This is a genomic window from Streptomyces sp. NPDC058620 (assembly GCF_042717135.1).
In the GTDB taxonomy this organism is placed as follows: Bacteria; Actinomycetota; Actinomycetes; order Streptomycetales; family Streptomycetaceae; genus Streptomyces.
This window is the reverse complement of sequence record NZ_JBHXQO010000036.1, coordinates 1-56,193: the sequence shown is the minus strand read 5'-3', so window position 1 is coordinate 56,193 and position 56,193 is coordinate 1. Positions and strand designations below refer to the sequence as shown.

50 protein-coding genes and 1 riboswitch (1 of these 51 only partly in view) are annotated in these 56,193 nt (G+C 72.3%); of the genes, 20 read left to right on the top strand and 30 right to left on the bottom strand.

The genetic code is table 11. The features are described 5' to 3' along the window. Both ACFWSK_RS26955 and ACFWSK_RS26950 read right to left on the bottom strand, forming a co-directional pair. On the bottom strand, positions 1–355 hold the 5' portion of the coding sequence (locus tag ACFWSK_RS26955; protein WP_383791228.1) for an HAD-IA family hydrolase. The gene continues 305 nt to the left of window position 1, outside the view; 355 of the gene's 660 nt are visible here — the first part of the coding sequence; its start codon is at positions 353–355; its stop codon lies beyond the left edge, outside the window. Between the two features lie 193 nt (positions 356–548). Further along, a complete protein-coding gene (locus ACFWSK_RS26950; protein WP_383791226.1) occupies positions 549–1,619 on the bottom strand; it encodes a peptidoglycan-binding protein in 1,071 nt (356 codons plus the stop codon). Positions 1,620–1,757: 138 nt separating this feature from the next. Here ACFWSK_RS26950 and ACFWSK_RS26945 point away from each other — a divergent pair, with 138 nt between their 5' ends. Then, a complete protein-coding gene (locus ACFWSK_RS26945; RefSeq protein WP_383791223.1) occupies positions 1,758–3,800 on the top strand; it encodes a DHA2 family efflux MFS transporter permease subunit in 2,043 nt (680 codons plus the stop codon). A gap of 45 nt (positions 3,801–3,845) precedes the next feature. On the opposite strand, the gene ACFWSK_RS26940 is transcribed toward ACFWSK_RS26945, so the two are convergent. Next, a complete protein-coding gene (locus ACFWSK_RS26940; RefSeq protein ID WP_383791220.1) occupies positions 3,846–4,331 on the bottom strand; it encodes a GNAT family N-acetyltransferase in 486 nt (161 codons plus the stop codon). Between the two features lie 109 nt (positions 4,332–4,440). Between ACFWSK_RS26940 and ACFWSK_RS26935 the strand changes: the two genes are divergently transcribed. Both ACFWSK_RS26935 and ACFWSK_RS26930 read left to right on the top strand, forming a co-directional pair. Continuing rightward, positions 4,441–5,523: a serpin family protein gene (locus ACFWSK_RS26935; RefSeq protein WP_383791217.1), complete on the top strand. Its 1,083-nt coding sequence runs from the start codon at positions 4,441–4,443 to the stop codon at positions 5,521–5,523. A 252-nt stretch (positions 5,524–5,775) separates the two neighbouring features. Next, entirely contained in the window at positions 5,776–7,848 is a 2,073-nt protein-coding gene (locus ACFWSK_RS26930) for a bifunctional glycosyltransferase 87/phosphatase PAP2 family protein (protein ID WP_383791276.1), read from the top strand. 117 nt (positions 7,849–7,965) lie between these two features. Here the strand turns inward: ACFWSK_RS26930 and ACFWSK_RS26925 are convergent, their stop codons facing one another. Next, the gene (locus tag ACFWSK_RS26925; RefSeq protein WP_383791214.1) at positions 7,966–8,919 is read right to left on the bottom strand and encodes an AEC family transporter; all 954 of its coding nucleotides are present in this window, start codon (positions 8,917–8,919) and stop codon (positions 7,966–7,968) included. Positions 8,920–8,987: 68 nt separating this feature from the next. Next, positions 8,988–10,238, bottom strand: coding sequence for a cytochrome P450 (locus ACFWSK_RS26920; RefSeq protein WP_383791212.1), 1,251 nt, complete (start codon positions 10,236–10,238; stop codon positions 8,988–8,990). Positions 10,239–10,524: 286 nt separating this feature from the next. Here ACFWSK_RS26920 and ACFWSK_RS26915 point away from each other — a divergent pair, with 286 nt between their 5' ends. Together ACFWSK_RS26915 and ACFWSK_RS26910 are read left to right on the top strand one after the other, a co-directional pair. After that, positions 10,525–11,694: a steroid 3-ketoacyl-CoA thiolase gene (locus tag ACFWSK_RS26915; RefSeq protein ID WP_383791209.1), complete on the top strand. Its 1,170-nt coding sequence runs from the start codon at positions 10,525–10,527 to the stop codon at positions 11,692–11,694. A 249-nt stretch (positions 11,695–11,943) separates the two neighbouring features. Further along, positions 11,944–12,507, top strand: coding sequence for a hypothetical protein (locus tag ACFWSK_RS26910; protein WP_383791206.1), 564 nt, complete (start codon positions 11,944–11,946; stop codon positions 12,505–12,507). 105 nt (positions 12,508–12,612) lie between these two features. Here ACFWSK_RS26910 and ACFWSK_RS26905 read toward each other — a convergent pair whose 3' ends face one another. The 7 genes from ACFWSK_RS26905 to ACFWSK_RS26875 form a co-directional block, all read right to left on the bottom strand. Beyond that, positions 12,613–13,050, bottom strand: coding sequence for a lytic transglycosylase domain-containing protein (locus ACFWSK_RS26905; protein ID WP_383791204.1), 438 nt, complete (start codon positions 13,048–13,050; stop codon positions 12,613–12,615). Positions 13,051–13,324: 274 nt separating this feature from the next. Next, complete coding sequence (locus ACFWSK_RS26900; protein WP_383791201.1) at positions 13,325–14,152, bottom strand: ECF transporter S component; 828 nt, start codon at positions 14,150–14,152, stop codon at positions 13,325–13,327. After that, the gene (locus ACFWSK_RS26895; protein ID WP_383791198.1) at positions 14,149–15,912 is read right to left on the bottom strand and encodes an ABC transporter ATP-binding protein; all 1,764 of its coding nucleotides are present in this window, start codon (positions 15,910–15,912) and stop codon (positions 14,149–14,151) included. Before ACFWSK_RS26895 ends, ACFWSK_RS26900 begins: the two co-directional genes overlap by 4 nt. Next, the gene (locus ACFWSK_RS26890) at positions 15,909–17,054 is read right to left on the bottom strand and encodes an energy-coupling factor transporter transmembrane protein EcfT (protein WP_383791195.1); all 1,146 of its coding nucleotides are present in this window, start codon (positions 17,052–17,054) and stop codon (positions 15,909–15,911) included. Before ACFWSK_RS26890 ends, ACFWSK_RS26895 begins: the two co-directional genes overlap by 4 nt. Next, positions 17,051–17,746: an SCO2322 family protein gene (locus ACFWSK_RS26885; protein WP_383791193.1), complete on the bottom strand. Its 696-nt coding sequence runs from the start codon at positions 17,744–17,746 to the stop codon at positions 17,051–17,053. Before ACFWSK_RS26885 ends, ACFWSK_RS26890 begins: the two co-directional genes overlap by 4 nt. Beyond that, entirely contained in the window at positions 17,743–18,999 is a 1,257-nt protein-coding gene (locus tag ACFWSK_RS26880) for a prenyltransferase/squalene oxidase repeat-containing protein (RefSeq protein ID WP_383791190.1), read from the bottom strand. Before ACFWSK_RS26880 ends, ACFWSK_RS26885 begins: the two co-directional genes overlap by 4 nt. Before the next feature lie 127 nt (positions 19,000–19,126). Continuing rightward, a riboswitch (cobalamin riboswitch) is annotated at positions 19,127–19,201 on the bottom strand. Between the two features lie 69 nt (positions 19,202–19,270). Next, positions 19,271–20,305, bottom strand: coding sequence for an MBL fold metallo-hydrolase (locus ACFWSK_RS26875; protein ID WP_383791187.1), 1,035 nt, complete (start codon positions 20,303–20,305; stop codon positions 19,271–19,273). A 158-nt stretch (positions 20,306–20,463) separates the two neighbouring features. Between ACFWSK_RS26875 and ACFWSK_RS26870 the strand changes: the two genes are divergently transcribed. From ACFWSK_RS26870 to ACFWSK_RS26860, 3 genes are all read left to right on the top strand, one after another. Beyond that, positions 20,464–21,924 carry an aldehyde dehydrogenase gene (locus ACFWSK_RS26870; protein ID WP_383791184.1) on the top strand — a complete coding sequence of 487 codons (1,461 nt, stop codon included), beginning with the start codon at positions 20,464–20,466 and terminating at the stop codon, positions 21,922–21,924. Next, positions 21,924–22,157, top strand: coding sequence for a ferredoxin (locus tag ACFWSK_RS26865; RefSeq protein WP_383791181.1), 234 nt, complete (start codon positions 21,924–21,926; stop codon positions 22,155–22,157). The genes ACFWSK_RS26870 and ACFWSK_RS26865 overlap by 1 nt, the downstream gene beginning before the upstream one ends. Positions 22,158–22,325: 168 nt before the next feature. Next, a complete protein-coding gene (locus ACFWSK_RS26860) occupies positions 22,326–22,844 on the top strand; it encodes a hypothetical protein (protein WP_383791178.1) in 519 nt (172 codons plus the stop codon). On the opposite strand, the gene ACFWSK_RS26855 is transcribed toward ACFWSK_RS26860, so the two are convergent. Then, positions 22,814–24,310, bottom strand: a complete 1,497-nt coding sequence (locus ACFWSK_RS26855) for a PHB depolymerase family esterase (RefSeq protein ID WP_383791175.1) — start codon at positions 24,308–24,310, stop codon at positions 22,814–22,816. The genes ACFWSK_RS26860 and ACFWSK_RS26855 overlap by 31 nt on opposite strands. A 273-nt stretch (positions 24,311–24,583) precedes the next feature. On the opposite strand from ACFWSK_RS26855, the gene ACFWSK_RS26850 reads away from it, so the two are divergent. Both ACFWSK_RS26850 and ACFWSK_RS26845 read left to right on the top strand, forming a co-directional pair. Then, positions 24,584–25,402, top strand: coding sequence for a 3-hydroxybutyrate dehydrogenase (locus tag ACFWSK_RS26850; protein ID WP_383791172.1), 819 nt, complete (start codon positions 24,584–24,586; stop codon positions 25,400–25,402). Between the two features lie 88 nt (positions 25,403–25,490). Continuing rightward, entirely contained in the window at positions 25,491–27,497 is a 2,007-nt protein-coding gene (locus tag ACFWSK_RS26845) for a helix-turn-helix domain-containing protein (RefSeq protein ID WP_383791170.1), read from the top strand. Positions 27,498–27,525: 28 nt separating this feature from the next. On the opposite strand, the gene ACFWSK_RS26840 is transcribed toward ACFWSK_RS26845, so the two are convergent. From ACFWSK_RS26840 to ACFWSK_RS26810, 7 genes are all read right to left on the bottom strand, one after another. Beyond that, the gene (locus ACFWSK_RS26840) at positions 27,526–28,425 is read right to left on the bottom strand and encodes an alpha/beta hydrolase (protein ID WP_383791167.1); all 900 of its coding nucleotides are present in this window, start codon (positions 28,423–28,425) and stop codon (positions 27,526–27,528) included. Next, complete coding sequence (locus ACFWSK_RS26835) at positions 28,422–29,591, bottom strand: branched-chain amino acid ABC transporter permease (RefSeq protein WP_383791164.1); 1,170 nt, start codon at positions 29,589–29,591, stop codon at positions 28,422–28,424. The genes ACFWSK_RS26840 and ACFWSK_RS26835 overlap by 4 nt, the downstream gene beginning before the upstream one ends. Continuing rightward, positions 29,588–30,475 (bottom strand): branched-chain amino acid ABC transporter permease, encoded by an 888-nt coding sequence (locus ACFWSK_RS26830; protein WP_383791161.1) that lies wholly within the window; start codon positions 30,473–30,475, stop codon positions 29,588–29,590. Before ACFWSK_RS26830 ends, ACFWSK_RS26835 begins: the two co-directional genes overlap by 4 nt. Beyond that, entirely contained in the window at positions 30,475–31,266 is a 792-nt protein-coding gene (locus tag ACFWSK_RS26825) for an ABC transporter ATP-binding protein (RefSeq protein ID WP_383791159.1), read from the bottom strand. Before ACFWSK_RS26825 ends, ACFWSK_RS26830 begins: the two co-directional genes overlap by 1 nt. Continuing rightward, positions 31,263–32,054, bottom strand: a complete 792-nt coding sequence (locus ACFWSK_RS26820) for an ABC transporter ATP-binding protein (protein ID WP_383791156.1) — start codon at positions 32,052–32,054, stop codon at positions 31,263–31,265. The genes ACFWSK_RS26825 and ACFWSK_RS26820 overlap by 4 nt, the downstream gene beginning before the upstream one ends. A gap of 3 nt (positions 32,055–32,057) precedes the next feature. Next, on the bottom strand, positions 32,058–33,296 hold the full coding sequence (locus ACFWSK_RS26815; protein WP_383791153.1) for a substrate-binding domain-containing protein: 1,239 nt from the start codon (positions 33,294–33,296) through the stop codon (positions 32,058–32,060). Positions 33,297–33,435: 139 nt separating this feature from the next. Beyond that, entirely contained in the window at positions 33,436–34,056 is a 621-nt protein-coding gene (locus ACFWSK_RS26810; RefSeq protein WP_383791150.1) for a TetR family transcriptional regulator, read from the bottom strand. Positions 34,057–34,285: 229 nt separating this feature from the next. Between ACFWSK_RS26810 and ACFWSK_RS26805 the strand changes: the two genes are divergently transcribed. The 3 genes from ACFWSK_RS26805 to ACFWSK_RS26795 are packed head-to-tail and all read left to right on the top strand — an operon-like array spanning position 34,286 to position 37,450. Continuing rightward, positions 34,286–35,596 carry a glycosyltransferase family 4 protein gene (locus tag ACFWSK_RS26805; protein WP_383791146.1) on the top strand — a complete coding sequence of 437 codons (1,311 nt, stop codon included), beginning with the start codon at positions 34,286–34,288 and terminating at the stop codon, positions 35,594–35,596. 52 nt (positions 35,597–35,648) lie between these two features. Next, complete coding sequence (locus ACFWSK_RS26800) at positions 35,649–36,380, top strand: class I SAM-dependent methyltransferase (RefSeq protein WP_383791144.1); 732 nt, start codon at positions 35,649–35,651, stop codon at positions 36,378–36,380. Beyond that, positions 36,377–37,450: a prenyltransferase gene (locus ACFWSK_RS26795; protein ID WP_383791141.1), complete on the top strand. Its 1,074-nt coding sequence runs from the start codon at positions 36,377–36,379 to the stop codon at positions 37,448–37,450. Before ACFWSK_RS26800 ends, ACFWSK_RS26795 begins: the two co-directional genes overlap by 4 nt. 4 nt (positions 37,451–37,454) lie before the next feature. Here the strand turns inward: ACFWSK_RS26795 and ACFWSK_RS26790 are convergent, their stop codons facing one another. Further along, the gene (locus tag ACFWSK_RS26790) at positions 37,455–37,748 is read right to left on the bottom strand and encodes a hypothetical protein (protein WP_383791138.1); all 294 of its coding nucleotides are present in this window, start codon (positions 37,746–37,748) and stop codon (positions 37,455–37,457) included. 174 nt (positions 37,749–37,922) lie between these two features. Between ACFWSK_RS26790 and ACFWSK_RS26785 the strand changes: the two genes are divergently transcribed. Next, on the top strand, positions 37,923–38,705 hold the full coding sequence (locus ACFWSK_RS26785) for a maleylpyruvate isomerase family mycothiol-dependent enzyme (protein WP_383791135.1): 783 nt from the start codon (positions 37,923–37,925) through the stop codon (positions 38,703–38,705). A gap of 15 nt (positions 38,706–38,720) precedes the next feature. On the opposite strand, the gene ACFWSK_RS26780 is transcribed toward ACFWSK_RS26785, so the two are convergent. The 5 genes from ACFWSK_RS26780 to ACFWSK_RS26760 form a co-directional block, all read right to left on the bottom strand. Then, on the bottom strand, positions 38,721–39,731 hold the full coding sequence (locus ACFWSK_RS26780) for an LLM class F420-dependent oxidoreductase (protein ID WP_383791273.1): 1,011 nt from the start codon (positions 39,729–39,731) through the stop codon (positions 38,721–38,723). Positions 39,732–39,843: 112 nt separating this feature from the next. After that, positions 39,844–40,707, bottom strand: a complete 864-nt coding sequence (locus ACFWSK_RS26775; protein WP_383791133.1) for a hypothetical protein — start codon at positions 40,705–40,707, stop codon at positions 39,844–39,846. Between the two features lie 176 nt (positions 40,708–40,883). Continuing rightward, the gene (locus ACFWSK_RS26770; RefSeq protein WP_383791131.1) at positions 40,884–41,771 is read right to left on the bottom strand and encodes an N-acetylmuramoyl-L-alanine amidase; all 888 of its coding nucleotides are present in this window, start codon (positions 41,769–41,771) and stop codon (positions 40,884–40,886) included. A gap of 22 nt (positions 41,772–41,793) precedes the next feature. Then, the gene (locus ACFWSK_RS26765; protein ID WP_383791270.1) at positions 41,794–42,381 is read right to left on the bottom strand and encodes a class I SAM-dependent methyltransferase; all 588 of its coding nucleotides are present in this window, start codon (positions 42,379–42,381) and stop codon (positions 41,794–41,796) included. 177 nt (positions 42,382–42,558) lie between these two features. Further along, positions 42,559–44,070 (bottom strand): MFS transporter, encoded by a 1,512-nt coding sequence (locus tag ACFWSK_RS26760; protein ID WP_383791128.1) that lies wholly within the window; start codon positions 44,068–44,070, stop codon positions 42,559–42,561. Positions 44,071–44,272: 202 nt separating this feature from the next. Between ACFWSK_RS26760 and ACFWSK_RS26755 the strand changes: the two genes are divergently transcribed. The 3 genes from ACFWSK_RS26755 to ACFWSK_RS26745 all read left to right on the top strand — a co-directional run bounded on the left by ACFWSK_RS26755 (position 44,273) and on the right by ACFWSK_RS26745 (position 49,239). Next, positions 44,273–46,489: an acyl-CoA dehydrogenase gene (locus ACFWSK_RS26755; RefSeq protein ID WP_383791125.1), complete on the top strand. Its 2,217-nt coding sequence runs from the start codon at positions 44,273–44,275 to the stop codon at positions 46,487–46,489. Positions 46,490–46,501: 12 nt separating this feature from the next. Continuing rightward, complete coding sequence (locus ACFWSK_RS26750) at positions 46,502–47,704, top strand: lipid-transfer protein (RefSeq protein ID WP_383791122.1); 1,203 nt, start codon at positions 46,502–46,504, stop codon at positions 47,702–47,704. Between the two features lie 98 nt (positions 47,705–47,802). Continuing rightward, on the top strand, positions 47,803–49,239 hold the full coding sequence (locus ACFWSK_RS26745; RefSeq protein ID WP_383791119.1) for an MFS transporter: 1,437 nt from the start codon (positions 47,803–47,805) through the stop codon (positions 49,237–49,239). 13 nt (positions 49,240–49,252) lie between these two features. Here ACFWSK_RS26745 and ACFWSK_RS26740 read toward each other — a convergent pair whose 3' ends face one another. Genes ACFWSK_RS26740 through ACFWSK_RS26725 form a run of 4 tightly spaced genes read right to left on the bottom strand, consistent with a single transcriptional unit; the run spans position 49,253 to position 52,865 of the window. After that, positions 49,253–49,885, bottom strand: a complete 633-nt coding sequence (locus ACFWSK_RS26740; protein ID WP_383791267.1) for a response regulator — start codon at positions 49,883–49,885, stop codon at positions 49,253–49,255. 60 nt (positions 49,886–49,945) lie between these two features. Continuing rightward, positions 49,946–51,166 carry a histidine kinase gene (locus tag ACFWSK_RS26735; protein WP_383791116.1) on the bottom strand — a complete coding sequence of 407 codons (1,221 nt, stop codon included), beginning with the start codon at positions 51,164–51,166 and terminating at the stop codon, positions 49,946–49,948. 20 nt (positions 51,167–51,186) lie between these two features. Then, entirely contained in the window at positions 51,187–51,912 is a 726-nt protein-coding gene (locus ACFWSK_RS26730) for an ABC transporter permease (RefSeq protein ID WP_383791112.1), read from the bottom strand. Further along, the gene (locus ACFWSK_RS26725; RefSeq protein ID WP_383791109.1) at positions 51,912–52,865 is read right to left on the bottom strand and encodes an ATP-binding cassette domain-containing protein; all 954 of its coding nucleotides are present in this window, start codon (positions 52,863–52,865) and stop codon (positions 51,912–51,914) included. The genes ACFWSK_RS26730 and ACFWSK_RS26725 overlap by 1 nt, the downstream gene beginning before the upstream one ends. A 279-nt stretch (positions 52,866–53,144) precedes the next feature. Here ACFWSK_RS26725 and ACFWSK_RS26720 point away from each other — a divergent pair, with 279 nt between their 5' ends. Genes ACFWSK_RS26720 through ACFWSK_RS26710 form a run of 3 tightly spaced genes read left to right on the top strand, consistent with a single transcriptional unit; the run spans position 53,145 to position 56,105 of the window. After that, positions 53,145–53,999 carry a MaoC/PaaZ C-terminal domain-containing protein gene (locus ACFWSK_RS26720; RefSeq protein ID WP_383791106.1) on the top strand — a complete coding sequence of 285 codons (855 nt, stop codon included), beginning with the start codon at positions 53,145–53,147 and terminating at the stop codon, positions 53,997–53,999. A gap of 25 nt (positions 54,000–54,024) precedes the next feature. Then, the gene (locus ACFWSK_RS26715) at positions 54,025–55,101 is read left to right on the top strand and encodes a Zn-dependent alcohol dehydrogenase (protein ID WP_383791104.1); all 1,077 of its coding nucleotides are present in this window, start codon (positions 54,025–54,027) and stop codon (positions 55,099–55,101) included. 56 nt (positions 55,102–55,157) lie between these two features. Continuing rightward, positions 55,158–56,105 (top strand): 3-oxoacyl-ACP reductase, encoded by a 948-nt coding sequence (locus ACFWSK_RS26710; protein ID WP_383791101.1) that lies wholly within the window; start codon positions 55,158–55,160, stop codon positions 56,103–56,105. Positions 56,106–56,193: the final 88 nt, after the last annotated feature.

Sequence of the window (56,193 nt, the reverse complement as noted above, 5' to 3'; positions counted from 1 at the left end):
GGGCCTGGGCGAGCTTCTCGTCGGCCGAGGTCACCAGGGCGTGCGGGAGGCCGGCGATCGACGCCATGAAGGCCGGGGCGCCGTCGACCGGCACCACGCCGTCGACGTCGGCGGTCTCCTCGGCGAGCAGCTCCCGGTTCTCCGCGTAGTTCTGCTCCATGGGACGGTCCGGGAGCAGGACCGCCATCGTGGCGTATCCCTGCCGTCCATGGACCACCTTGAGTACGGCGGCCGGGTCCAGGCCCTGCCTCAGCGCCCAGCGGCTCCAGCAGCGCTCGACCACCGCGTCGGAGTTCACGAGGGTGCCATCCATGTCCAGAAGGAGGGCGCGGGCTGTGAGGACGGTGGCCGACATCGGCAGGCTCCAGAGCGCGGGGGAGTGCGAACCACGCGGTGCGGAACGCGGGTGCGGGAACAACACGGGCAAAGAGAAACAAGTAGCCCCGCCCGCCGGTCAGGGTGAACGGGCGGAGGCTACTTTGTTCCTCCACGATACAAAAAGCGGCCGCAGAATGCCAATCCGGCAGGCCCGCCGGACGCGGTGCCCCTCAGTCGCGGCGCCTGCCGGTCGTCTCCGCCTCCAGCGCCTGCCGGGTGTTCGGCCCGTAGACACCCTCCGGGTCGCCCTGGATGGCCTTGTACGACTGGTAGACCGCCACGGCGTCCCTGACCCGGCCGGAGTACGTACCGTCGGCCGGCCCGTGATAGAGCCAGACCTCCTTGAGGCGCCGCTGGAGCTCGGCGACCTCGTCCCCGGTGTCGCCCGGTTGCAGCGTGGAGCCGTTCAGCGCGGGCGGGGCCGCCGTCGAGGCGTTGGGTGCCGGCGCGCTCGCGGACGAGGGCGCCGGGGCCGTCGTGGCGGACGCGGTGGGCGAGGCGGAACGGGAAGCCGTCGCGCTCTTCGACGGTGAGGCGGACGCGGACGCGGATGCGGAGGCCGACGCGGACGGCGAGGCCGAGGCGGACGGCGACGCGCCGGACGAGGACGCGGACGGCGATTCCGATACGGCGGTCGCCGGCTCGCTGCTGGAGTCCTCGGTGCTCGTCGTCGCCGAGGGCAGTGCTTCCGTGTGTCCGTCGTCCCCGGCGAACAGTCCTCCGGCGAAGGCGGCCGTGCCGACGACCGCGGCCACCGCCGCCCCCACGGCGATGACCGCGAACGGTCGGCGCCGGCGCGGCTGTACGGGGTCGTCGTCCGCCCCGTACGCGGCGGTGGTCCGCCGTCTGGCCTCGTCCGCCGCTCCGGTCTCCGGCAGCGGCCGCGCCGCGGGAACGTCCAGGAACAGCGGCATGGTCACGGCCGCGGCCCCCGGTGTGCCGTCGTCCGGCTCGGGACCGGCGGCCGTATGGGCGTCGCCCAGCGTCACGTACGGGCGGATGCGGAGCGGGTCGAAATCCTCCGCAGCGGCGATCTCCGCGGCCGTCTCCGCCGAACGGGCGGCGCGCCGCTGATCCACGGTCGGCTGCGCCGTGCGGTCTCCGCAGGCGCAGCCGGGTCTTATGCCCGTGTCAGGCCGTGCGTCGGGTCCGGTACCGGGCCCGACGGGCCCCGTACCAACGGCTCCAGGCCGCTCCGGGCCTCGCTCCATACCGCACGCCGGGCATACCTGTCCGGTCATTGTGGGTCCCCTCCCCTTCGAACTGCCTGCGATTATGCAGGCCGCCACGGGGAAGCCCAACGGCGTCCGGCCGCTCGGCAGGCCATAACGGGGCACAAAGGCCAGGATGGGGGAGAAGCGGACCCCGAGGAGATGCCCATGGCCCAGCAGCTGAGCCCACCGCCCCTGGCCCCCGGCGAGGGGCGGTCCACACGGACCGTCCTCGTCGCCATCGGCGCACTGCTCCTCGGCATGCTGCTCGCCGCACTCGATCAGACCATCGTCGCCACCGCGCTGCCGACGATCGTCAGCGAACTCGGCGGCATGGACCATCTGTCCTGGGTGGTCACCGCCTACATGCTGGCGGCCACCGCGGCCACCCCGCTCTGGGGCAAGCTAGGTGACCAGTACGGCCGCAAGAGGCTGTTCCAGGCGGCCATCGTCATCTTCCTGATCGGCTCGGCCCTCTGCGGCGTCGCCCAGAACATGCCGCAGTTGATCGGCTTCCGCGCCCTCCAGGGGCTCGGCGGCGGCGGACTGATGGTCCTGTCGATGGCGATCGTCGGCGACATCGTCTCGCCGCGCGAACGCGGCAAGTACCAGGGCCTCTTCGGTGCGGTCTTCGGGGTGACCAGCGTCCTGGGACCGCTTCTCGGCGGCTTCTTCACCGAACACCTCAGCTGGCGCTGGGTCTTCTACATCAACCTGCCGATCGGTGTCGTGGCGCTCCTCGTCATCGCCGCCGTCCTGCACATCCCCGTGCGCGGGACCAGGCACACCATCGACTACCTCGGCACCTTCCTCATCGCCTCCGTCGCCACCTGCCTCGTGCTCGTCGCCTCCCTGGGCGGCACCACCTGGGCCTGGGGCTCAGCGAGGATCATCGGCCTGGCCGTGCTCGCCGTGGTCCTGCTGATCGCGTTCATCGCCGTGGAGCGGCGTGCCGTGGAACCCGTACTGCCGCTGAAACTGTTCCACATCCGCACCTTCACGCTCGTCGCCGTCATCAGCTTCATCATCGGTTTCGCGATGTTCGGCGCGATGACGTATCTGCCGACGTTCCTCCAGGTGGTGCAGGGCATCTCGCCGACCATGTCCGGTGTGCACATGCTGCCGATGGTGTTCGGCATGCTCATCACCTCGACAGGCTCCGGCCAGGTGGTCAGCCGCACCGGCCGCTGGAAGGTCTTCCCGGTCGTGGGCACGGCCCTGACCGCGGCCGGTCTCCTGCTGCTCCACCGGCTCGACGAGTCCAGCTCCACCTGGGAGATGAGCGTCTGCTTCTTCGTGTTCGGCGCCGGGCTCGGACTGGTGATGCAGGTCCTCGTGCTGGTCGTGCAGAACGCCGTCGGGTACGAGGACCTGGGCGTCGCCACGTCGGGCGCCACGTTCTTCCGCTCGATCGGCGCCTCGTTCGGTGTCGCCATTTTCGGCACCATCTTCACCAACCGGCTCACCGGCAAACTCGAAGCGGCCCTGTCCGGCCGCTCGCTGCCCCCCGGAGTCGACGCCGAACGGCTGGCCGCCGATCCGCGGGCCATCGGCGCCCTCCCTGCCGAGCTGCGCCCGTCGATCCTCAGCGCGTACTCCACGTCCATCACGGACGTCTTCCTGTACGCGGTCCCCGTCGTCCTCGTCGCCTTCGTCTTCGCCTGGTTCCTCGAGGAGGACACGCTGCGCGGCTCGGTGACCGCCCCCGACACCAGCCAGACCCTCGCGTCGAACCCGGTCGAGCGCTCCTCGTACGACGAATGCGCCCGCGCGCTCTCGGTGCTCGCCACGCGCGAGGGCCGCCGCGACATCTACGTGAAGATTACCGCCAGGGCGGGCTACGACCTGCTGCCCGCGGCGAGTTGGCTGCTGCTGCGCATCAAGCGGCACGGCGCCGTCGAACCCGCCAGGCTCGCGGACGCCGCCCCCGTACCGCTGCGGGTGATCAACGAGGCGGCCCGCCAGGTCGAGGAGCGGGGTCTGACCCGCCGCGAGGGCCTCCAGATGATCCTGACCGACCAGGGCGCCGAGGCCGTCGTCCGCCTCTCGCAGGCCCGCGAGGACTCGCTCGCGGAACTGCTCGGTGACTGGTGGGGGCCGGAGCGGCCGACCGACCTGGTCCACCTGGTCGCGGAACTGACCGCCGAGGTGAGCGGGTCGAGCAAGGACAGGCCGCACATGCCGGAACCGCCACGCGACCACCACGCGTAGCCGGCCGGGGCCAGGAGCCCCGGAGCGCCTTCGGGCGGACCCGCCTCACAGCTCCTTGGCGAACCAGTGTTCCGCGTACTGATTGCGGTGGTGGAAAGCCGGGACCTCCCGGTAACCGTGCTTGGCGTAGAGCCCGCGCGCCTCGACCAGGTCGCTACGGGTGTCGAGCCTGATCCGCCGCACCCCGGAATCCCGTGCCGCGCTCTCGATCGCGGCGAGCAGCAGTCCGCCGCCGCCCGTGGCGCGGAAGCCGGGGCGTACGAAGACCCGGGTCAGCTCCGCGACGCGCGGCTCGGCGTCGACCAGGAGCAGCCCGGCGCAGCTCGCCGGCCGGTGTCCGAAGCGGCCCACGACGAACGCCCCGGTCGGCGGAACAAGCCGCTCCGCGCCGTCGTCGGTGAGCCCCTCCTCGATCTCCTGGTCGGTCGCGGGCCGCCCCCAGTAGCGGCTGGCGACCTCGTCGTAGTAGTCACGCCGCAGCAGAGCCGCATCGGGGGAGTCGAAACGTTCTGGGGCCACGGTCCACGTCATGTGGTGCATTCTGACTTCCGCATGATCGGATCGCGAAGCCTTTACCTTGCTCGCGAGGCTTTGGGCGGCGAGGCTTTCAGGGGGGGCTGTGGTGGAGGGGACGGGGCGGATGGAACGGATCGCGTCGATCCAGCGTCTGGGCGAGCAGTGGATACGGGAGCTGACAGACGCGGACGAGGGCGGTTTCGTGTGCTCGCCCGCCGGCCTCTGGCTGGCCCTGGCGGCCGTGGCGAGCGGGGCGCGCGAGGAGACGGCCGCCGAACTGCGTGCACTGCTCGGGGTGGCGGACCGGGAGGCGGCCCCGGCCGTGACGGCCGCCGCGCGCGACCTGGCCCGTACCGACGCACTGGCGGTGGCCACCCGGGTGTGGACCAGGGTGCCCGTCCTGCCCGCGTACCGGGAGGCGTTGCCGGACATCCCGGTCGGAGCGATGGACCCGGCGGAGGCCGACGCCTGGGTGCGCGGGGCGACCGGCGGCCTCGTCGAGCGACTGCCCCTGCGGATCACCGACGCGACCCTGCTCGCGCTCGTCAACGTAACGGCACTCAGGGCGCACTGGGAGACGCCGTTCGACGGGCGCTCCACCCGGGATCTCCCGTTCACCGACGCGGCGGGGACGAGCCGCCCGGTGGCGACCATGCGGAGGCCGGTGGCGCCGCAGGACGTCTGGACGGCCGACGGCGCCTGCGTCGTCGAGCTGCGCTGCCGTACCGGCCCGGGCGGCGGGGCTCCGGCGCGGGTCCGGTTCGTCCTCGGGGAGCCCGGCGCCGGGGCCGCGCGCGTACTGCCGTCGGCATGGGCGCCCCGGGCGTCCGGTGCACCCCTGGAGGCCGGCGCGGTCAGCGTCGGGATTCCCCGGTTCACCCTGCGTACGACGGTGCAGGTCGCCGAGCAGCTGCCCGCACTCGGCGTACGGATCGCGACCTCCGGCGCCGCCGACTTCAGCGGTATCTCACCCGTACCGCTCGCCCTCTCCACCGTGGTCCAGGAGGCCGTCGTGAAGATCGCCGAGAAGGGTGTGGAAGCCGCGGCGGTCACGGTCGTGCCGACGCGGGCGGGGGCGGCGTCCAGCCCGGGACAGGTGCGGCACATCGCCTTCGGCCGCCCGTTCGGCGTCGTCGTCCTGGACGGGGTCTCGGACGTCCCGCTGTTCGCCGGCTGGCAGGCGGACACGCCGGTCCACGAGGGCTGACGCCGGGGCGGCGCCGGGCGCCGCCGCGCACCCTCTGCCCGGCTCATCCTCAGGGGGGTGGCGCGGGCCGAAGGTGTCCGGGAGGTTGATTGTGTCCAGCTCATGAGGCAATGAGAGGCTTCATCCGCACAGCCCCGCGTCGAGGGGACCGTGCACGGAACGGTGGGAGGGTCGGCGCGGGTGGCAAATGCGGAGCAGAGCGTGCGGGGGAACACGACGGGCTCGGGGACGGGGGCCGGGGCGACCCGGGTGGTGCTCTGGCTGGTCGTGGCGGCACTCGCCGTACGACAGATGGCGGCGCTGCTGCGGCAGCCGCCCGGGGAACGCCTCACGGACCTGGAGACCTGGATCGGCCCGGACGGGGTCCTCCAGGTGACGGGGTCCCTGTACGACACCGGGCGCTTCACCGGAACACCGTTCGCGGGGCTCGTCCTGAAACCCCTGCCGGCCTCGGCCGAGCAGACGTTCGGCGTCGTGTGGACCTTCGGATCACTGCTGCTCGTCGCCGCACTCGGCATCGTGGCGGCACGTGCCCTGCCCGCCCCGGTGAGCAGGCGCACGATGCTCCTCGCGGCCCCCGTCGCCATCACCCTGCTCATGCTGTCGCTGCCCGTCCGCAACGCGCTGCACCTCGGCCAGACGAGCATCCTGCCGGTCCTGCTGGTGCTCCTCGGCTGGTTCGTGGCCCGGGGTGAACGCACCTCGGGCGTGCTGATCGGCCTCGCCGCCGCTCTCCAGCCGGCCGTGCTGCTCTTCGCCGCGCTCCTCTGGCTGACCGGCCGGCGCCGGGCCGCGGCGACTTCGGGCGCCGCCTTCGCCGGCTGCACCGCGCTGGCCTGGGCCGCGATGCCGCACGACTCCTGGACGTACTGGCTGCACCATGTGGCGGGCGCCGGCCTCGGCGACCGGCCGGACAGCCTGGCCAACCAGTCCCTGCACGGCGCGCTGCTCCGGCTCGGCCTCGAAGGTCCCGCCGAGATCGTGGTGTTCCTCGCCGTGGCCGCCGCCGTCTGCTTCCTCGGACTGCGGCGCGCCGTGCGGTACGCGCAGGACGGCCAGCTCCTCCTCGCGGTCGCGGTGACCGGCTGCGTCGTCGTCGCCGTCTCGCCGACGGCCTGGCAGCACCAGGTGCTGTGGGTGCTCCTCGCCGTCGTCGGCCGCGTCGGCAAGCGGGCCTCCGACCGGCTGGTCTGGCCGGCCGTCGTGCTGCTGGTGCTCACGCTGCCCGGAAAGATGCTGCTGCCGAACATCGGCGCCGTCATCCCCGTACGGGACAACGTCCTGCTGATCGCGGCGCTCGGCGCGGCCTGCGTCGCGCCGTTCCTGCCGCGCTCCTCGCCGTACTGGCAGCGGCCCGTTCCCACGGACTACGCCAAGCCCGTCGCGGCTCGCTGGAGACGGGTGCCGCTTCTGCCCTTCTGGCGCAGGGTGCTCACCCGCCCCAATCTGCTGCTGGAACTCCTGCTCATCCGCGTCGTCTACTCCGCGTACGCGAAGGTCCGGCTGCTGGCGACGGCCGGGCGGCCCACCGCCGAGGAACACGGCCGTCAGATCCACTCCATCGAGCAGTGGCTGCACATCGACATCGAACACTGGGCCAACCACGCGGTCGTGGAGATCAACTGGCTGCGCGAGTTCTTCGACTACTACTACTCGACGTTCCACTTCCTTGTGCCGCTGGCGATCCTCGGCGTGCTGTACGTGCGACGGCCCGCCGACTACCGCTGGGTCCGCAGCTCCATCGGTTTCGCCACGCTCCTCGCGCTCGTCGGCTTCTGGCTCTACCCGCTGGCCCCGCCCCGTCTGATGCCGGGCCTCGGATTCATCGACACCGTCCACGGCGTGCAGGACTTCGCGAAGCCGGACTACGGGACGCTGACGTCGATGACCAACCAGTACGCGGCGATGCCGTCGCTGCACTTCGGCTGGTCGCTGTGGTGCGGTGTGGTCATCGTGATGCTCGCGCCGAAGCTGTGGATGAAGGCGCTCGGCCTGCTGCATCCGCTGTTCACGGTCTGCGCGATCGTCGCCACCGGCAACCACTGGGTGCTCGACGCCGCAGGCGGGGCGGTGGTGGTCGGTCTGGGCTTCGGGCTGACGTACGTCCTGTCGGGACCGCGCGCACTTCGGCAGGCGTCCTCGCAGGACGTGGTGCCTTCGCTGGAACCCGTGCCTTCGCTGCAACCCGTACCTTCGCCGGAGTCCGTGCCGTCGTCCGAGCCGGTCCCTGCGCCGGAACCGTCCCCGGCGCCGTCCGGGGCGTCCGGACCGGGTGAGACGCCCGGCCCCGGCCGCACGGCCGAGAAGGTCGGCGGAAAGCCGTAGCCGCCCGGACCGGCCGAAGGGGTGCCGGGGCGGTCCTCACCGCCCCGGCACCCCTTCGGCATGGATCGCCGCGTCACCAGCATCCGCCCGTACGGTCCACTACGCCACTCGGGGGAATCAGCCCGGCGGCCCCAGGGCCCAGGCGGCGAGGGAAAGGGTGGCCATCGACACCACCGTGGAGGCCACCACGGAGTTACGGGCGAGGGCGGTGTCCAGGCCGTACTGGCGGGCGTAGAGAAACGCGTTCTGGGCGGTCGGCAGCGCGGAACACAGCACCACGGCGAGCACCTGCTGCTCCGGCAGGCCCAGCAGCAGCGCGACACCGAAGCCGGCCAGCGGCTGTACGAGGTTCTTGAGCGCGACCGCCACGGCGACCTCCCCCCGGCTCGCCGGCGCCTCGGTGGCCTCCGCCCCGTCCCGGCGGCCGTGCAGGGACAGACCCAGGGTGATCAGGGCGGTGGGTACGGCGGCTGCGCCCAGCAGGTCGCAGGAGCGGCCGAGCGCGGACGGCACCCGCAGGTCCGTCGCCGCGACGAGCACGCCGAGCATCGAGGCCATGATGACCGGGTTGCGGACCGGCATGGTCAGCATGCGGCGCAGGACGGGCCGCCAGTGGACGCGGCCCCGGTCCGTCCCCGTGTCCAGCAGGGTCAGGATCACCGGGGAGACCAGCAGCACCTGGAACAGGATGATCTGCGCGACGAACGAGGCGTCGCCCAGCACCTGCACGGCCACCGGGATGCCGAGGTTCGCGGAGTTCACGTAACCGGACGCCATGCCGGTGATCGCCCGGTCGGCGGTCTTGCGGCCGAAGAACCGCCCGGCCGCCAGGAAGCCCAGCGCGCAGACGGCCACCGTGCCCGCGCCGAACGCGATCACCGACTGGTTCGCGAAGGAGCTCAGGCGGGCCTCGGACACCATCATGAACAGGGCGGCGGGCATGGCCACATGGAAGACGAACCGGCCGAGCACGGCCTCCGCCTGCTCCCCGAGGAGGCCGCCGCGCCCGACCGCGTAACCGGCGGCGGTGAGCACCCAGATGGGCGTGAAAGCGGAGAGCAGGGCATGCATGGCCTTCATGATCCCCGGACGGCCCGGCCCTCCCCGCAGCGGGCCGGACCGGGACCCACGGGTGCAGGTCAGCCGGTGACGGTACTGACCTGCAACTGCTTGATGCCGTTGAGCCAGGCCGAGCGCAGCCGCCGGGGCTCGTCCACCAGACGCAGGCCGGGCAGCACATCCGCGATGGCGTTGAAGATCAGGTTGATCTCCATCACGGCGAGGGACTTGCCGAGGCAGAAGTGCGGGCCGCCGCCGCCGAATCCGAGGTGCGGGTTCGGGTCGCGGGAGATGTCGAACTTCTCCGGGTGGTCGAAGACCTCGGGGTCGTTGTTGGCGGAGGAGTAGAACAGCCCGACCCGGTCCCCCTTCTTGATCCGCTGCCCGCCGAGCTGGAGGTCCTGTGTCGCGGTGCGCTGGAAGGAGACCACGGGTGTCGCCCAGCGGACGATCTCCTCGGCGGTGGTCGCCGGCCGTTCGCGCTTGTACAGCTCCCACTGCTCGGGGTGGGTGAGGAAGGCGTGCATCCCGTGGCTGATGGCGTTACGGGTGGTCTCGTTGCCTGCGACCGCCAGCAGGATGACGAAGAAGCCGAACTCGTCGCCGGAGAGGTTCCCTTCGCCCTCCGCCGCGACCAGCTGGGACACGATGTCCCTGGCCGGGCACTCCTTGCGCGCCGCCGCCAGGTTCATCGCGTACGAGACGATCTCCATGGCCGCCTCGGTGCCGACCTCCTCGGTGATCGCGTACTCGGGATCGTCGTACGCGGCCATCTTGTTGGACCAGTCGAAGATCTTGGACCGGTCCTCCTGGGGCACGCCGATGAGCTCGGCGATGGCCTGGAGGGGGAGTTCGACGGCGATGTTGGTCACGAAGTCGAAGGAGCCGTCCTCGTCCGCGGCGGCGAGGGCGGTCTCGGCGATCGAGCGGGCGCGGCTGTGCAGGGCCTGCTCCAGGGACCGGATCGCGCGCGGGGTGAAGCCGCGCTGGACGATCTGGCGGACCCGGGTGTGCTCGGGCGGGTCCATGTTCAGCATGATCAGCTTCTGGACCTCGATCTGGTCGCGGCTGATCGTCTCGTTGAAGCGGATGACCGCCGTGTTGGTGTGGGACGAGAAGAGTTCGGGATGGGTGGAGACGTACTTGACGTCCGCATGGCGGGTGACGGCCCAGTAGCCCTCGTCGTCGAAGCCGGAGATCCCGGCGGGCTGGGCGCACCACCAGACCGGTGCGGTCTCCCGCATCTCGGTGAACTCCGGGTGGGGCACCCGGGCTTGGAGCAGGTCGGGATCGGTGAAGTCGAACCCTTCGGGCAGATGGGGGCAGCGCATGGGCACCTCTCCACTCCAGGTCTGGCAGCGAACTGTCTGACGACCCATCAGAAGTAGCCCGAAAGGTAGTAACGAGTTCTACAAGTCGCAAGGGTCGTGGCCGGATGTGTTGCCCGGGACGGCGAGCCGTGCGTAACGGAGTGCGCGGCGCGGGCGCAAGGTGCGTGCACGACCCTTGCGTACCGGGGGTAAGCGTCATAAGACTGCTTGCAGAACTAGAACGCGTACTAGTTCCTTCCGTGGGTGCCGGGACGCCCCAGCGGAAGCGCGAGGAGAGGACGAGCTCATGGCCGCGGAACCCGTCATCGTCGAAGCCGTACGCACCCCCATCGGCAAGCGCGGGGGCGCGCTCGCCAATCTGCACCCCGCCTATCTGCTGGGCGAGACCTACCGTGAACTCCTGGGCCGCACCGGCATCCAGGCCGACTGCGTCGAGCAGATCGTCGGCGGTACGGTCACCCACGCCGGCGAACAGTCCATGAATCCGGCCCGCAACGCCTGGCTGACCGTGGGCCTTCCCTACGAGACCGCCGCCACCACCGTGGACTGCCAGTGCGGTTCCTCGCAGCAGGCATCCCACTTGGTCGCCAACATGGTCGCGGCCGGGGTCATCGACGTGGGCATCAGCTGCGGCGTCGAGGCGATGTCGCGCGTACCGCTGGGCAGCGGCTCCAAGCACGGCCCGGGCAAACCCTGGCCGGACGAGTGGAACGTGGACCTGCCCAACCAGTTCGAGGCCGCCGAACGCATCGCCCGCAAGCGCGGCCTGACCCGCGAGGACGTCGACTCCCTCGGGCTGCTCTCGCAGGAGCGGGCGGCTGTGGCCTGGGCCGAGGAACGCTTCAAACGCGAGACGTACGCGGTCCAGGTGCCCACCACCGAGGAGGAACAGGCCGCGGGGCAGGGCATGTGGCGGCTCGTCGACCGCGACGAGGGGCTGCGGGACACGACGATGGAGGGCCTCGGCGGCCTCAAGCCGGTCATGCCCACCGCGATCCACACAGCGGGCAACTCCTCGCAGATATCCGACGGGGCCTGCGCCATCATGTGGGCGTCCAAGCGGATGGCGCGGGCCCTCAAACTCAAGCCGCGCGCCCGGATCGTCGCCCAATCGCTGGTCGGCTCCGACCCGCACTTCCACCTCGACGGGCCGATCGACGCGACCCGCGCGGTGCTCGGCAAGGCGGGCATGTCGCTCAGGGACATCGACCTCGTCGAGATCAACGAGGCGTTCGCGTCCGTGGTGCTGAGCTGGTCGCAGGTTTTCGGCCAGGACCTGGAGAAGGTCAACGTCAACGGCGGCGCGATCGCGCTCGGTCATCCGGTCGGCGCCACCGGGGCCCGGCTCATCACCACGGCCCTGCACGAACTGGAGCGCCGCGACAAGGAGTTCGCGCTCATCACGATGTGCGCGGGCGGGGCGCTGGCGACGGGGACGATCATCCAGCGGCTCTGAGGCGGTCACGGGGCAGGGCCTCGGAGAACACGCCGCCGTTCCGTCCCGGTCAGGGAGCGGACGGCGGCACGTTCGGGCAGCCGGTGCGTGCGGCAGGGGTCCGGGGCAGAAGACTCGCCCGAACCGTTCCGTCGAACGGTACGGTGAACGTCCAGGTCATGCCTCTCCGGTCATCGGACGCCCGGAGGCCGTCGGTCGGCCAACGGCCACCCGACGAAGCGGCAGGCTCCGGGCGAGGCGGGGGGAGCCGTGACGGAACGCAGACGTTTTCTCGTATGGGCGGGCGCACTCCCGCCGGCAGTCGTGGTCTCCGGCTGCGCCACCGGTCCCCGTACAGGCGCGAAGGCCGTAGCATCCAAGGCCCCTGAGATCCGCACGGACACCGGGCCGCTGACCAGGCGCCTGCCGAAGCTCGGCCGCATCGTCTCGGCGCACTGGCAGCAGGAGACTCCCGGCGGGGACAGCCGGGTACCCGGCCCCACGGACTACTTCGTCAACGCCCTCATGAAGCTCGGCTCGGGCTCGGTGGCCGCCCTGACGGCATCCGCGCAGATGGAGCCGGCGGTGGCAGGACCCGAGCCCGACGGCATCTCCATTCCCGCCGGACTCACCGAGTTCGTTCCGGGGCAGGCGCGGTGGGTGCGCAGCGCGGCACTCGACGAGAGGTTGGTGCGCGCCGACTTCGCAGCGCTCTACTTCGACCGGGCCTCCGACACCGTCTACCTCTCGGCCACCAACCTGCTCCTGCCGGACACCGCGACGGCCGAGGCCGGACCGGACGGCAAACAGGTGACCATCACGCCCACGCCGTAGCCCCCGCGCCGCGCCGGGTCCGGAGCGCGGCGTGCGAGGGCGGGCACGGCGAAGGCCCCCGACCGGACAACTCCGGTCGGGGGCTTCGTGTAAAAGGGCTGAGGCTCAGTACCAGCCGTTGGACTGCCAGAAGTCCCAGGCGCCGCACGGGCTGCCGTAGCGGTCCTCCATGTAGTCGACGCCCCACTCGATCTGGGTCCTGGCGTTCGTCTGCCAGTCGGAGCCGGCCGAGGCCATCTTCGAGCCGGGCAGGGCCTGGACCAGGCCGTAGGCGCCCGAGGAGGCGTTGGAGGCGTTGACGTCCCAGTCGCTCTCGTGGTCGACGATCTTGTCGAAGCACGTGTACTGGGCGTTGTCGTCGATCAGCTTCTTCGCCGTTGCCTGCGCGCTCGCGGCGGACGTCGGGGCGGCGGCCGGGGCGGCCGTCGCCGGGGTGACGGCCAGGGCCAGACCGGTGGCGCCCAGCAGCACGGTCGCGCCGGCGGCGGCGGTCCTGCGGCGGGCGGTGCGGGGCTGGGCGAGGATGCGACGGGCGAACGACACGTAGAGTCCTGACGTCGGGAACGGGGGAGTCGCGGCCGGTCCGAGTGGTGCGGGACCGGTACTCGTCGACCGTGGCCATTCGAGCGGGGCCTGCGGTGTCCGGCGACGTGATCCATGGTTAGCGACGCCGGTCGGCCGACGCAACGGCCCCGGGTACGGCCTCGCCTCGCAGACAGGGACCAAAGTCCCGGGCCGGGGGCGCGCACAGGGGGCGGCGGCGCGGTTCAGGGGCTACTAAGGCCGCTCGTGGAGGACCAAGGGCCTGTGGGGGCCTTCACGCCTTCGGGACCTCGAATGTGACCTGGGCCTCGAAGGCCGCCCGGCGGGTGGCCCGGCGCAGTGCCTTCAGCAGGGTCGGGCCCACGGCGAAGGTCAGGGCCACGGTGAGTACGGCCCGGCCCAGGTCCCAGCCCAGCGAGGTGGCCAGGCAGTACGCGACGAAGCGGACCAGGTTCTCGTGCACGGGGTCGCCGGGGACGAACGAGATGCCGGAGCCGGCGGGCGGCACGATGGTCCAGCCGTAGAGGTTCATCACCGTGCCGTACGCGAACGCCGCCACGCATCCGTACACGGCGAGCATCAGCACTTCCGCGCGGCCCCGCAGCCGGTCCTGGCCCGGCAGCAGGCCCGCGCCCATCGTGAACCAGGCCATCGACAGCATCTGGAACGGCATCCACGGCCCCACCCCGCCGGTGAGCAGCGCGGACGCGAACATCGTCACCGAACCGAGTACGAAGCCGAAGCCCGGCCCCAGCACCCGCCCGCTCAGCACCATCAGGAAGAATATCGGCTCCAGGCCCGCCGTGCCCGCTCCCAGCGGGCGCAGCGCGGCGCCGACCGCAGCGAGGACCCCCAGCATCGCCACCGCCTTCGCGTCCATCCCGGAGTCGGAGATGGTTGCCACGACCACGGCGACGAGCAGGGGCAGCAGCGCCGCGAACAGCCAGGGCGCGTCCTTCTCGTGGGCGACGCCGAACTCCGGGCCGGCGAACAGCGGCCAGCCGAAGGCCGCCACCCCGATGGCGCTGATGAGGACCAGCGCGGCGATCGCCCGGGGGCCGAGACGGATCGGGCGGGTCCGGTGGCCGGTGGACCCGCTCACGGCGTGGCCTCCAGCGCGGTGCGTACCTGGGACACGGTCAGCCACTGCTGCGGCGCCAGGATCTTCGCGGTCTGCGGGGCGAACGCGGGGGAGGAGACGACGACCTCCGCCGTCGGGCCGTCCGCCACGATCTCCCCGTCCGCGAGTATCACCACCCGGTGGGCCAGTTCCGCCGCCAGCTCCACGTCGTGCGTCGCCAGGACGATGGCGTGTCCCTGGACGGCGAGACCGCGCAGGATGCCGACCAGGCGGGCCTTGGCCGCGTAGTCCAGGCCCCGGGTCGGTTCGTCCAGGAGGAGGAGCGGGGGGCGGCCGGTGAGGACGACCGCCAGGGCGAGCGCGAGGCGCTGGCCCTCGGAGAGGTCCCGGGGGTGGGTGCCGTCGTGGATGCCGGGGAGCAGCTCGGCCACCAGGGCGCGGCAGGTGCCGGGGGCCGCGTCCGCGTCGGCGTCCGCCGCCGCGCACTCGGCGGCGACGGTGTCCGCGTACAGCAGGTCGCGCGGTTCCTGCGGGACCAGGCCGACCTGGCGGATGAGGTCACGGGGGCGGGTACTGCGCGGGGTGTGGCCGCCGACCGTGACGGTGCCCGTCGTGGGCTCGATCATGCCGACGAGGGTGGCGAGGAGGGTGGATTTACCGGCGCCGTTGCGGCCCATGAGGGCGATGGTCTCGCCGGGGGTGACCGTGAATGTGACCCGGCGTAGTGCTTCTATTCGTCCACGGCGTACCCCCAGGGCCTCGACACGTGTGACGGGGGCGGCGGGCGTCTCGGGGGCGGCGGGCGTCTCGGGGGCGGCGGGAGATCGGCGGCCGAACAGGCGGGTGAGCTTTTCCCCTGCCCGCCCCTCCCCGAACCCGGGGGCTCCGCTCCCGGACCCCCGGTTACGGGAAGGGGCGGGGTGGGGGACATGCCGATCCCCGGGCACGCCCCGCACCGGTGCTGCGCCCGCCAGCCTCGCCCGCAGGTCCCCCGCGCCGCGCCGTGCGTCCCGTACGGACAGGGGCAGCGGTGACCAGCCCGCGAGGCGGCCCAGGGCCACCACCGGCGGGTGGACCGGGGAGACCGCCATCACCTCCTGCGGGGTGCCGGTCACCGGGGCCGCGCCCGGCGACGGCAGCAGGATGACCTGGTCCGCGTACTGCACCACCCGTTCCAGGCGGTGCTCCGCCATCAGGACCGTCGTCCCCAGGTCGTGCACGAGCCGCTGGAGCACGGCGAGGACCTCCTCGGCCGCCGCCGGGTCCAGTGCGGACGTCGGTTCGTCCAGGACCAGCACCTTCGGGTGCGAGGTCAGGACCGAGCCGATCGCGACCCGCTGCTGCTGGCCGCCCGACAGCGTGGCGATGGGCCGGTCGCGCAGCTCGGCCAGACCCAGCAGGTCGAGCGTCTCCTCGACCCGCCGCCGCATCACGTCGGGGGCGAGACCCAGCGATTCCATGCCGTACGCGAGCTCGTCCTCGACGGTGTCGGTGACGAAGTGCGCGAGCGGGTCCTGCCCCACCGTGCCGACGAGGTCGGCGAGTTCACGCGGTTTGTGGGTACGGGTGTCGCGGCCGTCGACCGTGACCCGGCCGCTCAGCGTGCCGCCGGTGAAGTGCGGTACGAGCCCGGACACCGCGCCCAGCAGGGTGGACTTCCCCACCCCGGACGGGCCGACGAGCAGGACCAACTCGCCCTCGGGGACGGTCAGGTCGAGGCCGGAGAGGGTGGGCCGGTCCGCTCCGTCGTACCGTACCGAGACCTGGTCGAACCGGATCATGCCTGCTCCTTGAAGCCTGTGGATGAGGGCGGCAGCGGTGCCACGACCGCGGGCAGCAGACCGATGAGGACCGCGGCCGCGGGCCACAGCGGCAGCACCGGGGCGGTCAGCGGTACGACGCCGGGGTGCAGGGCCTGCGGATCGGCGCCGCCCGCCCAGATCATCGCGGCGGCGACCACCGCACCCGAGCCCGCCACCAGCCAGGCCCTGGCCCCCCACCGGTCGGGCCGGTAGCGGGTGCGGACCGAGCGGCGGCCGCCCAGCCGCAGCCCCGTCATCGCGGCGGCCAGGCCGACGAGCAGCAGCGGCAGCCCGTACACGGCGCCCTGCGAGGCGAGCAGCCCGTACGTGCCCGCGCACACCCCGAGCAGCCCGCCGAGCGTGAGGACGTTCGTGGTGTGCCGGACGGCGGGCGGCACCTGCGCCGTCCGTCCGTATCCGCGCGCGTCCATCGAGGCCGCCACCGCCACCGACCGCTCCAGGGCACCTTCCAGGACCGGCAGTCCGATCTGGAGGACGGCCCTGATCCCGCCGGTCGGCCGCCCCCGCAGCCGCCGGGCCGTACGCAGCCGCGCCACATCGGCGACCATGTTCGGCGCGAAGGTCATCGCCACGACGACGGCGACCCCCGCCTCGTACAGCGCGCCCGGCAGGGACTTCAGCAGCCGCGCCGGATTGGCCAGCGAGTTCGCCGCGCCGATACAGATCAGCAGGGTGGCGAGTTTCGCCCCGTCGTACAGGGCGAAGACCACCTGCTCGGCCGTGACCCGGCCGCCGATCCGCACGCCCTGCGCCCAGTCGGGCAACGGCACTTCGGGGAGCGTGAACAGCGTGTGCGTGCCGGGAATCGGTGAACCGAGGAGGACGGAGAACATCAGCCGTACGCCGACGACGAACAGCCCGAGCTTGATGAACGCCCCGTACGAACGGGCCCACGGCGCGTCCGTGCGCCGCGCCGCCACCACGTAACCCGCCACGCCGACCAGCAGCCCGAGCAGCAGCGGGTTGGAGGTCCGGGAGGCGGCGGTGGCCAGGCCGAGCGCCCACAGCCACCACGCCCCGGCCGGCAGCGCGTTGCTGCGGGTGGCCTCGGGCGCGCGCAGGGCACGGTGCAGCCGTGCGGCACGGGTGGAGCGGGTCATCGGCGTCGGCGGGCCTGGAGGACGGCGGCGATACCGAGCAGCAGGACGGCACCGAGGCCGACGAGCACGCCGGCCGACGGACCACTGCTGTCGTCGTCGCCGGTGGCCGGGGAGCGGGTGACCGGGGCGGAGGCGGCGGGCTCGGAGGTGTCGTCGGCATCCCCGGCGACCTGGTCCCCGCAGCCCGACGCCGGGTAGCCGGAGATCGCGCACAGCAGCGCGTCGCTGCTGTAGCGCAGCGGCGTCGCCACGGACGCCAGCGCCTCCGCCGCGCTCGCGTCCGGCTCCACCCGCGCGCACGCGGCGCGCAGCGCGGGCGGCGTCTCGCCGGCGGGGGCGTCCGCCGCGGTGCCGGGGTCGATGACGACACCGATCCGCTTCGTGCCGTCCTGGACGGGCGTGCCCGCGCAGATCTCCTCGAAGTCCGGGGCGTGGCGCGGCTGAGCGGAGTCCTGGGAGTCCTCGCTCACGGAGAAGCGGAAGCCCTCGACCGCTCCGTCGTCGGGCCGTGTCAGGGACGGGCCCTGCGTGGCGTACGTCCAGTTCTTCCCGTCGCTCTCCCAGAACGACCAGTAGCGGTACCCGGCCGCCTGCGCGCTCCCCGCGCCCAGCACGGCCAGGAGGCCGCCGATGACCAGCAGCAGGACCGCGGCTCCGGTCCGGCCCCGTGCGATGCCCCCCGCTCGCGTCACAGCTGCTGGTTCTTCCGGCGGCTGCTGAGCAGGAAACCGATGCCCGCACCGAAGGCGAGGCCGACGCCCACGAGCCACCAGACGCCCATGCCGCCGTCGTCGCTGCTCTTGTCCTTCACCGGCTGCTGCCCGGTGACGGTCGGCGAGGGGACGGCCGTGGCGGCGGGCGCGGGGCCGGTCGCGTTGAGCTGTGCGACGAGGTCGACGCCGCCGAAGTCACGGGCGTCGGTGCCGGTGGCGTGCGCGGCGAGCACCAGCTGCGCGGTGGCCGCGGGGCCGCCCTGCCGGGCCCAGTTCTTCGAGTTCTTCTCCAGCCACCGCACGGCTCCGGCCGCCTTGTCCTTGTGGCCGGAGGCGGCGAGCGCGACGACCGCGTCCGCGGTGTTGCCGAAGTCGGGCTGCGGCGCGGTGTCCTCGGCGCCCGGCATGGGAGGCAGATTCAGGTACGGCTGCTCGCCGAGCACGTCCGCGAGGTAGTACGCGCCGTTCTGGGCGGTCTGCTCGGGGCTGAGGTCCGTGCCCTTCTGGCAGACGGGCGCCTTCACCGCGTTGGAGTTGCCGGCGGCCAGTCCCTTGCCCATGGCGCCGAGCACTCCGGCCGCCGTGGCGTCCGCGTTGGCGGCGAGCTTTCCGTCCTTGTCCGGCTGGTAGGCGAACGCGCCGCCCCCGGCACCGCCGCAAGGGATGGCGAACATCTGGAGCGCCGCGTACGGCGTCTTCCCGCCGAGCGTGGTGATGTCGCCCAGCTTCTGGCCCGCCCTGGCGAGCGCGCCGATCACGATCGCGGTGGAGTTGGCGTCGCTCGGGCTGCCCGGGTTGTAGCCCCAGCCGCCGTCCTCGTTCTGTACGGACTTCAGCCACCGGACCCCGTTGTCGACGGTCTCCCGGTGCACGGCGAGCTCGACGAGCGCCTGGACCGCGGCGGCGGTGGCGTTGGTGTCCGCCACCGTCTTGGGGTCGCAGTTCTTGGTGGCGTCACGGTAGGAGGGGAACGCGCCGCTCGCGCACTGCTGGCCGGCCAGCCAGTCCACCGCCTTCGTGGACGGCGTCACGTACTCGACCTTCTGGGCGAGCAGGGCGAGCGACTGGCGCCAGACACCGTCGTACGTCGGGTCCGAGGTGCCGTACAGGCCGGGCGGCAGTGCGGTGGTCGGGGACGGCGACGGGCTCGGGGCGGCGACCGCGGCGGGAGCGGCGGTGGCACAGAGCACGGCGGTGGTCGCGAGCGCGGCTGCGCTGCGGCGTACGGACATGGCTGGCTGGGCCTCTCCTGCGGGGACCGGGCGCAGGCGCACTGAGGCACCGGGCTCCGGCCCCGTATACCTCGACGGTGCCGGCCACCGGGGTTCCGGTGGCGCGAGCCGGTCACGACCGCGTACAGGGCATTCCGACTTCACCGCCGTTAGGCGGATCACGGTTGCGTGGTCAGTGCCGGAGTCGCACCGGCTTTCCCCTGTACGGGCATGATGACGACCCGCTCACTCTACCGGCCCGCCCCGCGCCGCTCCCGGGCGGACGGCCCCCTCAGACCGCGACGTACGTCACCGGATCGCTGCCCGTCGCCTCCGCCCGCCCGAGCTTCACCAGGCGCCGCAGATGGGCCTCGGCCTCGGAGACGGCGATGGACCGGGAGCCGTGGGGGATCTGCTCCCAGGGCCGGTTCCACACCATGCGCTCGGCCAGCTGCCACGGGGTGAGGGGCGCGGCGAGCAGGGCGAGCAGCCCGGTCAGCCGCTCCTCGTGGTGGTCCAGCAGCTCGCGTACGCGTCCGGCGGCGTCCGTGAACGCGTGCTGGTGCGCCGGGAGCACCTCGGCGACGCCGAGGCGGCCGATGCGTTCCAGGGAGTCGAGGTAGTCGCCGAGGGGGTCCGTGACCGTCGTGTCGTCCGGGTCCTCGTACAGCCCGATGTGCGGGCTGATCCCCGGCAGCAGGTGGTCGCCGGAGAAGAGCCTGCCGCGGCCCGGCAGCCGCGCCGGGTGGTCCTCCTCCAGGTGGAGGCAGACATGGCCCGGGGTGTGGCCGGGCGTCCAGATGGCGCGCAGCCTGCGGCCCGCCAGGTCCAGCAGCTCGCCCGGGACGATCTCGCGGTCCGGGATCGCGGCGCGCAGTCCGGGCAGGGTGCGCGTCCGGCCGCTCGCACGGGCCGCCCTGAGCGGGGCGAGGTGTTCCTCGGGCGCGCCCGCCGCGGCGAGTTTCGCCGTGAGGTAGGCGAGCCAGGCCGCCGGTTCGGACTCCCGGGTGCGGCGCACGACCTCGGTGTCCGCCGCGTGCATCGCGATCCAGGCCCCGGAGACCTCGCGGACCTGGCCGGAGAGGCCGTGGTGGTCGGGGTGGTGGTGCGTGATGACCATGCCGTGGATGTCGGTGACGGCGGTCCCGAGGGAGCCGAGTCCAGCGACCAGGGTGTCCCACGACTCCGGGTCGTCCCAGCCGGTGTCGACGAGGACCGGCCCCCGGTCGGTGTCGACGAGGTGGACGAGGGTGTGACCGAGCGGGTTGTCCGGGATGGGCACCTTGATGCTGTGGATGCCTCCGCCGTGGTCGGTCACCTGGGTCATGGGTTCCTCGTCTCTGACAAGAACTCGTTCCAGTAGTAGCCCCAGTCAATCACCCTTGCCGCCGTGGATCGATCCCGATGCGTGGACTCCTGCAAGCGGAACTGGTATCAGTTCTGACACCCAGTCAGGTACGTGCCGGTCCGCGGGAGGCAGCAGCCATGACCGAGCTTGTGGAACACGGAAAACTGTTCATCGGCGGGGAGTTGACCGATCCGCTCGGCGACGGCGTCATCGAGGTGATCTCCCCCCACACCGAACAGGTCATCGGACGGGTCCCGCACGCCTGCGAGGCCGACGTGGACCGCGCCGTCACCGCCGCCCGCCGCGCCTTCGACGAGGGGCCCTGGCCGCGCACCACCCTGGCCGAGCGGATCGCGGTGATCACCCGGATCAAGGACGCCTTCGCCGTGCGGTACGAGGAGATCGCCCGCGTCATCAGCTCCCAGAACGGCACCCCGTACAGCTCCAGCGTCATGGTGCAGGCGCTCGCCGCGATGATGGTGTGGGACTCGGCGATCACGGTCGCCCGCACCTTCCCGTACGAGGAGCGGCGCGACGGAGTCCTCGGGCCCCTGCTCGTACGCCGTGAACCGGTCGGGGTGGTCGCGGCCGTCGTGCCGTGGAACGTCCCGCAGTTCACCGCGGCGGCCAAGCTGGCCCCCGCGCTGCTCGCGGGCTGCACCGCCGTCCTGAAGGTCTCGCCCGAAACGCCCCTGGACGCCTACATCCTGGCCGAGATCGTCGCCGGGGCCGGGCTCCCGGAAGGGGTCCTCTCGATCCTGCCCGCCGACCGCGAGGTCAGCGAGTACCTGGTCGGGCACCCGGGCGTCGACAAGGTGTCCTTCACCGGGTCCGTCGCCGCGGGCCGCCGGGTCATGGAGGTCGCTTCCCGCAACCTCAGCCGCGTCACCCTCGAACTGGGCGGAAAATCCGCTGCGGTCATCCTCCCCGACGCCGACCTCGACGCGGCCGTCGCCGGCATCGTCCCCTTCGCCTGGATGATCAACGGCCAGGCGTGCGTGGCCCAGACCCGCATCCTCGCCCCCCGCTCCCGCTACGAGGAGATCGCAGAGGCGTTCGCCGCGGCGGCCGGGGCGCTGAAGGTCGGCGACCCGCTCGACCCGGCGACGGAACTCGGGCCTCTCGTCGCGCGGCGCCAGCAGCAGCGCTCCCTCGACTACATCCGGATCGGCCAGGAGGAAGGCGCCAAGATCCTTACGGGCGGCGGACGTCCGGCCTCGCAGGAACGCGGCTGGTACGTCGAGCCGACGCTCTTCGGGGACGTCGGCAACTCCATGCGCATCGCCCGCGAGGAGATCTTCGGCCCGGTCATCTGCCTGCTCCCGTACGGGGACGAGGACGAGGCCGTGAAGATCGCGAACGACTCCGAGTACGGGCTCAGCGGCAGCGTGTGGACCGCCGACACCGAGCGCGGCATCGACATCGCCCGCCGGGTCAGGACGGGCACGTACAGCGTGAACACCTTCAGCCTCGACATGCTCGGCCCCTTCGGCGGCTACAAGAACTCCGGGCTGGGGCGGGAGTTCGGCCCCGAGGGCTACGGCGAGTTCTTCGAGCACAAGATGATCCATCTGCCCGCCGGATACCAGGGGGCGTGATGGGCGACCGCTGGCAGGTGGAGGTCGACCGGAGTGTCTGCATCGGCTCCGGGATGTGCCTGAACCACGCCCCGGAGGGCTTCCGGCTGGACTCGGCGAGGCAGTCCCATCCGGCCGGCCCGGAGAGCGACGCCAACGAGGAGATCCTCGCGGCGGCCGAGGGCTGCCCCGTCGAGGCCATCACCCTCACCCTCCTGGCCTCCGGCGAGGTGGTGTTCCCGCCGGAGGAGTGAGGCCGCAGGAGGGAGGAGAGAGGGGAAAGGCGGAATGGACAGGAGGAAACGGCAGGAAGAAGGGCCGGAAGAAAGGGCTTCCCCCCAGCTCAGAGCACATGCGAGACTCCGGCGGAGAACGCACGGGCGCCCGCCCGTGAGGACGACGACCGGGCGGGGAAGCCACCTGTGGGTACGAGAAGAGCTGCAGCCGCCGCCGTAGCGGTGACCGGAATACTGACCGTCGCCGGCTGCGGCCTCGGCGACGACGGCACGACGGACGGCGCGGCGAAGGCGTCGCCCACGGCCGTCGCGCCGTTCACCAAGGAGACGGTGGCCAACGAGGTGGGCGCCGCCGCGGACGCCTCGGGGCTCCCGGCGGGCGACGACTCGATGGCCGGTATGCCCGGGGGTGAGTGGCGGAACTGCGTGGCCCCGTGGCTGGCGGACGCGCCCGAAGCGGACGCCGCGGACGGGTTCGCCGCCACGGTCGAGCGGCTGCGGAAGCTGGGCTGGAAGATCACGACGAGCAGCGAGGAGCAGGACGTCACCTTCCGCACCCTCACCAAGCAGGGCTGGAAGGTGTACGCCCGGCACTTCGCGATGGAGGGCTTCGGCGACCGGCAGCCGGTCTCCCTCACCGCTGTGAAGGAGGGCTGCGCGCTGCCGGAGGAGGTTCAGGGGGACTTCTCCGACGACCCGGCCTGACAGCCGGAGTCGGCGATCACGAAGTACCCCGCCGGTGACTCCCTGAGCGTGTGGGTGACGAACACGTTGTACAGCCCCATGTTCTGCCCGGAGCCGTTCGCGTACACATAGCCGCCCGAGGTGTGCGCCCGGCCCGCCGTCACCTGCGCGTAGTTGCTCGCGGTGAAGCACCGGACGGTGGACCCGCCCGTGGTCGTGGCGGTCACCGCCGGAGCGGTGGCACCGACCGCGCCCGCGGAGTCGACCGCCGCCACCGTGTAGCGGTAGGAGGCCCCGGCGGCCAGCCCGGAGTCGGTGAAGGACGTCCCGGTGGGCGATGCCACCTTCGCGCCGTCGCGGTGCACCACGTACGAGGCGGCTCCCGCGACCGGGCTCCAGGACAGGGACGCCGAGCCGGCGGTGACACCGGTGACCCGCAGGCCGGAGGGGGCGGGCAGCCCGTCGCCGCCGCCCGGTGCGCCCCGGTCCAGCCCCCAGAAGACACCCGTGTGGTACGTCGAGCAGATGGTGTTGAGGAAGTACGCGGCCGTCGACCCGCACTGCTCGGCGCCCGTACCGGGGTTCACGGCCAGGCCGTGCCCCATGCCGGCGAGGGAGTACGTCTCGACGGCGGGGTTCCCGGAGGCGTCGTTGTAGACGGTACGGGTGGTGTTCCCGGGCAGCGTGCTGGTGCCGTCCGGGGTCTGGCCGATGCCCCACACGTCGGTCCACTGGTCGCGCAACGCGGTGGCGTTGGCCGGGTAGACCGTGTAGTCGGACGTGCCCTGCCAGATCGCCACCCGGGGCCACGGCCCCGCGTAACCCGGGTAGGAGGCGCGGACCTTGTCGCCCCACTGGGCCGGGGTGAGCTTCGGCGGCCCCGTCTGGCAGCCGGAGGCGGCGGCCTGGCTCGTGGCGCACTGCGCGGGCAGTCCGGAGGCCACGGAGCCGCCCGCGAACACGTCCGGATAGGCGGCGAGCAGATTCGCCGTCATGCCGCCGCCCGCGGAGAGCCCGGTGACGTACACCCGGCGTCCGTCGGAGCCGTACGTCCGCTGGGCGTACTCGGCCATCTGCACGATCGACGCGGCCTCGCCCCGGCCGCGCGTGTCCTCTGCCGGATCGAACCAACTGAAGCAGGAGAGCGCGTTGTTGGCGGACGTGGTCTGCGGGAACACCACGTCGAAGCCCCAGATGTCGGCGAACTTCGGCCAGCCGGAGTTGGCGTAGTAGGCGTTCGCGCTCTGGGTGCAGCCGTGCAGGGCGACCACCAGTGGAGCGCCCGCCGGAACGTGCGCCGGGGTGTACGCGTACATCTGGAGGTTTCCGGGGTTGGTGCCGAAACCGGTGACCTGGTGCAGAGTGTCGGCGGCGGCGGTGGTGGCCGGCCGGGCGGCCGTCGCGGTGACGGGCGTGGCCAGCAGGACGCCGAGTACGGCGGTGGACACGACGCACCGGAACAGGCGTCGCAGGATCGTTGGGCGCACGGTGGGGCCTCCCTGATCGGACGTGCGGACTGCTGCCGGAACCTATGAGCGGCGACGGGGACTGCCCATGTGGCGCGCGGCCACCGACGTCGGCCGGGAGTGTGCGGCACGGCCCTTGCGCAGGTCAGAGCGGTACGCCGGGACAGCGCCGCCCCGTACCGCCGACCGTCCGGCAGTCACCCCGCACCATGTACGCCGCCACCATGTACGCGTACGAGGGTGTGTGCACCGACCCCGTGTGATGCGGGCGGCGACCTCCTTACCGTGACGGCCATGCAGACTTCCCGGACACCGGATCACGAGCCCGCCCCTTCCTCCGCCGACGGGGCGTCGCCCCCGTCCGTCGACCGGTTCCTGGCCGGGCGCACCGCCCTGGTGACCGGTGCGGCGAGCGGCATCGGACTGGCCTGCGCGCGGACGCTCGCCGCGGCGGGCGCCCATGTGCACATCGTGGACAGGACGGCCGACGCGGCCGAGCGCCTGGCCGACGAGCTCGGCGCGACCGCCTGGGTCGTCGACCTCTCGGACCCCGAGGCGGTCGACACCCTGCCCGCCGACGCGGACATCGTGGTCAACAACGCGGGGCTCCAGCACATCGCCCCCGTGCACGCGTTCCCGCCCGAGCGCTTCGCGCTGATCCAGCGGGTCATGGTCGAGGCACCGTTCCGCATCTTGCGCCGTACCCTGCCCGGCATGTACGAACGCGGCTGGGGGCGCGTCGTCAACATCTCCTCCGTCCACGGACTGCGCGCCAGTCCCTACAAAGCGGCCTATGTCACGGCCAAGCACGCACTGGAAGGACTCAGCAAGGTGGTCGCGCTCGAAGCGGCGGAGCACGGGGTGACGAGCAACTGCGTCAGCCCCGGGTACGTACGCACGCCCCTGGTCGAGAACCAGATCGCGGCGCAGGCCCGTACCCACGGCATCTCCGAGGAGGAGGTGGTGGGGCGGGTCATGCTGGAACGCAGCGCCATCAAGAGCCTGATCGAACCGGCCGACGTGGCCGAGGCCGTCCTGTGGCTGTGCGGTCCGCGTGCCGGGCACATCACCGGCACCTCGCTCTCGATGGACGGGGGCTGGACCGCCAACTGACCCCACTCCGCTCCTCCACCCCTCGGCTGCTCCGCCTCTCCGCTGCTCCCCTCTCCGCTTCCGCACTCCAGACGAACGATGGCCGCCCATGTCTGAACCGTCCCCCTCCGCCGCGCCCCACCTGCGACGCCTCCTCGCGCTGCTGGCCGACGACGCCCCCGCCGAGGCGCTCGGCGCCGTCTCCTCGGCGGCGAGAGCGGCCGGGGTGCCCGCCGCGGACCTGGCCGAGGTGGAAGGGGCGGTCGCCACGGCCCTGCGGATCAGGGGCGCCCTGCGCCAGCACCGCCGCCGGGAACTCCAGCTCACCGCCCTCTTCGACACGGCGGGCGACCTGGCCGCCTCCCGCGATCTGGACGACGTGCTGAAGGCCATCGTGCGGCGGGCCAGGATGCTGCTCGGCACCGACACCGCCTACCTCACCCTCCCCGACGAAGAGGCCGGGGACACCTACATGCGGGTGACCGACGGCTCCGTGTCCGTGCTCTTCCAGCGGTTGCGGCTGGAGCTCGGCGAAGGGCTCGGCGGCCTCGTCGCGCAGACCGCGAGCCCGTACGCGACGCCCGACTACCGCACCGACGACCGCTTCCGCCACACCGACAACATCAACGCCGGTGTGCTGGCCGAGGGGCTCGTCGCCATCCTCGGCGTCCCCCTCCTCCTCGGCTCCAGCCGAGGAGGTACGGGCAAGGTCATCGGCGTCCTCTTCGCCGCCGACCGCTCCCCGCGCGTGTTCAGCCCGGACGAGGTCGCCCTGCTCTGCTCCCTCGCCGCGCACGCCGCCATCGCCATCGACACCGCCCGCGCCCTCGCCGACACCGGGGCAGCCCTCGCGGAGCTCGCCCAGGCCAACGCCGAGCTGGCCGAGGCCAATGCCGCCGTGCGCGAGCACTCCGCCGCCATGCAGCGCGCCGAGGAGGCCCACGACCGGCTCACCGACCTGGTGCTGCGCGGGGGCGACGTCACGGATGTCGCCACCTCGGTCGCCGGCCTGCTCGACAGTCCGCTGACCATCCACGACCCGGGCGGGCGCCCGCTGGCGGCCGTCCGGCCCGACGGGACCGCCTGCTCCGCCGACGGCGCGGACGCGGAATGGCTGGCCGAGACCGCCGAGGAGTCCCGGGCCGGAGGGCGCGCCGTGCACCGCGACGGCCGGTGGATCTGCGCCGTACTCGCCGGGCAGGAGCTGCTGGCCAGCCTGGTGCTGCACCAGCGCCGACGCCTGGACGACTCCGACCGCCGGCTGTTCGAACGGGCCGCCGTCGTCACGGGGTTGCTCCTGCTGCTGCGAAGAACGGTGGCCGAGACGGAGAACCGGATCCGTGGCGAACTGATCAGCGACCTACTGAGCGACGCGGAACGCGACCCCGCCGGTCTGGCCGAGCGCGGCCGCCGGCTGGGCATCGACCTGGACCGGCCCCGGCTGCTGCTGGTCGCCGAATCCGGCGCCCGCGAGAGGCTCGGCGCCGCCGCCATGCGCTATCTGTTCGGCGGGGACATCCACGGGGTGAGCGCCGAACACGCGGGAACGGTCGTGCTGTTGGTCGACCACGACCACGGGGGTGCCGGCGAGGGCACGGGGCCCGGGGCCGGCCGGTCACCCGGTGAGGTGGCCAGGGCGGCGGCCGCCCAGCTCGGCCACCTGGTCCAGGCCCCCGTCACGGTCGCCGCGGCGGGCCCGGCGGGCGGACCGCGGGAACTGGCCGCCGCGTACGCGGAGGCGGCCCGGTGCCTTCGGGCGATGCGGGTGCTCGGCCGTGCCGGCGAGGGCGCCTGTGTGGACGAACTCGGCTTCCTGGGAGTGGTGCTGGGCAACGCCCAGGACGTCGACGGCTTCGTCTCGGCCACGCTGGGTCCGCTGCTGCGGTACGACGAGCGGCGCGGCACCCATCTGGTGCGCACGCTGAGCGCCTACTTCGGGGCGGGTGGCAGCCTGATACGGGCCAAGGACGAGCTGCACGTGCACGTGAACACGGTGGTGCAGCGGCTGGACCGGATCCAGGTGTTGCTGGGGCGCGACTGGAACGAGCCGGGGCGGGCACTTGAGCTGCAACTCGCCCTGCGGCTGCACTTGCTGGGGGGCGGACGGGAGGGGTGACCCGGTTCGGCCGGGTGCCGCATGCGTCTCAGGCGAGATGAGTGCCCGAACCGTTCAGCAGGTGATGTGCGATCTCCTCCGCTCCTCTGTCGCCGGTCAGCACCGTGTAGTGGTTGACGTCCGGGACCCGCACGGTCCTGACCGTCGCTGCGGGAAGGGCGGCCGCCCTCAGCCGGGACTCGTCGTACAGGCCCTGGGGCTCGTCCATCAGGCCCCGCTCGGCCCACAGCAGCGTTGCCGGGGCCGGCAGGTTCCGGATAGCCGACAGCACCTCCTCGGTGAAGAGGCCGGCGCCGTCTGTGCGTACCGCATCGATCCGGCAGCTGGAGCGCAGCGACGGCTCCTCGCCCGTCAGGTCGCGCTGGATGTACGCGTCCACCTCCGCCGACCACGCCCCGGCGAACGCGGGATGGGCCTGCCAGAACGACCGGTAGGCGGCCCGGTCGGGGAACGTCATCGACAGGCGGTCCATCGCCGGTCCGATGACGGCGGTCAGGAGCGCGTCGGGGGAGAGATGGGTGGGCGCGGGGAAGCCGGCCCCGCCGTCGACGAGCAGCAGCGGTCCGAACCGTTCCGGATGCCGTACGGCGGCCAGCGCCGCCACGAACGCGCCCATCGAGTGGCCGGCCAGCACCACCCGGCCCAGGCCGAGCGCCTCGGCCAGGGCCGCCGCGTCGTTCGCGTGCGCGGCGATCCCGTACGGGCCGGGCAGCCCGGAACTGGCCGCCCGGCCCCGCAGATCCGGGGCGATCAGCGTGACCCGGCCCGCCAGCGCCCGGGCCACCCGGCCCCAGGAAAGGGCGTTGGCCGTGATGCCGTGCAGGGCCACGACCACCGGGGCGCCGGTCTCGTGGGCCGGCCAGCGCAGGGCCGCGAGTTCGCCCCCGGCGACGGGGACCCGCAGTTCTTCGTACCGGGCAGAGGTCATGGGTTCCGGTTCTCCTTCGCGGTCCCGGAGGCGGTCCCGGAAGCGGTCTCGGAGACGGCCCCGGAGGCGCGGCGGCCCGCGCCCAGGCGTGACGGGAGTCGTGCGAGGCCGCCGGGCAGCAGATGCACCACGGCCACGAACACCACCCCGAGCAGGAACAACGGCTGGGACAGCGGTACCCGCAGCACCGCCGGCAGCTCGGCGACCGCTCCCGATCCCGCGAGGTCGCCGAGCCGGTGATCGGCCCAGGTGTAGAGGATGCCGCCGACCATCGGCCCCCACCGGGTGCCCGACCCGCCGAGGACCACCATCACCAGCAGCGACAGCGTGAAGTCGGAGGTCGTCGTCTGCGGGGTGGAGCCGCCGGTGAGCAGGAGGTGGACGAGCCCGCCGACCGCGGCCAGCGCTCCCGCCAGCACGAAGGCCGTCAGCTTGAATCCGTACGGCTTCAGGCCCAGTACCTCCACCCGGCGCTCGTTCTCCTTGATGCCCTCCCATACCCGCCCGGTGGGGGAGCGGACCGCCCAGTGGACGACGCCGAGTGTGAGGACGAGGTAGGCCAGCGCGATCCAGTACAGATTCGCCGTGTTGTCGATGCCGACGAGGCCGGCCGGCAGCAGCTCGGCGGGGGCCGCCCGGCCCTCCTCGCCGCCGGTGAGGCCACCGGGGTTGCGGGAGACGAGGATCGAGCCCGCCTGCGCGAAGGCCAGCGTCACCATGGAGAAGCCGATGCCGGTGACCCGCAGGCTCACCGAACCGAGCACCAGGGCCAGGGCGATCCCGGAGCAGAGGCCGAGCACCGCCGCGAGGGCGAACGGCAGCCCCGCCTCCAGCAGGAACATGTTCGTGGCGTAGCTGCCCGCCGCGAAGTACAGCGCGTGGCCGAAGGACAGCAGTCCGGTACGCCCGAGCAGCAGGTCGTATCCGGTCGCCAGGGCGCCGAACAGGAGGCAGGTGGCGAGGAGTTGCAGTGAGCCGGGGCTGCCCACCGGCCCGTCCAGCAGCCCCGGCAGCGGCAGCGCGCTGAACGGGGCTACGGCCAGGGCGAGCAGGACGGCGGCGGGCCACCAGCGCAGCACGCGGGCGGGTGTCCCGGCCGCGGCTCGTGGCGGGCCGGCGGCGGGCGCCCCGTCGGTACGGTCGTGTGTCTCGGTGGCGGTACTCACGCGAGCCTCCCGGTCAGTCCGCGCGGCCGGACGAGCAGCAGCGCGCCGAGCAGGACGACGACGGCCAGGTCGCCGAGGCCCGCTGCGGTGTAGTAGTTGGCGAACTGCTGGACCAGGCCGATGACGACGGCCGCCACGGCGGCCCCGGTCACCGAACCCATGCCGCCGGTGACCACCACCACGAAGGCGAAGATCAGCAGCGAGGTGCCCTGCCGGGGATCGACCGAGCCGAAGTACAGCCCGCCCAGTGCCCCGCCGAGCGCGGCGACACAGCCGCCGATCGCGAAGACGAGCGTGAACGCCCTGCGGACGTCGATGCCCAGCGCGGTCACCATCGCCCGGTCCTCGACCCCCGCCCGTACGACGAGACCGTGCCGGGTCCGGCCGAGGAACAGCCGCAGTGCCACGACGACCACGACCGCCGCCGCGATCAGGACCAGCCGGTTGACCGGGACGTGCGCGCCCAGCAGCCCGAAGGTTCCCGACAGCGCCTCCGGACCCGGGAACGTCAGTGCGTCCGGCCCCCAGATCCCCGAGAGGAGCGCGGGGACGGCGAGCCCCACGCCGACCGTGGCGAGCACCTGCTCGCGCGGCCGGGTGTAGAGCGGGCGGACAACGGCGAGTTCGAGCACGACGGCGGCGACGGTGCCCACCGCCGTACCGAACAGCACGGCCAGGGCGAAGCCCGCACCGCCGGGCCCCGCGCCGGGCAGATTCCCGGACGCCGCCCACCAGGTGCCGTACGCGCCGATGGAGAGCAGCGCCCCGTGCGCGAAGTTGAGCACGTCCATCAGGCCGAAGATCAGCGAGAGGCCCGATGCGATCAGGAAGTAGAGCGCCCCCAGACCGAGACCGGTCATGGTGAGCAGAACGATGGTGGACATCAGGAATCCGCCTCCGCGGTCGGGGAAGAGGCATGGGCGGCCCGGGAAGAGGCATGGGCGGCCGGGCCGTGTCCCACGCCGAGCAGCCTGCGGGCCGCCTCCGCGTCGCCCAGCAGCGCTTCCGCCGGGCCCCGGTGCGCGGTGCGCCCGTCGGCGAGGACGACGCAACTCCCGGCCAGCCGCCGGACGACGGCGAGGTTCTGCTCCACGAGCAGCACCGGCACCGCCTCGGCGGCCCGCTCCAGCACCTGGGCGACCTCGGTGACGACCCGGGGCGCGAGGCCCTTGGTGGGTTCGTCGGCGACGACGAGCCGGTTGGTGTTGAGCAGGGTGCGTCCGATGGCCACCATCTGCTGCTGGCCGCCGGACAGGGTCCCGGCCAACTGCCGGGCGCGCTGCTTCAGTTCGGGAAAGAGTTCGTGGACGAGTGCGTACGCGGGCTCGCCCGCCCCGCGCCGCTCGGCGAGCCGCAGGTTCTCCGCCACCGTGAGTCCGGCGAAGATCCCGCGGTCCTCGGGGGCGTATCCGATGCCCCGCCCGACCACGGTGTGGGTGGGCAGCGCCACGGTCTCCTCGCCGTCGAGCAGCACGCTGCCGGCGCGCGGGACGAGGCCGAGGATGCCGCGTACGGTGGTGGTCTTCCCGGCGCCGTTGCGGCCCAGGAGCGCGGTCACCCCGTGGCGGGCGACGTCCAGGTCCACGCCGTGCAGGATGTGCCGCCCGCCGATCAGGACCCGCAGGTCGCGCACGGCGAGCAGGACGTCCGGGTCCGGTGTCACAGCCGCTGTCACAGCCCCTCCCCGAGGTAGGCCCGCTGGACCTCCGGATCGGCGGTCACCGCCTGCGGGGTGTCCAGCGCCAGGAGCTGTCCGTGGTGCATCACGGCGAGCCGGTCGGCGAGGCCCAGCAGGACGTCCATGTGGTGCTCGACCATGAGGACGGTGCGGCCCTCGTCGCGGTGCAGGGTGCGGATCAGTTCGGTGAGTGCGGGGACCTCCTCGGCACTCACCCCGGCCATCGGTTCGTCGAGCAGCATCAGCCGGGGCTCCCCGACCAGCAGGACCGCCAGTTCGAGCTTGCGCTTCTCCCCGTGGGACAGCTCGGCCGCCGGTACCTCCGCCCGGTGCCCGAGACCGGTGCGCTCCAGGACGCCGTGCACCTCGGCGGAGTACGGGGAAGCCCGCCGCCACAGTCGGTACGAGCCGCCGCGCGCCGCCTGCGCGGCCAGCCGGACGTGGTCGGCGACGCTCATTCCCGGCCAGAGGCTGGAGGTCTGGAACGTGCGGCCGATCCCACGGCGTGCGCGGACGTGCGCGGGCTGCGCGGTCATGTCCGTGCCGTCCAGGGACAGGGCGCCGGCCGTGGGTGTGGTCAGGCCGCTGATCAGGTTGAACAGGGAGGTCTTCCCCGCCCCGTTGGGGCCGATGAAGGCCAGGAACTCGCCCTCGCGGACGCTCAGGGTGATGTCCTCGACGATGGTCGCCCCGCCGATGCTCCAGCCGAGCCCGTCGAGGCTCAGCACGGGGGCTGGGGCGCGCACGTCTCCGTCGCGTTCCGCGGTGGTGCCCGGAGCCGTCATCGCTCAGCCCGCCGAGGGGGTGACCGGCGGGGCCACCGCGTCCATCGGCTCGGTGCTGATCAGCTCCGGGACGGCGCCCGCGCCCTTCCCCTTCAGCCGCGCCACGAACATCGGCTGCACCAGGGCGTGGTCCTCGGCGCGGACCTGCTCCTTGCCCTTCACCCCGTCGAAGGTCCAGCCCTCCAGGGCCTTCGCCATGGCGGCGGTGTCGGTGGCGCCGCCCTCCTCCACGGCACGGACGATCATCTGGGCGGCCGTGAAGCCGTCCGGGGTGAACAGGTCGGGGGCGCCGCCCGCCTTCTCGACCGCGTCGAGCATGGCCTGCTCCACCGCGTTGCCGCCGCCCGCGCCGGGGAAGTAGTGCGCCAGGAACGAGACCTTGGAACCCGCCGCTCCGAAGACCGGGTACGAGGCCGTTCCGGCCAGCCCCGTGACCACCTTCCCCGCGTCCAGCACGCCCTGCTGGTCCAGTGCCGTCCACAGGGCGGGGGCGGTGGAGCCGGCCCAGGCGACGAAGACCAGATCGGTTCCGGCGGCCTTCACCTGCCGGGCGAACGGCGTCAGGTCCGTCGCCCCGGGCGGTGCCAGTACCGAGCCGACCTCGGCGCCCCTGGCACCGAGGACCGCTTCGACGGCGGCGACGTTGGCCTGGCCGAAGGTGGAGTCCTGGGCCAGCACCGTGACCTTCTTGCCCTTGGCGTCGCCGAGCATCGTGCCCGCGGTGAGGATGTCCTGGTAGGACTGCCGGCCGGACCGGAAGGTGTACGCGTTGATCCCGGTCACCGCGTCGGTGGCGGCCGGGCCGCTGACGTACAGCACCTTGTTCTGGGCGGCGAGCGGGGCCATCTGGAGGGCGACGCCGGAGTCGGTGGTGCCGGCCAGCACCTTGTAGCCCTTGCCGATCAGGTTCTTCGCGGCGGAGACCGCCTTGCCGGGGTCGCCCGCGTCGTCCTGCTCGGTCACCTCGATGCGGTGGCCGCCGGCCTTGCCTGTGCCCTTGGTGGCGTAGTCGAGCCCCGCCATGAATCCGTCGCGGTACTGCTTGCCGTAGGCGGCGAGCAGCCCCGTCCGCGAGTAGACCAGACCCACCTTGACGGACTCGTCCTTGCCGCCGTCGGCCGAGTCGGAGCCGCCCGCCTGCCCGGCGGCCGTGCAGCCGGCCAGGAGCAGGGCGGCGGCGCCGAGGGCGGCTGCGGTCAGGGATCTGTGCTGGACGGTGCCTACGGCTCTGCGACGGCGCATGGTGACCGGCTCCTCGGCGTGGTTCGGATGATGTCGGCCGAACCGTATGAACACCGTGGCGCCGTCGATATGGTGCAGGAGCCCCCACCTGACCGGGTCCCCATGTGGGTGCCCGACATGGGCACGGGCCCGGGCCCGCTCAGTCCTGGGGCGGACCGGATTCCGCGCTCGTCAGGTCGATCAGCCTGCACACCGTCTCGATGTCTATCTTCACCTGCGCGATCGAGGCCCGCCCCGACAGCCAGGTGATCAGGGCGGAGTGCCAGGTGTGCTCGATGACGCGGACCGCCGACAGCTGCTGCGGCGTCGGGTGCTCCAGCCCCATCGAGTCCAGCACGATCTTCGTCGTGAGCCGCGAGACGGTGTCCACCTCGGGGCTCACGCTGCGGTCGGCGAAGGTCAGCGCCCGCACCATGGCATCGGCGAGATGGGGCTCCCGCTGGAGCGCCCGGAAGGCCCGCATCAGGGTCTCGGCGACCCGGTCCGCCGCGCTCTCACCGGTCGGGGGGCGCTTGCGGAGCGTGCTGTGCATGTGCTGGAGCTGGTCCTGCATGGTCGCGACCAGCAGATGGATCTTGGAGGGGAAATAGCGGTAGAGCGTGCCCAGCGCGACCCCGGCGGCCTCCGCGACCTCGCGCATCTGTACGGCCTCGAAACCGCCCTTGCTGGCGAGCTGGGCGCTGGCGTGGAGGATGCGGCGCCGGCGGGCCTCCTGACGTTCCGTCAGAGGAGGCGATGCGGGTCTGGCTTCCGCTGTCATGTGTCCCAATCCATGGCTTCTGTCCGCAACCGGTACAAGGGGAGCGTGATTCCGGGCGCGCACAGCATGCCAGGGTGCCTGCCGTGGCGCGAATCACCTGATCCGGCGGTCACGCCGACGCTACCTGCCGGTAGATTCGATGCTCGTTGAACGATCCGGTCTGAAACTTGTTCTAGATTAGCGTGAGCGGTTACGCTCCGGCGAACACGCAGTGAGAAGGGGGCCGAGTGTGACCGCTGAGGCCATAGAGACGGGCCCCCGGGCGGGCACCGAAGCACCCGCCGCCGACGACCGGCCGTTGCGCATCGCACTCCTCACCTACAAGGGCAATCCCTTCTGTGGGGGCCAGGGCGTCTACGTACGCCATCTCGGCCGCGAACTGGCCCGACTCGGCCACCACGTCGAAGTGATCGGCGCCCAGCCCTACCCGGTGCTCGACGAGGGCGTTCCGCTCACCGAGCTGCCGAGCCTGGACCTGTACCGCCAGCCCGACCCGTTCCGCACTCCGGGCCGCGGCGAATTCCGCGACTGGATCGACCTCGCCGAGGTCGCCACCATGTGGACCGGCGGCTTCCCCGAACCGCTCACCTTCAGCCTGCGGGCCCGGCGCCACCTCCAGGCCCGCCGCGGCGAGTTCGACGTCATCCACGACAACCAGACCCTCGGTTACGGCCTGCTCGGCGACCTCGGCGCCCCGCTCGTCACCACGATCCACCACCCCATCACCGTCGACCGGCAGCTCGACCTGGACGCCGCGGGCAGCAGACGCCGCCGCGCCTCCGTACGCCGCTGGTACGCCTTCACCCGCATGCAGAAGCGGGTCGCCCGCCGCCTGCCGTCCGTCCTCACCGTCTCCGGCTCCTCCCAGCAGGAGATCGTCGAGCACCTCGGCGTACGGCAGGACCGCGTCAGCGTGGTGCACATCGGCGCCGACACCGACCTCTGGTCGCCCGATCCGTCCGTCGCGGAGGTGCCGGGCCGGATCGTCACCACGTCCAGCGCGGACGTCCCGCTCAAGGGCCTCGTCCACCTCGTGGAGGCGCTGGCCAAGCTCCGCACCGAGAACCCGCAGGCGCACCTCGTGGTCGTCGGCAAGCGGGCCGAGGACGGGCCCGTCGCCCAGGCCATCGAGCGGTACGCGCTCCAGGACGCCGTCCAGTTCGTCAAGGGCATAAGCGACGCCGAACTGGTCGACCTGGTGCGCAGCGCCCAGATCGCATGCGTCCCCTCGCTGTACGAGGGCTTCTCCCTCCCCGCGGCCGAGGCGATGGCCACCGGCACCCCGCTCGTCGCGACGACCGGCGGCGCGATCCCCGAGGTCACAGGACCCGACGGGGTAACCTGCCTCGCCGTGCCGCCGGGCGACGCGGGCGCGCTGGCCATCGCCCTCGGCCGGCTGTTCGGCGACCCGGAACTGCGGGCCCGCCTCGGCGCGGCCGGCCGCGACCGGGTGCTCGCCCACTTCACCTGGGCCAGGGCGGCCCTCGGTACGGCCGAGCTGTACCGTCAGGCGATCGTCTCCCGGGGAGCCCGCAGGTGACTGCCCCCGCCGCCCACGGAACCCGTACCTCCGACCTCGAAGGCAGGCCCTCGTGCTGACCGTCGACTTCACCCGCTTCCCGCTCGCCGCAGGCGACCGAGTGCTCGACCTGGGCTGCGGTGCCGGCCGGCACGCCTTCGAGTGCTACCGGCGCGGCGCCCAGGTCGTGGCGCTGGATCAGAACGCCGAGGAGATCCGGGAGGTCGCCAAGTGGTTCGCCGCGATGAAGGAGGCCGGTGAGGCCCCCGAGGGTGCCACCGCCACCGCGATGGAGGGCGACGCCCTCAACCTGCCCTTCCCCGACGACTCCTTCGACGTCGTGATCATCTCCGAGGTGATGGAGCACATCCCCGACGACAAGGGCGTGCTCGCCGAGATGGTCCGCGTCCTGCGGCCCGGCGGCCGGATCGCGATCACCGTGCCGCGCTACGGCCCCGAGAAGGTCTGCTGGTCGCTCTCCGACGCGTACCACGAGGTCGAGGGCGGCCACATCAGGATCTACAAGGCCGACGAGCTGCTCCGCAAGATCCGCGAGGCCGGACTCAAGCCGTACGGCACCCACCACGCACACGCCCTGCACAGCCCGTACTGGTGGCTGAAGTGCGCTTTCGGGGTGGACAACGACAAGGCGCTGCCGGTGCGCGCGTACCACAAGCTGCTGGTCTGGGACATCATGAAGAAGCCCGCGCTCACCCGGGTCGCCGAGCAGCTGCTCAACCCGGTCGTCGGCAAGAGCTTCGTGGCGTACGCGACGAAGCCGCACCTCCCCAAGGCCGAGGCGTGAGCACTCCCGAGCGGACCGAACACCTCGTACTGCCCGGGGTCCTCACGGCCGATCAGGCCGCCGAGACCGTCGCGGCACTGCGCGCCGTCCAGCGCGAGGACGGGGCCCTGCCCTGGTTCCGCGGCCACCACCTGGACCCGTGGGACCACACCGAGGCGGCCATGGCCCTCGACGCGTCCGGCGAGCACGAGGCCGCCGAACGCGCCTACGACTGGCTGGCCCGTCACCAGAACGAGGACGGTTCCTGGTACGCGGCCTACCACGACGGCGACGCGGAGCAGCCGACCGACCGCAGCCGCGAGACCAACTTCTGCGCCTACATAACGGTCGGCGTCTGGCACCACTACCTCGCCACGGGCGACGACGCGTTCGTCGACCGGATGTGGCCGACGGTCTACGCCGCGGTCGAGTTCGTGCTGCGCCTCCAGCAGCCCGGCGGCCAGATCGGCTGGAAGCGGGAGGCCGACGGCACCCCCGTCACCGACGCGCTGCTGACCGGCTCCTCCTCGATCCACCAGGCCCTGCGCTGCGCGCTCGCTCTTGCGGAGGAACGCGAAGAACCGCAGCCCGACTGGGAGTTGGCGACCGGGGCGCTCGGTCACGCGATCCGCAACCACCCGGAGCGCTTCCTGAACAAGGACCACTACTCGATGGACTGGTACTACCCGGTCCTCGGCGGCGCGGTCACCGGCCCCGCCGCGCAGAAGCGGATCGACGACGGCTGGGACCGGTTCGTGGTCCCCGGACTCGGCGTGCGCTGCGTGCTCCCCAACCCGTGGGTCACCGGCGGCGAGAGCTGCGAACTGGCCCTGGCGCTCTGGGTGATGGGCGAGTCCGACCGTGCCCTGGAGATCCTCCAGTCCGTCCAGCACCTGCGCGCCGAGGGCGGCCTGTACTGGACGGGGTACGTCTTCGAGGGAAACCGGGCCTTCTGGCCCGAGGAGCTCACCACCTGGACGGCGGGCTCCCTGCTGCTCGCGGTGGCCGCACTCGGGGGCGACGAGGCGACCACCGCGGTCTTCAGCGGCGAGCGGCTGCCCAGAGGGCTGGAGCCGGACTGCTGCGGCTGATCACTCAGAAGCGGCGGACCCGGCCGGCCACGGCGTGGCCGATGAACAGGTAGACGACGGCGGCGAGGCCATATCCGGCGACGACCCGGGCCCACTCGGCGTCGAAGGTGAACAGGTCGTGCGACCAGCCGGCCAGCCAGCGGGCGGCGTCCCGGACGAACTCGACCAGGTCGTTGGCCGGGTTGGCGTCGAGCAGGTACATCAGAATCCACAAGCCGATGATGAAAGCCATGAGGTCGGCCACGACGGCTATGACACGTGCGGCGGTACTGCTTCCTGTGCCAGTTCTGGGAGACATGTACTGCGGGTTGCCGTTTATGAGCCGAGCGAAACCCCTACGGCCTCTCCGGTTGGCGCCGTCACCCCGGCCGGGTGCCCGGCCCGGAGTGCCGAGCCGCGTCACTCGCCGTGAAACGCCCGGTCAGGGAGGCTCTCTGTGTCACCCCGGAAACGCCCGCACTAGGGTGCGGATATGACCCTCCTTCTCCCGTACGACCGCTACTGCGACGAGATCCTGGCCCAGACCGACGAGCTCAGAGCGGTGCTCAAGGACGCGGACCTCACCGCGGTGGTTCCCACCTGTCCCGACTGGAACCTGCGCGAGCTGGCCGTCCATGTGGGCGGCGCCCACCGCTGGGTCGGCGAGATCGTGAGCACCCGGGCCACCGGGGACATCCCCGAGGAACGCGTGCCCGGCATCGCGGGACCGGAGAGCGAGGAACCAGGCGCCCTCGACGCCTGGCTCGCCGAAGGAGCCGACGGCGTGGTGGCGGCCCTGCGCGAGGCGGGCCCCGACGCGCGGGTCTGGAGCTGGGGGACCGAGCAGCGGCCGGCGTTCTGGGCGCGGCGCATGGCGCACGAGACCGCCGTGCACCGGGCGGACGCCGCCCTCGCCGCACGGGCCGGCTACGAGGTGGCGCCCGAGCTGGCGGCCGACACCATCGAGGAATGGCTGGAGATCGTCTCCGCCGCCCAGCGGGACGGCGACCCGGAAGCCGTCGAACTGTGCGGTGGCGGGCGCTCCCTGCATCTGCACGCCACGGACGTGCCCGGTGCGGAGTGGCTGATCGAATTCGGCGAGGACGCCTTCGGCTGGCGCCACGCCCACGAGAAGGCGACCGTCGCACTGCGCGGCACGCTCACCGACCTGATGCTCGTCTTCCACCGCAGGCTTGACCCCGGCAGCACCCGGGTGGAGGTGCTAGGGGACGCGGAACTGCTGGACTTCTGGCTGGAGCGCGCGTCCTTCGGCTGAGCCGCGCCTCTCCCTCTAGGCGTTGAGCTCGGCCAGTACCCGGAGCGTACGAGGGTCCGGTGCGGTGACCAGGAGGTCGGTCACCGGGCCCGTGCGCCACAACTCCAGCCGCTCAGCGATCCGTTCACGCGGTCCGACGAGCGAGATCTCGTCGGCGAAGGCGTCCGGCACGGCGAGGACCGCCTCCTGCTTGCGGCCCTCCAGGAACAGCCGCTGGATGTGCCGGGCCTCCTCCTCGTAACCCATCCGGCCCATCAGGTCCGCATGGAAGTTCCGGGCCGCATGGCCCATGCCCCCGATGTAGAACCCCACCATCGCCTTCACCGGCAGCAGCCCCTCGGTCACGTCCTCGCACACGTGGGCCCGCGCCATGGGCGCGACCATGAACCCCTCGGGGAGGTCGGCGGCCGTGACCCCGTACGCGTCGGGGCGGGTGGGCGACCAGTACAGCGGCAGCCAGCCGTCCGCGATCGTGGTCGTCTGCGCGACGTTCTTGGGCCCCTCCGCGCCCAGCAGCACCGGAAGGCCGGGGCGCAGCGGATGGGTGATCGGTTTCAGCGCTCTGCCCAGCCCCGTACCGTCCGCTCCGCTGTACGGATGGGAGTGGAAGCGCCCAGCGAGCTCGACGGGTCCTTCCCGCGCGAGAACCTGCCGGATGACGTCGACGTACTCGCGGGTCGCGGTCAGCGGACTGCTCGGGAACGGCCGCCCGTACCACCCCTCCACCACCTGCGGCCCTGACAGCCCGAGCCCCAGCATCATCCGGCCGCCCGAGAGGTGGTCGAGGGTCAGCGCGTGCATCGCCGTCGCGGTGGGCGTACGGGCCGCCATCTGCGCGATGGCGGTGCCGAGCCGGATACGGGAGGTGTGGGCCGCGATCCACGTCAGCGGCGTGAAGGCGTCCGAACCCCAGGCCTCCGCGGTCCACACGGAGTCGTAGCCGAGCTCCTCGGCGCTGCGGGCCAGGGCGAGATGGTCCGGATTCGGGCCGCGACCCCAGTATCCGAGAGCGAGTCCGAGCCGCATGCCGTTCCCTCCAGCCATGGGTGACGCTCCGTCAGGCGCCTGGTGCGGGAGGACTGTACGACAACGGCCCCCCGCCCGGAAGGGCGAGGGGCCGCGACGTGCGTGCGGGTGATCAGCCGCGCTGGATGCCCGTGGTGTCCTGGAGGACTCCACGACGGCCGTCCTGCGTCTGGGCGATGAGGCCCGGACCGCGCTGCTCGACCGCGAGGTACCAGGTGCCCGGCGCCAGTTCGGCGATCGGGTTCGGCGAACCGTCCTCGCCGTACAGCGGACGGGCCACCGGCACCGCGAACCAGAACGGGGTGAAGTCACCGGCCGGCGCTCCGCCGTCCTGCGGTTCCTGCTGAGCCTGCGGGGCCTGCTGCGCCTGCATGGCGTGCGCCTGGGCCGGGTCGGCCTGACCGGGCTGCGGCTGCGCACCGTACGGCTGGGGCTGGCCGGGCTGCGCGCCGTAGGGCTGCTGCTGGGCGCCGGGGTAGCCGTAGCCCTGGCCGGGCTGCTGCGCACCGTACGGAGCCTGCGCGCCCTGCGGCGTCGCCGGGCGCGGGGCGCCCATCAGCGGGGCCTTGAGGGCCGGAACCATCGGGGTGGCGATCGCACCGGCCGCCAGCACGAGGGCCGCGAGCAGGCCGAGGATCATGCCGGCGCCCGCGTCGTTGGCGTCGATGATCGTCCAGAACGCCGTCCACAGGGAGAAGACGGTGAACGCGACACCGAACTGACCGAGGTCCAGCCCCACGACCTTGCGGCCCGGCATGGAGCGGCCCACGATCACCAGCGCCGCGCCGATGACGCCGGCCAGGAAGATGCTCATCAGAAGCGAGAGCGAGTCCCAGGCGTTCGGGCTCTCGAAGCTGGAGCAGTTGACGCCTGCGGGGCAGTCGAAGCCGGAGAGGTCGAGGAAAGAGGCGATGAACAGCACCACCGCTGCTCCGATCACCACCCCGTCGCCTCGAGTGAGGGAGCGGATATTCACGTGAAGGTCCTTAGTCGGTCGTCTCGTCGGGGCGGTCGTCGCTGCCGCTTGTTTCGGCGGGTACGGCGCGAAGCTCGGGGCGGCTCCCCATCGTACGGATGAATCTATCGTCTGCCCGGCCGGGTTGTGCCCCGCCCCGGACCTTGGACTGTTATCCCCCCAATTCCTACGCAGGTCTACCCCTTGAGATAGCCGCTGATGCCGTCGGCAATGCCATGCGCCGCTTTCTGGCGCCATTCCGCGCTCGTGAGCACGGCCGCGTCCTTCGGGTCACGCATATTGCCGCATTCGATGAAGACCTTCGGCACGGTCGACAGATTCAGTCCGCCGAGATCCTCACGGGTGTCGAGACCGGTGTTGTCGCCGACGTAATTGGAATATGCGCTTCCGGTGGTGCTGAGGAACAGACCGGCGATGCGGGTGCCGAGTTCGCGCGAGGGTTCGACGATTTTCGCGGTGTCCGCGGTGCCGCCGCGCACCCGGCCGGGGACGATGACATGGAACCCGCGGTTGCCCGCGGCGGAGCCGTCCGCGTGGACGGAGACGACCGCGTCGGCTCCGGCCTCGTTGCCGGTCCGGGCCCGCTCGTCGATGCACGGGCCGAAGGGGCGGTCGTCGTCGTGCGTCAGCACGACCTTCGCGCCCTGGGACTCCAGCAGGGTGCGCAGCCGGTGCGACACGTCGAGGGTGAACTCCGCTTCCGTGTAACCGGCGTTGGTCGCGGTGCCGGTGGTGTCGCACTCCTTGCGGCCCGTGCCGATGTCCACCTGCTGGTTGATCTCGCGGGTGTGGTCGCGGTTGCGGGGGTTGTGCCCGGGGTCGATCACCACGGTCCGGCCCGTAAGCGGCCCCTTCGGCAGGGGCTTCGCGGACGTGGGGGAGGACGTCGGTGCGGGTGCCGCCGGTGTCGAAGGGGCGGCGCTGCTGCCGGGGCGTGGCTGCGTCGCACTGGCGCTGCCGCCGCCTCCGCACCCGGCGACGGTCAGGGACAGGGCGGCCAGGGCGGCGGCGGTGAGCAGGGGCCGGCCGTGGCGGGTGGGGGGAATTCTGTCGTCGTACGGCACGCGGCGAGCCTATCCGGGCGGCTCAGATCCCCGGGCCCGTGCGCCGCAGGACGCGCAGCGAGTCCGTCACGGAGATCTCCGTGAACGCACCGGAGGCCAGTGCCCGCTGATGGACGCGGTGGGGGGCCTGGCCGCCGTCCGCCGGATCGGGGAACACGTCGTGGATCACCAGGAGCCCGCCGTCGGTGACATGCGGGGCCCAGCCCTCGTAGTCGCCGTTCGCGTGCTCGTCGGTGTGGCCGCCGTCGATGAAGACGAAGCCGAGCTTCCCGCCCCAGACGGCCGCGACCTGCGGCGACCTGCCGACCAGCGCCACCACGTGCTCCTCCAGACCGGCCTTGCGCAGGGTGCGGCGGAAGGTGGGGAGCGTGTCCATCAGGCCGACCTCGGGGTCGACGACGGCCGGGTCGTGGTACTCCCAGCCGGGCTGCTGCTCCTCGCTGCCCCGGTGGTGGTCGACGGTGAGCGCCGTGACCCCAGCCGACCGGGCGGCGTCCGCGAGCAGGATGGTGGAGCGCCCGCAGTAGGTGCCCACCTCCAGGAGCGGGAGCCCGAGCGCGGCGGCGTCGGCAGCCGCCGCGTACAGGGCGAGTCCTTCGCGTACCGGCATGAAGCCCTTGGCGGCCTCGAACGCGGCAAGGATCTCCGGCTCGGGCCGGGCGGCGGGCTCGACGGCGGGCTCGGCGGCCACGGCGTTCCTCCTGGTGGGTCGGGCGATCGACGGCGCCCCATCGTGCCGCACGCCCCGGCCGACGAGGACGGCGGGGGCGCGCATCCGCACCCGGTGTCAGGCCCGGGTGGGCGCGGAGGCCGGTTCCGGAGAGGCTGCGGCGAGCGCGTCGTCCGCGCTGCTCGCCAGCAGCACCGGACGCGCCGGCCGCTGCGAGGGCAGACAGGCGGCCAGCACCAGGCCGACCAGCACCGCACCCGTCGCGATGACGAACGAGATCCGGAACCCCTCCATGCTGGGTACCTGGACCGGGCCCATGGCCACCGACGTGTTCGCCAGCACCATGCCGATCACCGCACTCGACACCGAGGTGCCGATCGACCGCATCAGGGTGTTGAGCCCGTTGGCCGCGCCCGTCTCCGACGGATCGACCGCGCCGATGATCAGCGCGGGCAGCGAGGAGTACGCGAGCCCGATCCCGGCCCCGAGCGTCACCGCGATCACCACGGTCTGCCACGCCGCGCTCATCAGGCCAAGCCCGGCCCCGTACCCGATCGCGATGATCAGCATGCCGAGCATCAGGGTCGCTTTGGGTCCGCGCCGGGCCGAGACACGGGCGTACACCGGGGCGACGAACATCATCGTCAGGCCCAGCGGCGCGACGCACAGCCCAGCCGTCACCATCGACTGGCCCAGCCCGTATCCGGTCGACGCGGGCAGCTGGAGCAACTGGGGCAGGACCAGGGAGACGCCGTAGAAGGCGACGCCCAGCATGATCGAGGCGAGGTTGGTGAGCAGCACCTCGCGCCGGACCGTGGTGCGCAGATCCACCAGTGGTGCGGCGGTGCGCAGTTCGAACAGGCCCCACAGGACGAGGATCAGCAGGGACGCGCCGATCAGTCCGAGCGTGGTGGGGGAGGTCCAGCCCCAGTCGCTGCCCTTCGTGATGGGCAGCAGCAGGCAGACCAGACCGAGCGAGAGCCCGAGCGCGCCGGTGACGTCGAAGCGTCCGGGGGCGCGCAGCGGAGGCTCGGGGACGACCAGGACGGTGAGCACCATGGCGGCCACGCCGAGCCCGGCCGATCCGAGGAAGAGGGTGTGCCAGTCGGCGTGCTGGGCGACCAGCGCGGCGGCGGGCAGGGCGAGCCCGCCGCCCACCCCGATCGACGAACTCATCAGGCCCATCGCCGAGCCGAGGCGCTCGGGCGGCAGCTCGTCGCGCATGATGCCGATGCCGAGCGGAATGGCACCCATGGCGAAGCCCTGGAGGGCACGCCCGGCGATCATCACGACGAGGTCGTCGGTGAACGCACAGACCAGCGAGCCGAACACCATGACGGCGAGGCCGGCGAGCAGCATCCGCCGCTTGCCGTAGAGGTCACCGAGCCGCCCCGTGATGGGCGTGGACACGGCCCCCGCCAGCAGGGTCGCCGTCATCACCCAGGTGGCGTTCGAAGGAGTGGTGTCGAGGAGTGCGGGCAGGTCCTTGATGACGGGAACGAGCAGGGTCTGCATCACCGCGACGGTGATACCCGCGAAGGCGAGGACGGGGACGACTCCGCGGCCCGCCCTGCTCTTCCTCGGACCGGGAAGGTCCCCGGCGAGCTGTTCGTTCGTCGTCCGTCGCATACGTGCGGCCTCCGGGCAGCGCTCACCACCCGGGCTCCCCCCAAGTGTGTGCATGCTGAACGCTTCCGTACGCCCGTGGTATTCCGGTGAACGGGACGCGAAGCCTGAGCGGATCGAAACGACCGGTCTTCTGACCTTCCGTCAGAATGAAACGTGTTCTACTCTTGCGCCGTTCCAGTGGCTGCGACCGGCGAGGAACCGCATGGGCATCGGCATCACCGAAGAGCATCGCGCCTTGGCGCAGGCCGTACGGGGCGGGCTGGCCCGCGCCGTCCCGCCCCGGGAGACACGCGCACTCCTGGACGCGGAGCACCCTCCCGCGCCCGGCACCCGCCCCGCGCACTGGGACGCGCTCGCCGGGCAGGGACTCCTGGGCATCCACCTGCCCGAGGAGTACGGGGGCGGGGGCGGGGCGATCCTCGACCTCGCCGTGGTCCTGGAAGAGGCGGCGTACGCCTCGCTCCCCGGCCCGTACGTGGCCTCCGTCCTGACCTCGGCGGTCCTGCACCGGGCGGACGTCCTGGACCGCGGGGGCTTCGCGGGTCTCGTCAAGGCCCTCGCGACCGGTGACCGCATCGGAGCCGCGGCGCTCGGCGCGGGCACCCTCACCGCCGTGGAGAGCGAGGGCGGCCACCTCCTCGACGGCGCGGCCCCGCCCGTTCTCGGCGGCGCCGGCGCCGATCTCCTGCTGCTCGCCGCGAACTCGGCCACCGGCACCCTGTGGTTCGCCGTCGACGCCGGTACGGAGGGGCTGACCGTACGCCCGCACCGCGGCGTCGACCCGACGCGCCCCACGGCCGAGGTCCACGCCAGCGGCGTCCGCGTCCCCGCCCACCGGGCCGTCGCCACCGACACCGCGTCCGTCCGCGACCTCGCCGCCGCGCTCATGGCCGCAGACGCCTGCGGCACTGCCGCGCGTTCCCTGCACACGGCCGGCGAACACGCCAAGGTGCGGGAGCAGTTCGGCCGCCCCATCGGGCGGTTCCAGGCCGTCAAGCACCTCTGTGCCGACATGCTCGTCCGGCTCGAACAGGCCCGCGCCCTCACCTGGGACGCCGCCCGGACCATCGACGAGGCTTCCGGCGGGACCGCCGAGAGGACCTCCGGCGTGCGAGGGCTGACCGCCGCCCTCGCCGCCGCCACCGCGCTCGACGCCGCGTACAGCTGCGCCAAGGACTGCATCCAGATCCTCGGCGGCATCGGCTTCACCTGGGAACACGACGCCCACCTCCAGCTGCGCCGGGCCGTGGTGGCACGGCAACTGCTCGGCGCCGGTGACGCACACCGGCTCCGCGCCGTCCGGCTCGCCGAGAGCGGCGCCCGCCGCGAACTCACCCTGGAACTCCCCGCCGAGGCGGCCGCACACCGCGCCGAGGCCCGGCAGGTTCTCGCCGCCGCCCGCGGCCTCGACCCCCGGGCCGCCCGCCGCGCCCTCGCCCCGGCCGGCTACGCGGCCCCGAACCTCCCCGCCCCGTACGGACTCGGCGCCGGCCCTGTCCAGCAGCTCGCCGTCCAGCAGGAGCTGAAGGCTCAGGGCATCAAGGTGAGCGACCTCGGGATCGCCACCTGGGTGGTGCCCTCCCTCCTCGCGTACGGGACCGAGGCCCAGCAGGAGCGCTTCCTGATGCCCACCCTGCGGGGCGAACTCCTCTGGTGCCAGCTCTTCTCCGAGCCCGACGCGGGGTCCGACCTCGCCTCGCTGCGCACCAGGGCCGTACGGACCGAGGAGGGCTGGCGCGTCACCGGCCAGAAGGTCTGGACGAGCGCCGCCCGGTCGGCCGACCACGGCATCCTGCTCGCCCGGACCGACCCGGACGCCCCCAAGCACCGAGGCCTCACCTACTTCCTGGTGGATATGAAAAGTGCCCGGGGCATCGACATCCGGCCGCTGAAGGAGATCACCGGGGACTCCCTCTTCAACGAGGTCTACTTCGACGACGTCCTGCTGCCGGCCGACGCGGTCGTCGGCGATGTCGACGACGGCTGGCGGGTCGCCCGCAACACCCTGGGCAACGAACGCGTCCACATGGCCGACCAGATGACGTTCGACACCGGACTCGAAGCGCTGATCGCCCGCGCCGCCGAACTCGACGGAGCGGCCCGCACCCGCGTCGGCGCGCTCGCCGCCGAGGCCCACGCCCTGGCGTGCATCGGACTGCGGACCACGCTCAAGCAGGTCTCGGGCCTGGAACCGGGTGCCGGAGCCTCCGTACGCAAGCTCGTACAGACCACGCACCAGCAGAAGGTCGCCGAACTCACCCTGGAACTCCTGGGGCCCGGGGGCGCGACCGCCGAAGGAGCCGCGGAACGGGCCGTGCACGGCTTCCTGATGTCGCGCTGTCTGACCATCGCGGGCGGCACCACACAGGTCCAGCTCAACCTCGTCGCCGAGCGCATCCTCGGCCTCCCGCGTGACTGAAGGGACGAACCCATGACCACGAAGGCGTACATCGTCGGCGTCGGGATGACGAAGTTCGAGAAGCCCGAGACCCGCGACTGGCAGTACTGGGACATGGCCAGGGAGGCCGGCACCAAGGCGCTCGACGACGCGGGCGTCCGGTACGAACAGGTCGAGCAGGTCCCCGTCGGCTACTGCTTCCAGCCCTCCACCGCGGGGCAGCGGGCCGTCTACGAACTCGGGCTGACCGGGGTGCCCGTCTACAACGTCAACAACAACTGCGCCACCGGCTCCACCGTGCTCATGCTGGCCCGCCAGTTCGTCGAAGGCGGCAACGCCGACTGCGTGCTGGCCCTCGGCTTCGAGAAGATGACGCGCGGCTCGCTCGGCGGCGGAGCAGCCGACGGCGGCGCCGCGGACTTCCGGACCTCACCCGTCGCCCGGCACTACGGCATCATGGCCGCCGCCCACGGCTTCGAGATGACCCCGCCCACCGCCCAGATCTTCGGCAACGCGGCACGCGAACACATGGAGCGGTACGGGACGACGGAGGCGCAGCTGGCGGCGGTCGGAGCCAAGAACCACCGGCACTCGGTGAACAACCCCTACGCCCAGTTCCAGGACCCGTACACCGTCGACGAGGTCCTCGCCGCCAGGACCGTCCACCGGCCCCTGACCAAGCTCCAGTGCTCGCCCACCTCGGACGGCTCGGCCGCCGCCGTCGTCGTGTCGGAACGCTTCGTCGAGCGGCACGGACTCTGGCACAAGGCCGTCGAGATCGCCGCCCAGGCCATGACCACCGACACCGGCGACTCCTTCGCCTCCGGCACCTGCGTCGACGCCGTCGGAGCGCCCATGTCCCGGGCCGCGGCCCAGCAGGTCTACGCGGCCTCCGGGCTCGCGGCCGAGGACCTCGACGTCATCGAGCTCCATGACTGCTTCTCCATCAACGAACTCCTCACCTACGAGGCGCTCGGCCTGTGCGCGGAGGGCGAGTCCGGCAAGCTCATCGAGTCCGGGGCCACCACGTACGGAGGCCGATGGGTGGTCAACCCCTCCGGTGGCCTGATCTCCAAGGGCCACCCCCTGGGCGCCACCGGCATCGCACAGGCCGCCGAACTGACCTGGCAGCTCCGGGGCGAGGCGGGCGCACGCCAGGTACCCGGCGCACGCACCGGGCTCGCCCACAACATCGGACTGGGCGGCGCGGCGGTCGTCACGGTCCTACGCCGCTAGACCTGGACCTGGACCTGGACCCGGACCTGGACCCGGACCTGGACCTGGTAAGGACCGGGCACCCAAACGGATGTACGGAGCACTCGACGCCTGAGACCATGACGCCCATGGCCGATGTCTCCACACCCACACTCATACCCGACCGCAGAACCACCAGCACCTGGGCGGTGGTGTTCGCCGCCTGCACCGGCCAGTTCCTCGTCGTCCTCGACGTGTCCGTCGTCAACGTGGCACTGCCTTCCATGCGTACGGACCTGGCGCTGAGTGCCTCCGCGCTCCAGTGGGTCGTCAACGCCTACGTGATCGCGTTCGCCGGATTCATGCTCCTCGGCGGACGGGCGGCGGACATATACGGCCGCAAGCGCATGTTCCTCATAGGACTCGGCGTCTTCACCGCCGCCTCCCTGGCCGGTGGACTCGCCCAGGAGGGATGGCAGTTGCTGGCCGCCCGCGCCGCCCAGGGCCTCGGCGCGGCCGTGCTGTCCCCGGCGACCCTCACCATCCTCACCGCCGCCGTTCCCGAGGGCCCCGCGAGGAGCAGGGCGATCGGCACCTGGATGGCGGTCGGCGCGGGCGGCGGCGCGGCGGGCGGCCTGATCGGCGGGGTGCTCACCGACGCCCTCTCCTGGCGCTGGGTCCTGCTGATCAACGTGCCCATCGGCGCCCTCGTCCTCACCGGCGCCGCCCTCCGGCTCGCGGAGGGCGTGGCGGGCGACCGGCGCCGCGTCGACCTGCCCGGCGCGGTCCTCGTCACGGCGGGCCTCGCCACGGTCGCGTACGGCATCGTGCAGACCGAGTCCGAGGGCTGGACGGCGGCGGCCACCCTCCTGCCCCTGCTCTCGGGCCTGGCGCTGCTCGCCGTGTTCGTCCTGGTCGAGGCGCGGACGGCGGCGCCGCTGATGCCCCTGCGCGTCCTCGGCGTACGGGCGGTGTCGTCGGCGAACGTGGCGATGCTGCTGATGGGGTCCGCGACGTTCTCCATGTGGTACTTCGTCACCATGTACGCGCAGAACGTGCTCGGGTACAGCCCGCTCCAGGCCGGAGCGGCCCTCATACCCACGTCCGCCGCCGTCGTCATCGCCTCGAAACTCGCCCCTCGCGTCATGGTCCGCACGGGCGCGAAGAGCCTGGCCGTGATCGGGGTCCTGGTCACGGCCTCCGGCTTCGCCTGGCAGTCCACCATGGGCGTCGACGGCACGTACCTCACCGCGGTCTGCCTTCCCGGCCTCCTGATGATGGGCGGAGCGGGCCTCGCTTCCACCCCCCTGGCCACCCTCGCCACGACGGGGGCCGAACCCGGGGACGCCGGGCTCGTCTCGGGGCTGGTCAACACCTCACGCACGATGGGCGGCGCGCTCGGCCTCTCCGTACTGTCCACCGTCGCCGCGTCGCGCACCGGCGGCTCCGGCGCGGCGGCCGAGGTCACGGCCGGTTACGCGCTGTCGTTCCGGGTCGCCTGCGCGGTGCTGCTGGCAGGCGTGGTCATCATGCTGCTCTGGCTGCCGGGGCACCGGCCCGCGCGCCCGAAGGGCTGACCCGCGAGAAGCCCTACAGCCACCCCTGCTGCCGAGCCGCCCTCATCGCCTCCATGCGGTTGCGGGTGCCGGTCTTGCCGATCGCTGACGACAGGTAGTTACGGACGGTCGACTCGGACAGCCGCAGCTTCACCGCGATGTCGGAGACCGTCGCCCCGTCCACGGATGCGTTCAGCGCGTCGCGTTCGCGCGCCGTGAGCGGGCTGGGCCCCGCGCCCAGGGCCGCCGCCGCGAGCGCCGGATCGATCACGGTCTCGCCACGCAGCACCTTCCGGATCGCCTGGGCGAGCTCCTCGACCGGCCCGTCCTTGACCAGGAAGCCCGCGGCGCCGGCCTCCATGGCACGACGCAGATAGCCGGGACGCCCGAAGGTCGTGAGGATCAGCACCCGGCAGTCGGGCACCTCGTCCCGCAGCGACGCGGCGGCGTCCAGCCCGCTCATCCCCGGCATCTCGATGTCCAGCAACGCCACATCGGGCCGCGCCAGCAGAGCCGCCCCCACGATCTCGTCCCCGGCCCCCACCTGCGCGACGACCTCGATGTCCTCCTCCATGCCCAGCAGCAGGGCGAGCGCGCCCCGCATCATGCCCTGGTCCTCGGCGAGAAGAACTCGTACAGACCGCGCGGGGCGGTGGTCCTGCGGCATCTCGTTCACGGGAACAGGTTAGGGCCGGCGGGCTGTTGGCCCGGGCGGGCACCGCGCCGATCACATGAGCGGCGCCTGCTCCCCGGACTCCGTCGTCTCCGTCACCGGGAGTTCGGCGGTCACGAGGAATCCGCCGCGTACCGCCGGCCCCGCTTCCAGTGAGCCGCCCGCTGCCGCGAGCCGTTCCGTCAGGCCCTTGAGGCCGGTGCCGGTGCGACCTCCCGGCTGTTGGTCGGAGGGCGTGCCCCGGCCGTTGTCGGTGATCTTCAGGCGGACGCGTTCCGTCGAGCCCTCCACCGCGATCTCGCAGCGGGACGCGCCGCTGTGCCGTACGGCGTTGGTGACCGATTCCCGTACCACCCAGCCCAGCAGCGCCTCGCTCTGTGCCGTGAGCGGCGGTCCCGACTGGCGTACGACGGGCTCGATCCCGGCGGCGGAGAGTACCGAGCGTGCCTGGTCCAGTTCCGTGGCCAGGCTGCCCTCGCGGTAGCCGGTGACGGCCTCGCGGATCTCGGTGAGGGCCTGGCGGCCGACCGATTCGATGTCGGAGACCTGCTCCAGCGCCGCGTCCATGTCGCGCGGGGCGAGCCGGCGGGCGGCCTCGGACTTCACGACGATCACCGAGAGGGTGTGGCCCAGCAGGTCGTGCAGATCGCGGGAGAAGCGCAGGCGTTCCCGTTCCACCGCCGTGCGGGCCAGCTCCTCCCGGGTTTCCCGGAGTTCCTTGACCGTCTCGGAGAGCGCGAGGATCGCTGCCGTCACCATCGCGGAGATGAACGTCCCGTACGCGACGTTGATGGCGCCCCAGCCGTCCCTGAGCCCCGCGATCAGTCCGGCCAGTGCGCTCAGGCCGAGGACGACCGGGCCGAGGTGCCTGCCTCGCATGATCGAGCCGGTGGCCAGGCCGAGCAGCATGAAGAAGAGCAGCCAGCTGCCGCCGTACGTCAGGGCGAGCGCACAGGTGACCACGCCCAGGGCGACCAGGGCCCAACGGGTGCGGGGAGCCTCCCGTGCCCTTCTGTCGAAGGCCCTGAACACCACATAGATATAGAGGGAGTTGAAGGTGACGATGCCTATTCCGCCGACCCAGGGGTTGGGGGTCGTGCCCTGGAGGAGGTTGGAGAAGGCGCCCATCCCCATGAGCAGCCACGGGAGAAGCGCGAAACCATTGGGCGGCCCCATGTGTTCGGGCCCCCTGGCGGTCCTCTTCGCCGCCTTCCGGTCCGCCGTGGCCTTCTTCGCCCGGAAGTCGGCCTTCCACGCGGCGTACCGCTTGCTCATCACCGGCATCGTCACTCCCGTCACGCGGTCCGCGCGGCCCTGCGGTACGAGGCCACAGCGTACGAGCCGAAGACCACGAGCCAGCCGGTGAGGACGGCGATCGTGGCAGGGCCCGGCGCCGATCCCTCCGTCACCGCCCAGCCGAGCTCCGCGAACCGGTTGGCCGGGGTGTACACGGCGAGGGAGGCCAGCCACCCGGGGAACAGTTCCAGAGGGAACCAGAGACCGCCGATGACCGAGAGCCCCATCAGGCCGACCGTGTTCGCCACGCCCATCGTCTGGGGGCTCAGCCGGTAGCCGTTGCCGAGTCCCAGCAGGGTGAAGGGGAGCGCTCCGGCCCACAGCAGGAGCGTCAGCGCCGCCCACTGCCAGGCATCCAGCCGTACGCCGTTGACCAGCGCGCCCGCGGCGAGCACCGCGATGATCCCCGGCAGTACGGTCACCGAGCCGCTGACTGCCCGCCCCGTCACCACCCGGGATGGAGCGAGCGGGGTGACGCGCAGTTGCCGCAGCCAGCCGGTCGACCTGTCGGTGGAGACCCCGATGCCGGCGCTCATGGCGGAACCGAGCGCGCCGTACGCCGCCATGCCGACCATGGCCGTGACCCGCCACGGTGCGGAATCCTCGCCGCCCGTCCCGATGTTGGTGAAGAGCAGATACATCACGACGGGCATACCGATACCGAAGATCACGAACATCGTGTCGCGCAGCGTGCGCCGCATTTCGAGCTTGATGTACTCCAGCATCAGACCGTCTCGCTTTCGTGAGTGCTCTCGGGTGCGGTGCTCGCGGGCGCGGTGCTTCCGTGTGCGGTGAGGGACAGGAAGGCGTCCTCCAGGCTCGCGGGGGAGACCTCGAGCCGCCGGATCGCGCCGCGCGCGGCCAGGGCCGTGACCGTGGCGTCCGAGTCGTCGCTGCGGAGCCGGGCGCGGTCCCCGTGGATCTCGATGGACGTGACGCCGGGCAGCTGGGCCAGCCCCTCCGTACCGCCGCCCGCGAGGTCGAAGGCGACCAGGCCGCCGCCGACCGACTGCTTGATGTGCTCGCCGCTGCCGTCCGCGACGATCCGGCCCGCGTCGAGTACGACGATGCGGTCGGCGTTCTCGTCGGCCTCCGTCAGGTAGTGCGTCGAGAAGAGCACGGTGTTGCCCCGCGCGGCGTACGAGCGCATCGACGCCCAGAACGCCCGCCGGGCCTCCACGTCGAGCGCGGCGGTCGGCTCGTCGAGGACCAGCAGTTCGGGGTTGCCCGCCAGGGCGACCGCGAAGCGCACCCGCTGGGTCTGGCCGCCGGAGAGCTTGTCGACGCGTCGTCCGGCGAAGCCGGTCAGCCCGGCCAGCGCCAGCGCCTCCGCGACCGGCATCGGCCGCGGATAGGTGGAGGCGACGAACGCGATCAGCTCCCGCACCGTGATCCGGGAGACCCCCGAACCGTCCTGCGGCATCGCCCCGATCCGTCCGGCCCGCACCGCCCGTCCGGGGGTGTCACCGAAGAGCCGCACCTGTCCGGCGTCGGGCTCGTCCAGGCCGAGGAGGAGGCCGATCGTGGAGGACTTGCCCGCGCCGTTCCGCCCGAGCAGGGCGACGGTCTCGCCGCGCCGTACGGCGAGGTCGATGCCGTCCACGGCCCGTACGGAGCCGTAGTGCTTGACCGCCCCGTCGAAGCTCACCACGGGTGCGAAGTCCGGTGTCTGCGTCATGCCGACGACGGTACGGAGGAGGCGGTCACCCCCGGCAGATGCGGATGTACGGACTCGGCGGTGACAAATGTACTGGCCCGCCCACAACCGGATCTGACGTGACGTCAGTGGTATTCACAACTGCTGGGGCTTGCGTTATACATAGGGCCATCGGCCCTAGAACACGTTCTAGAAGAAGACCGGGCCGGTCCGCACGCGACCTCGGTGCGGCCGACGGTGCGGACGGCCGTGCCGGGGTCTCTCCGCCAGCAGGACCAACCAATAAGGAGCAGAACGCCCATGCCCATTGATGCCGTGAAGGCGGTCGCCGCCGAGCCCCGGACCGCCGAGATCCAGTGGGACCACAAGGACGTCCAGCTCTACCACCTCGGCCTCGGCGCGGGCATCCCCGCCACCGACCCCGCCGAACTGCGCTACACCCTGGAGTCCCGGCTCCACGTGCTGCCCACCTTCGCCACCGTCGCGGGCACGGGAAAGGGCGTGACCAGTGTGGTCTCCCTGCCGGGCATCGACATCGAGCTCGCGTCCCTCCTGCACGGCGCCCAGTCCGTACGCGTGCACCGGCCGATCCCCGTGAAGGGACGCGCCGTGCAGAGCGCCACGGTCGCGGCCGTGTACGACAAGGGCACCGCGGCCGTCATCGTGCTGCGCACCGAGGCGGCGGACGACGACGGCCCCCTGTGGACCAACGAGGCCCAGCTCTTCGTACGCGGCGAAGGCGGCTTCGGCGGCGAACGTGGCCCTTCCGCGAAGTTCGCCCTGCCGGCCGTGGTCCCCCACCACACCGTGGAGCGGCACGTCCGCGAGGACCAGGCCCTGCTGTACCGGCTCTCCGGGGACTGGAACCCGCTCCACGCCGACCCCGGCTTCGCCGCGCGGGCCGGCTTCGACCGGCCGATCCTGCACGGGCTGTGCACCTACGGCATGACGGTCAAGGCCGTCGCGGACACCGTGCTCGGCGGAGACGTCTCCAGGATCCGCGCGTGCGGCACCCGCTTCGCCGGCGTCGCGTTCCCCGGCGAAACCCTCCGTATCCGCATATGGACCGGAGACGGGGGCGCCCGGGTGACTGTGAGCGCCGTCGAACGGGACGGCGCACCGGTCCTCGACAGCACGCTCGTCGAATACTCCTGAACCACTCCATGAGGGGAGCCGCACCATGCGCGCAGCCGTACTGCACGAGATAGGCCAGGACAAACTGGAAGTCCTCGACGACGTCGAGGCGGTGGGCTTCGGCCCCGGCAAGGTCAAGCTCCGCATCCGGGCCACCGGACTCTGCCACTCCGACGTCTCCGCGATGAGCGGAGTGCTGCCGCAGCCAGCCCCCTTCATCCCAGGCCACGAGGGCGCGGGCGAGGTCATCGACATCGGCGACGGGGTGACCGGGCTCGCCCAGGGGGACCGCGTCCTCGTCTGCTGGCTGCCCGCCTGCGGTGCCTGTCCGTCGTGCAGGCGCGGACAGACCCACCTCTGCCTCGCCGGTTTCATGAACGCGGGCACCCCCAACTTCAAGCGCCCCGGCGGTGATGTCTTCGGCTTCGCGGGGACCGGCACCTTCACCGAGGAGGTCGTCGTCGGCGCGGGCTGCGCGGTGCCGATCCCCGACGACGTGCCCTTCGACATCGCCGCGCTGATCGGCTGCGGAGTCACCACAGGGCTCGGCGCCGCCATCAACACCGCGCAGGTCGAGGCCGGTTCGTCGGTCGCCGTGATCGGCTGCGGCGGCGTCGGCATCTCCACGATCCAGGGCGCGCGGGTCCAGGGCGCCGCCCAGATCGTCGCCGTGGACCCGGTCGCCTCACGCCGCGAGGCGGCGCTGCGGTTCGGCGCCACCGAGGCGGTGTCACCGGACGAACTCGCCGACGCCAAACAGCGGATCACGAGCGGCGAGGGCTTCGACTACGTCTTCGAGGTCGTCGGGAAGTCGGTGACGGCCCGCACGGCGTACGAGAACACCCGGCGCGGCGGCACGCTCTGCGTCGTCGGCGCGGGCGCGATGGACGACAACTTCCAGGCCAGCATGTTCGAGCTGTTCTTCGACGAGAAGCGGATTCTTCCCTCCATGTACGGCGGAGGGGACGTGCTCCGGTCCTACGAGCGGGCCATCGCCCTGTGGCGTGCGGGCCGCATCGACCTCGAATCGATGATCACCCACCGGGTGCGGCTCGACGGCATCAACGACGCCCTGGACCAGATGAGGACCGGCGAGTCGCTGCGCACCTGCATCGAGCTCTGACCTCCTCCCCCTCCTCCCACCCCACCGGACTGCCGAGAAGGACGCTGAGGACTGCGATGTCACATCCCCTTCCCCTGGAGGGCCTGGCCGCGATCGTCACCGGCGCCGGCCGCGGCCTCGGGCGCGCCGAGGCACTGGAACTGGCGCGGCTGGGCGCGGCCGTCGTCGTCAACGACTACGGGCAGCCGGGCCGCGACGGCTCGGGCGAGGCGTCGGCCGCGCCCGCCGAGGAGGTCGCCGCGGAGATCCGGGCGGCGGGCGGGCGGGCGGTCGCCCATCTCGGTGACGTCTCCGACCACGCGCAGGCACGCGCGCTGGTCGAACTGGCCGTGTCCACCTACGGAAAGCTCGACATCCTCGTCAACAACGCGGGCATCCTGCGCGACCGGATGATCTTCTCGATGACCGAGGACGAGTGGGACTCCGTCATCCGGGTCCACCTCAAGGGCCACTTCAACACCACGCACTTCGCCGCATCCCACTGGCGCGCCCGCTCCAAGGAGGCCGGCGGTCCCGTGTACGGCCGGATCGTCAACACCTCGTCCGAGGCGTTCCTCGCGGGCTCCGCCGGTCAGCCGAACTACGCGGCGGCGAAGGGCGGCATCGTCGGACTCACCACCTCCACCGCCCAGGCGCTGGCCCGGTACGGCGTCACCGCCAACGCCATCTGTCCGCGCGCCCGCACCCGTATGACGGAGGACGTCTTCGCCGGCTTCCAGGAACCGGCCGACGGCAGCCTGGACGCGCTGGCCCCCGAGCATGTCTCCCCGCTCGTCGGCTACCTGGCGTCCCCGGCGGCGGACAAGGTCAACGGTCAGCTGTTCGTCGTCCACGGCGGCATGGTCGCGGTTGTCGAACGCCCCAGGGTGGCGGCCAAGTTCGACTCGGCCAAGGAGACGTTCACCTTCGCCGAGCTGGACGGGCTGATCACGCCGTACTACGAGGCCCGGCCGCCGAACGAGACCTTCGCGGCGGTGGAAGTCCTCGGCCTGAAACGGGAGTAGACGACAACGGGGGAGGGGGCGCGCCCCCCCGCCGCGGGGGGGGGGCCGCCCCCCCCACCGAGGGAAAAAGAGGTGGGGGGCGGGGGGA

What these genes read in the sequence shown, in the direction of transcription:
- ACFWSK_RS26725 (WP_383791109.1), bottom strand. Translation starts at nt 52,865, where the DNA reads ATGACGCAGACACCGGACTTCGCACCCGTGGTGAGCTTCGACGGGGCG.
- ACFWSK_RS26740 (WP_383791267.1), bottom strand. Translation starts at nt 49,885, where the DNA reads ATGCCGCAGGACCACCGCCCCGCGCGGTCTGTACGAGTTCTTCTCGCC.
- ACFWSK_RS26880 (WP_383791190.1), bottom strand. Translation starts at nt 18,999, where the DNA reads ATGTCCGTACGCCGCAGCGCAGCCGCGCTCGCGACCACCGCCGTGCTC.
- ACFWSK_RS26845 (WP_383791170.1), top strand. Translation starts at nt 25,491, where the DNA reads ATGTCTGAACCGTCCCCCTCCGCCGCGCCCCACCTGCGACGCCTCCTC.
- ACFWSK_RS26890 (WP_383791195.1), bottom strand. Translation starts at nt 17,054, where the DNA reads ATGACCCGCTCCACCCGTGCCGCACGGCTGCACCGTGCCCTGCGCGCG.
- ACFWSK_RS26765 (WP_383791270.1), bottom strand. Translation starts at nt 42,381, where the DNA reads ATGCCGGTACGCGAAGGACTCGCCCTGTACGCGGCGGCTGCCGACGCC.
- ACFWSK_RS26865 (WP_383791181.1), top strand. Translation starts at nt 21,924, where the DNA reads ATGGGCGACCGCTGGCAGGTGGAGGTCGACCGGAGTGTCTGCATCGGC.
- ACFWSK_RS26840 (WP_383791167.1), bottom strand. Translation starts at nt 28,425, where the DNA reads ATGACCTCTGCCCGGTACGAAGAACTGCGGGTCCCCGTCGCCGGGGGC.
- ACFWSK_RS26785 (WP_383791135.1), top strand. Translation starts at nt 37,923, where the DNA reads ATGACCCTCCTTCTCCCGTACGACCGCTACTGCGACGAGATCCTGGCC.
- ACFWSK_RS26935 (WP_383791217.1), top strand. Translation starts at nt 4,441, where the DNA reads ATGGAACGGATCGCGTCGATCCAGCGTCTGGGCGAGCAGTGGATACGG.
- ACFWSK_RS26940 (WP_383791220.1), bottom strand. Translation starts at nt 4,331, where the DNA reads ATGACGTGGACCGTGGCCCCAGAACGTTTCGACTCCCCCGATGCGGCT.
- ACFWSK_RS26830 (WP_383791161.1), bottom strand. Translation starts at nt 30,475, where the DNA reads ATGTCCACCATCGTTCTGCTCACCATGACCGGTCTCGGTCTGGGGGCG.
- ACFWSK_RS26820 (WP_383791156.1), bottom strand. Translation starts at nt 32,054, where the DNA reads ATGACGGCTCCGGGCACCACCGCGGAACGCGACGGAGACGTGCGCGCC.
- ACFWSK_RS26755 (WP_383791125.1), top strand. Translation starts at nt 44,273, where the DNA reads ATGGGCATCGGCATCACCGAAGAGCATCGCGCCTTGGCGCAGGCCGTA.
- ACFWSK_RS26760 (WP_383791128.1), bottom strand. Translation starts at nt 44,070, where the DNA reads ATGCGACGGACGACGAACGAACAGCTCGCCGGGGACCTTCCCGGTCCG.
- ACFWSK_RS26745 (WP_383791119.1), top strand. Translation starts at nt 47,803, where the DNA reads ATGACGCCCATGGCCGATGTCTCCACACCCACACTCATACCCGACCGC.
- ACFWSK_RS26730 (WP_383791112.1), bottom strand. Translation starts at nt 51,912, where the DNA reads ATGCTGGAGTACATCAAGCTCGAAATGCGGCGCACGCTGCGCGACACG.
- ACFWSK_RS26950 (WP_383791226.1), bottom strand. Translation starts at nt 1,619, where the DNA reads ATGACCGGACAGGTATGCCCGGCGTGCGGTATGGAGCGAGGCCCGGAG.
- ACFWSK_RS26710 (WP_383791101.1), top strand. Translation starts at nt 55,158, where the DNA reads ATGTCACATCCCCTTCCCCTGGAGGGCCTGGCCGCGATCGTCACCGGC.
- ACFWSK_RS26945 (WP_383791223.1), top strand. Translation starts at nt 1,758, where the DNA reads ATGGCCCAGCAGCTGAGCCCACCGCCCCTGGCCCCCGGCGAGGGGCGG.
- ACFWSK_RS26915 (WP_383791209.1), top strand. Translation starts at nt 10,525, where the DNA reads ATGGCCGCGGAACCCGTCATCGTCGAAGCCGTACGCACCCCCATCGGC.
- ACFWSK_RS26790 (WP_383791138.1), bottom strand. Translation starts at nt 37,748, where the DNA reads ATGTCTCCCAGAACTGGCACAGGAAGCAGTACCGCCGCACGTGTCATA.
- ACFWSK_RS26780 (WP_383791273.1), bottom strand. Translation starts at nt 39,731, where the DNA reads ATGCGGCTCGGACTCGCTCTCGGATACTGGGGTCGCGGCCCGAATCCG.
- ACFWSK_RS26875 (WP_383791187.1), bottom strand. Translation starts at nt 20,305, where the DNA reads ATGACCCAGGTGACCGACCACGGCGGAGGCATCCACAGCATCAAGGTG.
- ACFWSK_RS26720 (WP_383791106.1), top strand. Translation starts at nt 53,145, where the DNA reads ATGCCCATTGATGCCGTGAAGGCGGTCGCCGCCGAGCCCCGGACCGCC.
- ACFWSK_RS26870 (WP_383791184.1), top strand. Translation starts at nt 20,464, where the DNA reads ATGACCGAGCTTGTGGAACACGGAAAACTGTTCATCGGCGGGGAGTTG.
- ACFWSK_RS26850 (WP_383791172.1), top strand. Translation starts at nt 24,584, where the DNA reads ATGCAGACTTCCCGGACACCGGATCACGAGCCCGCCCCTTCCTCCGCC.
- ACFWSK_RS26735 (WP_383791116.1), bottom strand. Translation starts at nt 51,166, where the DNA reads ATGAGCAAGCGGTACGCCGCGTGGAAGGCCGACTTCCGGGCGAAGAAG.
- ACFWSK_RS26925 (WP_383791214.1), bottom strand. Translation starts at nt 8,919, where the DNA reads ATGCATGCCCTGCTCTCCGCTTTCACGCCCATCTGGGTGCTCACCGCC.
- ACFWSK_RS26715 (WP_383791104.1), top strand. Translation starts at nt 54,025, where the DNA reads ATGCGCGCAGCCGTACTGCACGAGATAGGCCAGGACAAACTGGAAGTC.
- ACFWSK_RS26895 (WP_383791198.1), bottom strand. Translation starts at nt 15,912, where the DNA reads ATGATCCGGTTCGACCAGGTCTCGGTACGGTACGACGGAGCGGACCGG.
- ACFWSK_RS26810 (WP_383791150.1), bottom strand. Translation starts at nt 34,056, where the DNA reads ATGACAGCGGAAGCCAGACCCGCATCGCCTCCTCTGACGGAACGTCAG.
- ACFWSK_RS26815 (WP_383791153.1), bottom strand. Translation starts at nt 33,296, where the DNA reads ATGCGCCGTCGCAGAGCCGTAGGCACCGTCCAGCACAGATCCCTGACC.
- ACFWSK_RS26750 (WP_383791122.1), top strand. Translation starts at nt 46,502, where the DNA reads ATGACCACGAAGGCGTACATCGTCGGCGTCGGGATGACGAAGTTCGAG.
- ACFWSK_RS26920 (WP_383791212.1), bottom strand. Translation starts at nt 10,238, where the DNA reads ATGCGCTGCCCCCATCTGCCCGAAGGGTTCGACTTCACCGATCCCGAC.